At 43.5% G+C, this 46,530-nt stretch carries 33 protein-coding genes and 1 rRNA gene (1 of these 34 running past the window's edge); 20 read left to right on the plus strand and 14 right to left on the minus strand.

From position 1 onward, the window contains the following. The 3 genes in view from POW22_RS14025 to POW22_RS14035 are tightly spaced (at most 15 nt apart) and all read left to right on the plus strand, a layout consistent with a single transcriptional unit that may run on beyond the window. Positions 1 to 228, plus strand: the 3' end of a protein-coding gene (locus POW22_RS14025) for a DegT/DnrJ/EryC1/StrS family aminotransferase (RefSeq protein ID WP_272833389.1). It extends 912 nt beyond the left edge of the window; the window shows 228 of its 1,140 coding nt (coding positions 913-1,140); its start codon lies beyond the left edge, outside the window; the stop codon is at positions 226 to 228. A gap of 15 nt (positions 229 to 243) precedes the next feature. Then, a complete protein-coding gene (locus POW22_RS14030) occupies positions 244 to 2,280 on the plus strand; it encodes a polysaccharide biosynthesis protein (protein WP_272833390.1) in 2,037 nt (678 codons plus the stop codon). 10 nt (positions 2,281 to 2,290) lie between these two features. Next, entirely contained in the window at positions 2,291 to 3,649 is a 1,359-nt protein-coding gene (locus POW22_RS14035; protein WP_272833391.1) for a capsule assembly Wzi family protein, read from the plus strand. 99 nt (positions 3,650 to 3,748) lie between these two features. On the opposite strand, the gene POW22_RS14040 is transcribed toward POW22_RS14035, so the two are convergent. Both POW22_RS14040 and POW22_RS14045 read right to left on the minus strand, forming a co-directional pair. Next, positions 3,749 to 4,249: a hypothetical protein gene (locus POW22_RS14040; RefSeq protein WP_272833392.1), complete on the minus strand. Its 501-nt coding sequence runs from the start codon at positions 4,247 to 4,249 to the stop codon at positions 3,749 to 3,751. Between the two features lie 32 nt (positions 4,250 to 4,281). After that, a complete protein-coding gene (locus tag POW22_RS14045) occupies positions 4,282 to 5,733 on the minus strand; it encodes a hypothetical protein (RefSeq protein WP_272833393.1) in 1,452 nt (483 codons plus the stop codon). Positions 5,734 to 5,860: 127 nt separating this feature from the next. Between POW22_RS14045 and POW22_RS14050 the strand changes: the two genes are divergently transcribed. The 3 genes from POW22_RS14050 to POW22_RS14060 are packed head-to-tail and all read left to right on the plus strand — an operon-like array spanning position 5,861 to position 9,825. Continuing rightward, a complete protein-coding gene (locus POW22_RS14050) occupies positions 5,861 to 6,385 on the plus strand; it encodes an RNA polymerase sigma factor (protein ID WP_272833394.1) in 525 nt (174 codons plus the stop codon). 49 nt (positions 6,386 to 6,434) lie between these two features. After that, the gene (locus tag POW22_RS14055) at positions 6,435 to 7,325 is read left to right on the plus strand and encodes a FecR family protein (RefSeq protein ID WP_272833395.1); all 891 of its coding nucleotides are present in this window, start codon (positions 6,435 to 6,437) and stop codon (positions 7,323 to 7,325) included. A gap of 22 nt (positions 7,326 to 7,347) precedes the next feature. Beyond that, complete coding sequence (locus tag POW22_RS14060; protein WP_272833396.1) at positions 7,348 to 9,825, plus strand: TonB-dependent receptor; 2,478 nt, start codon at positions 7,348 to 7,350, stop codon at positions 9,823 to 9,825. On the opposite strand, the gene POW22_RS14065 is transcribed toward POW22_RS14060, so the two are convergent. Further along, positions 9,822 to 10,559 (minus strand): energy transducer TonB, encoded by a 738-nt coding sequence (locus tag POW22_RS14065; protein WP_272833397.1) that lies wholly within the window; start codon positions 10,557 to 10,559, stop codon positions 9,822 to 9,824. The genes POW22_RS14060 and POW22_RS14065 overlap by 4 nt on opposite strands. Positions 10,560 to 10,754: 195 nt before the next feature. On the opposite strand from POW22_RS14065, the gene POW22_RS14070 reads away from it, so the two are divergent. The 8 genes from POW22_RS14070 (at position 10,755) to POW22_RS14105 (ending at position 26,409) form a co-directional block, all read left to right on the plus strand. Beyond that, positions 10,755 to 11,996 (plus strand): cation:proton antiporter, encoded by a 1,242-nt coding sequence (locus POW22_RS14070; RefSeq protein WP_272833398.1) that lies wholly within the window; start codon positions 10,755 to 10,757, stop codon positions 11,994 to 11,996. A gap of 5 nt (positions 11,997 to 12,001) precedes the next feature. Beyond that, positions 12,002 to 14,359 carry a TolC family protein gene (locus tag POW22_RS14075; RefSeq protein WP_272833399.1) on the plus strand — a complete coding sequence of 786 codons (2,358 nt, stop codon included), beginning with the start codon at positions 12,002 to 12,004 and terminating at the stop codon, positions 14,357 to 14,359. Positions 14,360 to 14,384: 25 nt separating this feature from the next. Then, positions 14,385 to 15,479 (plus strand): efflux RND transporter periplasmic adaptor subunit, encoded by a 1,095-nt coding sequence (locus tag POW22_RS14080; RefSeq protein WP_272833400.1) that lies wholly within the window; start codon positions 14,385 to 14,387, stop codon positions 15,477 to 15,479. Between the two features lie 23 nt (positions 15,480 to 15,502). Continuing rightward, positions 15,503 to 18,619 carry an efflux RND transporter permease subunit gene (locus POW22_RS14085; protein ID WP_272833401.1) on the plus strand — a complete coding sequence of 1,039 codons (3,117 nt, stop codon included), beginning with the start codon at positions 15,503 to 15,505 and terminating at the stop codon, positions 18,617 to 18,619. Next, positions 18,619 to 19,302, plus strand: a complete 684-nt coding sequence (locus tag POW22_RS14090) for an ion channel (protein ID WP_272833402.1) — start codon at positions 18,619 to 18,621, stop codon at positions 19,300 to 19,302. Before POW22_RS14085 ends, POW22_RS14090 begins: the two co-directional genes overlap by 1 nt. A gap of 79 nt (positions 19,303 to 19,381) precedes the next feature. Then, positions 19,382 to 20,632 carry a tetratricopeptide repeat protein gene (locus tag POW22_RS14095; RefSeq protein ID WP_272833403.1) on the plus strand — a complete coding sequence of 417 codons (1,251 nt, stop codon included), beginning with the start codon at positions 19,382 to 19,384 and terminating at the stop codon, positions 20,630 to 20,632. Between the two features lie 141 nt (positions 20,633 to 20,773). Next, positions 20,774 to 22,639 (plus strand): tetratricopeptide repeat protein, encoded by a 1,866-nt coding sequence (locus POW22_RS14100; protein ID WP_272833404.1) that lies wholly within the window; start codon positions 20,774 to 20,776, stop codon positions 22,637 to 22,639. Between the two features lie 329 nt (positions 22,640 to 22,968). Beyond that, on the plus strand, positions 22,969 to 26,409 hold the full coding sequence (locus POW22_RS14105) for a T9SS type A sorting domain-containing protein (RefSeq protein ID WP_272833405.1): 3,441 nt from the start codon (positions 22,969 to 22,971) through the stop codon (positions 26,407 to 26,409). Positions 26,410 to 26,497: 88 nt separating this feature from the next. On the opposite strand, the gene mnmE is transcribed toward POW22_RS14105, so the two are convergent. After that, the gene (gene mnmE, locus POW22_RS14110; protein WP_419181004.1) at positions 26,498 to 27,967 is read right to left on the minus strand and encodes a tRNA uridine-5-carboxymethylaminomethyl(34) synthesis GTPase MnmE; all 1,470 of its coding nucleotides are present in this window, start codon (positions 27,965 to 27,967) and stop codon (positions 26,498 to 26,500) included. A 148-nt stretch (positions 27,968 to 28,115) separates the two neighbouring features. Between mnmE and POW22_RS14115 the strand changes: the two genes are divergently transcribed. Further along, a complete protein-coding gene (locus tag POW22_RS14115) occupies positions 28,116 to 28,478 on the plus strand; it encodes a DUF4870 domain-containing protein (RefSeq protein WP_272833406.1) in 363 nt (120 codons plus the stop codon). Between the two features lie 71 nt (positions 28,479 to 28,549). On the opposite strand, the gene dnaN is transcribed toward POW22_RS14115, so the two are convergent. The 3 genes from dnaN to POW22_RS14130 all read right to left on the minus strand — a co-directional run bounded on the left by dnaN (position 28,550) and on the right by POW22_RS14130 (position 33,006). Next, positions 28,550 to 29,668, minus strand: a complete 1,119-nt coding sequence (gene dnaN / locus POW22_RS14120; RefSeq protein ID WP_272833407.1) for a DNA polymerase III subunit beta — start codon at positions 29,666 to 29,668, stop codon at positions 28,550 to 28,552. A 98-nt stretch (positions 29,669 to 29,766) separates the two neighbouring features. Further along, positions 29,767 to 32,172 carry a gliding motility-associated ABC transporter substrate-binding protein GldG gene (gldG, locus tag POW22_RS14125; RefSeq protein ID WP_272833408.1) on the minus strand — a complete coding sequence of 802 codons (2,406 nt, stop codon included), beginning with the start codon at positions 32,170 to 32,172 and terminating at the stop codon, positions 29,767 to 29,769. 3 nt (positions 32,173 to 32,175) lie between these two features. Then, the gene (locus tag POW22_RS14130; RefSeq protein WP_272833409.1) at positions 32,176 to 33,006 is read right to left on the minus strand and encodes an SAM hydrolase/SAM-dependent halogenase family protein; all 831 of its coding nucleotides are present in this window, start codon (positions 33,004 to 33,006) and stop codon (positions 32,176 to 32,178) included. A gap of 160 nt (positions 33,007 to 33,166) precedes the next feature. On the opposite strand from POW22_RS14130, the gene POW22_RS14135 reads away from it, so the two are divergent. Next, entirely contained in the window at positions 33,167 to 34,120 is a 954-nt protein-coding gene (locus tag POW22_RS14135; protein WP_272833410.1) for a PhoH family protein, read from the plus strand. Between the two features lies 1 nt (position 34,121). Beyond that, positions 34,122 to 35,072 (plus strand): phosphoribosylaminoimidazolesuccinocarboxamide synthase, encoded by a 951-nt coding sequence (locus POW22_RS14140; RefSeq protein ID WP_272833411.1) that lies wholly within the window; start codon positions 34,122 to 34,124, stop codon positions 35,070 to 35,072. On the opposite strand, the gene POW22_RS14145 is transcribed toward POW22_RS14140, so the two are convergent. Both POW22_RS14145 and POW22_RS14150 read right to left on the minus strand, forming a co-directional pair. Continuing rightward, positions 35,069 to 35,440, minus strand: a complete 372-nt coding sequence (locus POW22_RS14145; protein WP_272833412.1) for a DUF1304 domain-containing protein — start codon at positions 35,438 to 35,440, stop codon at positions 35,069 to 35,071. The two genes, POW22_RS14140 and POW22_RS14145, sit on opposite strands and share 4 nt — an antisense overlap. Position 35,441: 1 nt before the next feature. Next, complete coding sequence (locus tag POW22_RS14150) at positions 35,442 to 36,707, minus strand: acyloxyacyl hydrolase (RefSeq protein ID WP_272833413.1); 1,266 nt, start codon at positions 36,705 to 36,707, stop codon at positions 35,442 to 35,444. 110 nt (positions 36,708 to 36,817) lie between these two features. On the opposite strand from POW22_RS14150, the gene POW22_RS14155 reads away from it, so the two are divergent. Next, complete coding sequence (locus tag POW22_RS14155) at positions 36,818 to 38,191, plus strand: alanine/glycine:cation symporter family protein (protein WP_272833414.1); 1,374 nt, start codon at positions 36,818 to 36,820, stop codon at positions 38,189 to 38,191. Here POW22_RS14155 and POW22_RS14160 read toward each other — a convergent pair. The 5 genes from POW22_RS14160 to POW22_RS14180 form a co-directional block, all read right to left on the minus strand. Then, complete coding sequence (locus POW22_RS14160; RefSeq protein ID WP_272833415.1) at positions 38,188 to 39,159, minus strand: hypothetical protein; 972 nt, start codon at positions 39,157 to 39,159, stop codon at positions 38,188 to 38,190. The two genes, POW22_RS14155 and POW22_RS14160, sit on opposite strands and share 4 nt — an antisense overlap. After that, on the minus strand, positions 39,119 to 40,549 hold the full coding sequence (locus tag POW22_RS14165; RefSeq protein WP_272833416.1) for an MBOAT family O-acyltransferase: 1,431 nt from the start codon (positions 40,547 to 40,549) through the stop codon (positions 39,119 to 39,121). Before POW22_RS14165 ends, POW22_RS14160 begins: the two co-directional genes overlap by 41 nt. Positions 40,550 to 40,696: 147 nt before the next feature. Further along, positions 40,697 to 42,148 (minus strand): membrane lipoprotein lipid attachment site-containing protein, encoded by a 1,452-nt coding sequence (locus tag POW22_RS14170; RefSeq protein ID WP_272833417.1) that lies wholly within the window; start codon positions 42,146 to 42,148, stop codon positions 40,697 to 40,699. 119 nt (positions 42,149 to 42,267) lie between these two features. Beyond that, a complete protein-coding gene (locus POW22_RS14175) occupies positions 42,268 to 43,671 on the minus strand; it encodes a hypothetical protein (protein ID WP_272833418.1) in 1,404 nt (467 codons plus the stop codon). 143 nt (positions 43,672 to 43,814) lie between these two features. Beyond that, a complete protein-coding gene (locus POW22_RS14180) occupies positions 43,815 to 44,900 on the minus strand; it encodes a M42 family metallopeptidase (protein ID WP_272833419.1) in 1,086 nt (361 codons plus the stop codon). A 99-nt stretch (positions 44,901 to 44,999) separates the two neighbouring features. Between POW22_RS14180 and POW22_RS14185 the strand changes: the two genes are divergently transcribed. After that, entirely contained in the window at positions 45,000 to 45,692 is a 693-nt protein-coding gene (locus POW22_RS14185) for a DUF4294 domain-containing protein (RefSeq protein WP_272833420.1), read from the plus strand. A gap of 554 nt (positions 45,693 to 46,246) precedes the next feature. Continuing rightward, positions 46,247 to 46,530 (plus strand): 16S ribosomal RNA (locus POW22_RS14190); the annotation flags it as partial.

Consider the following 46,530-nt stretch of genomic DNA (forward strand, 5'->3'; position numbering starts at 1 on the left):
CAGCGGAATAATGAAAAATTACGTATATTTTTGCAAGCAAATAACATAGAAAGCAGACCTTTGTGGAAGCCTATGCACCTACAGCCGGTTTTTGACGGAGCCTTATTTTATGGCGACGGCACTGCGGAAGAGTTATTTAAAAAAGGATTGTGCATGCCTTCTGGTTCCAATTTGACTGATGCTGACAGGGACCGGATAAAAAAGGCGATACTTCAATTTATGGAGTAGCAACAGCATGCGAGTATGGCAGGAAAATTACGTAACGCGCTTCAAATCATTCTTTCCTCTAAGGATAATGCATTAGACGTTAGAAGTCTAAAGTATTTACCGAGATGGTGCGTACTACTTATTGACACATTTTTATTGGTTTGTTCTATTGTCCTTACGGCAATAGTCTTGAAAGATCTTCAAATCCAGTATTTACCTTTATTGAGTGCTACCCAGCAGATTTTAATGGTCGTCGGAGTGCATTTTGGCTTTATGCTGCTCTTTAAGACCTATGCGGGCTTGGTACGACACAGCTCTTACATGGATGCCTTAAAACTGTTGTTAGCCTCTGTAAGCACTTTTGGGGCGCTTATGGTGATCAACTATTCCATGGTAGCCATGAAAGGGGAGAAGATCTTCTTGAATTCTTCTTTGGTACTTTATCTATTTTTCTCCTTTACCTTTTTATTCTTATTCCGATTGGCGGTGAAGCAACTCTACGAGTATTTCAAAATTGCTCAAAAAGGGGAAGAAATGGAGAAAGCGGTGATCATCGGTATTGATGAGAATGCCATCTCAATCGCAGCCGCTTTGGATATTGAACATCCGCAGCGTTTTCAAATTCAAGGTTTTGTAGCAACGCGCAGTATCAACAAGCGCCTTCAGATACTTGGAAAACCTGTTGAGAAGCTACAGTCTAAGGTTAGTGATCACATACAAAGGCTCAATGCTACGGCGGTAATTATGTCGGGTAGTGATCTTTCCGCAAATCAGAAATTTGCTATCGTTGAAGATTGTTTAGAACACGATATCAAGGTTTACAATTCTCCATTGGTTTTAGACTGGAGTGAGAATAAATCGGTAGCCAATCAGGTAAAAAATCTGCAGATTGAAGATCTTCTGGAGCGCGAACCTATCGTGCTGCACAATGACGACAAGATCAAGCAGCTCAGCAATAAAACCATTCTGGTAACTGGAGGTGCGGGGTCTATAGGAAGCGAGATCGTGCGCCAATTGGCCAAATTCAACCCTAAATTGGTTTTGGTGTTAGATCAAGCAGAAACACCACTGCATAACCTTCAATTGGAGCTACAGGCCAATCACCCAGATTTAAACATTAAGTGTTTGATCTGTGATGTGGCTAATAGAAATCGTTTAGGCGTTTTCTTTAAGAAATACAGTATTGACGTGATCTATCACGCGGCGGCCTACAAGCACGTACCGCTTATGGAAGATAATTCACCAGAGGCTGTGATCACCAATGTATACGGAACCAAAAATTTGGCCGATCTAGCTGTGTTGAATAAGGTGAAGCGTTTTGTAATGGTTTCTACAGACAAGGCTGTGAATCCAAGTAATGTCATGGGAGCTTCCAAACGCGCAGCAGAGATGTACGTGCAGTCGCGCAATTATTATGTAAATAGTGAAGGCAATTCTCCTGAAACAAAATTTATTACTACCCGTTTCGGAAACGTCCTAGGATCCAACGGAAGTGTAGTGCCGCTGTTTAAAAAGCAGATTGAAAAAGGAGGCCCCGTAACGATTACTCACCCCGATATCATTCGTTATTTCATGACCATTCCTGAGGCGTGCCAATTGGTATTAGAGGCTGGCGCTATGGGACAGGGAGGAGAGATCTACATCTTTGATATGGGCGAACCCGTTAAGATCATGGATCTTGCTAAAAAGATGATCAAATTGGCAGGCTATGAGCCTGATAAAGAGATTGCCATAAAGATCACAGGCCTGCGTCCGGGAGAAAAGCTTTACGAAGAACTGATCAGTGATTCGTCTCGAGCGCTTCCTACGCATCATGAGAAAATACTTATCGCGAAGGATGTCATCAAGGACTTTGACATTGTAAGCACTAAGGTGAATAAGATCATTGAAGCGGCGTTAAGGCACGATGATAACAGTGTGGTGACTAAAATGAAGGCCTTAGTTCCTGAGTTTATTAGCAAGAACTCCGACTTTGAATGTTTAGATCTCAGTGATCAGGACATGACAGATCTCAAGGAAACTAAAGTTGATCAACCAGAGATTGTCGCACCAGAGGTGCTACAGAAAAAATAATCCAGAACTCATGCGTTTAAATCTGCCTAAAACCTCAATGCTCGGGGTATTTTTGCTTTGTTTCTCAACCTTGATTGCGCAAGAGTACAACTATGAAGCAACTGCTGGAGCCAGTATATTCAGAAGCAGCCAACAAAACTTACCTTTTTGGATGCAAGCCAATACTAACGGTGCAGTTGATAGGGAAACCAATTTCCTAATAGACGGTGGATTGTCCGGAAACCTAAGACTCAATAACGGTTGGGTGCTATCTGCCAAAGCCAGTTTGTTTTATCGTGATGAAGTCCCTGATGAACTGCAACGCGATGAATTATATGCACAACTGGATACACCTTGGCTGTCTGTAGTTGTGGGTTCACGTAGAAATGAAGATCGATTTGAAGGTTTAGGCCTCGTTCAAGATAACTTTTTACTCAGCGGTAATGCCAGAGCACTTCCGGGAATCTTGGTGGAAGCCCCAACACCACAACGAATTTTTAAAGGAGTCGCTTTGGATTGGGGGATCGGACACTATGAGCTCAATGATGACCGCTTCGTGGATGACGCCATGTTGCATTTTAAACGATTGGCTGCTGTGATCAATTTAAGCCCAAGAACCACGTTAAAAGCGGGAATTCAGCATTACGCGCAATGGGGTGGTAACTCTCCAGAACGCGGCGAACAACCATCTGGCTTCTCAGATTTTATTGACATTTTTTTTGCCAGTCAAGGAAGCGATGCTGCTTCAGATACCGATAGAGCCAATGCGCTAGGGAACCATTTAGGATTATACGAACTTGAAGTCAATCACCGCACCACCTACGGGAATTTGCGCTTTTATCACTCACACCCTTTTGAGGACGGTTCGGGTACTCGTTTAAAGAATTTTCCAGATGGTATTTGGGGTTTTTATTATGACCCCAATACAGAAGACTACACCAGTCTCTTTAAAGGTTTGGTGGTGGAGTATTTCCAAACTACAGATCAAAGCGGAGCCACTGGTGACGCGGGTAGGGATAATTATTTTAGAAGTGGCGTTTACCGCTCCGGATGGACCTATGACGGAAACATTTTAGGATTGCCTTTTATTACAATGGATGAAACTGGTTTGGAGATTGCCAACAACCGCGTTAGAGGAATCCATTTGGGTTTAAGCGCGGGTAGAGGTTCTTGGTTGGTCTATACCAAGGCTACTGCCTGGGAGAACTTTGGATCTTTTAGATTGGACAATAGAATTGATCCTCCACAGCAGATCCTCAATACTTTTGTCGGTTTTCAGTACGACTTTAAAAAGTACGGCAAACTAAACCTTCAGGCGGCTGCAGACTGGGGAGACGGCTTTAGAGACACCTATGGAGTTAGTCTAGGGTATCGCATTTCCGTTCAATAAAAAAAGCCACCTCCTTTTTAAGAGGTGACTTTTCAAGACCGAATTCCGGTAATTGAGGCTATGAAGAGCTTCGGTCTTTTTCAACCAAACATAATTGCATCAGTTTTTCTCAAAGGTGAGGTATTCAATACTTCCATCACCACCGCTAATATCAATCAGTTCAATGCGGGTATCTGTTCTTGATACAATATCCCAATCATCAGAAAGTTCTTCAAAATCAGCTGGTGAAGCAAAGAAGATATTAAAGTCTACATCATCAGAGTCATCAGAGCCGTCATCATCAGAAGAATCACTGGAAGAACTGTCTACAGTCACAGACCAAGTTCCGGTTACGGTATTGGAGCTATTTGTGGCTGTAAGCATCCCATCACTTCCAAAAGTGAATGAGTAGCCGTTGTAATCACTGGTTTCGTTTTGTCCATTGTCTTCGTATCGACTTACGCGCCAGGTTCCAGAGGAGGCAGTGTTTCTGAGTTCTTCTGCCAAAAGATTCGCGGCAGCATTGTTGTTATTATTGTTGTTGTCGTCTTCGCTGCAGCTAACTGTAGTAAGTGCTACTACAGCTAGAAGGGCGAATAGTGAGGATTTAATTGTTTTCATGATATAAATTGTTAGTTTGTTTTTGTTCTGAATTAGTCGCAAGTTGTCGCTTCACGGCCAAAAGTTAAAAGGTCTTCAGTCCCGTCACCGCCACTGATATCGCGCAGTCTAATCACGTTCTCGTCAAATTCAATGACCTCCCAATCGTCAAGGATCTCATCAAAAGGGAAGGCTTCTCCAAAGTCGAGAAAAAGGTCCAGTCCGGTGTCGTCATTAATGATATCCCATTCCCCTTCTACAGTCTCGTCTCCTGCTACAGCTACGGCAGTGCCATCGGCACCAAATTCAAAGGTGTACTCGCAGAATAAGTTGGTCTCGTCCACATCATCAAAGTAGTTGGTTACGAACCAAGCTCCGTCCGTTAAAACAGCCGCTAATGCTTCTGCCTCTGGGTCTGGATCGCCACCACCGGAACCTTCACAGTCGCTCTCAAAGCGCAAGCGATCGTCTCCAAGTCTAAGGTCTATCTCGAATTCCCCCGGAGCATCATCGATCTCGTGTAAGATCCAATTGGCATTAAAATCTGGTAGCTCTGGAATATCTATCTCTACCGTGATCGCTTCACCAGAACCTGTGCTGCCCCAAGACCCTATAAATTCGTCTGTATCATTTTCTACAAGGATCTCACCACTTTCTGTGAAAGTGAAGAGGTATCCGTCATAGCTATCTTCAAGGTCAGCATCGTCAATCTCTAGTTTGTCAACAAACCAAGGAGAACAGCCCGTAATTAGATCAACTAGATCATCGGTAGTGCAGTCTTCACAATCGTCGTCATCATAATCGTAGTCGTCGTCTTCATCGCAGGCATCCTCAGCCTCTTCAATAACATCTTCTAATTGCTCCAGATCTTCAATGACTACCGTGGTGCCATCAGCAAGTACAATACTGATTGGGAATTCGATATTAACCACATCGCCTTCTTCAATAAGTTCTAAGAATTCGTAAAGTTGCTCATCGTTCTCAATGACAACGGTCTCTAATTCCTCAGTTACCGGGTTGAAGATCGTGGCGGTGATTGGATAAACAAAATCCAAGCATTCAATGTCAGGATCGGTCTCTCCCTCATCGGGACAGGTAAGGGCTAAGGCCAAGAATTCTTCAATAGAATTCAAGGTTACCTCCGTATAGTCTGAAAGCGTTACCGTAATCGGGAAAACAATTTCCACGGTGTCCGTGTCGTCATCAGACTCGTCTAAAATATCTTCTATAAGCTCATAATCAGCTTCGGTGTTTACAGTTACCTCGATACCGTTCACGATAACGGTCACAGGCAGATTCACCGTGAAGCAGTTGGCGCTGTCTATAATATTGTCTAGAGAACCGTCACTCAAACTAACGCGTTGCATCAATCCAGCAACAACACTATTGGCTTCTAGGGTTTCTTCATTATTAGGGTTGATCACTTCTGATTCCTCCGTGCGACATGATGTGAGGAGCAGGGCGCTCATCAAAATCATCAATACGGGCAGTTTAAGTAGTTTCATTTTCTGTTTCTTTAATGGCCGATTTGGCGTGGTTTGTAAAGTAAACAACCCAATTGAAAAAAATCCTGACATTTGTCCTGATTCTTTTGAAATTAATTTTTCTACCTTTAGCTAAACACCACAGGACTTGGCAAAAAACCTTCATAAAGATGTATGTGAATCTGCAGTATTTGAGCGGCTTTATCGCACCTTGAGTAAGGATGTACACAATTTTCTTTACTATAAATTCGGAGCCGTTGCAGAACCTGCAGACAAAACTCAGGAGGCCTTTATTAAGCTTTGGGAGAACTGTAAAAAGGTGACTCCAGACAAGGCGAAAGCTTTTTTGTTTACCACAGCTTCTAACTTGATGCTAAATAGCTTGAAACACAAGAAGGTGGTTTTAAAGCATCAGCAGCAAAGCGTCCCAAAACACACTAATGAAGACCCGGAATTTATTATGCGTTCTGCGGAATATTACGAGCGCTACAAGCAGGTTTTGGCTTCTTTAACAGAAGAGCAGCGCGTTGCATTTACTTTGAGTAAGATAGAAGGTAAGAAGCAAGCAGAGATCGCAGAGCTTTTAGGGGTGACTAAAAAAGTAGTGGAGTATAGAATTTATTCGGCTTTTGCCGTTTTAAAGGAACAGTTGGAAAATTTTAGAACAAAATAATCAGGATTTTTTGCCTGTGGGTTGTTACTCCTATAGATGAGCAAGAACTATGGATGAAAAACTACTACATAAATGGTTGAATGACGACCTCACCGAGCAGGAGCTAAAGCAGGTCGAGCAAGATCCGGAGTATGGCTATTACAAGGCCTTACTTGCGGATGCAAAGGCTTTTAAAGCTGATCAATTTTCTCAGCCAAAGGATTTTGAAGAAGTACTTGCAGCCTTGCCCAAAAAGGAGGGCGGTAGGCTTCAATACCTAAGGCCTCTAATGCGAATTGCCGCGATCTTGGTCATTGCATTAGGGGTGTATTTCACCCTTTTCAATGATGACAGTACCAAAGTAGCAACCGCCTTGGCAGAGCAAAAAACGGTTGTGCTCCCAGATAATTCTGAGGTAGCGTTAAACGCTGGTTCTAACCTGAGTTTTAGTGAAGACTCCTGGGCGGAGGCTCGTGAGGTACAATTGAATGGTGAGGCCTATTTTAAAGTGGCCAAGGGCCAAGTCTTTGATGTGATCTCTAAGCAAGGGAAGGTTACTGTTTTAGGAACCGAGTTCAATGTAATGGATCGTGGAGAGTTCTTTCAAGTGGTCTGTTATGAGGGCCGTGTGGCAGTGACTTATGGCGATGCTAAACAAGAATTGCTTCCCGGAGATGCCATCCGATTCTTTCAAGGAGAGGCGCGAATATTCAAAGTGAACGATTCAAGTCCTTCTTGGATCGCGAACAAATCGAGTTTTGATGCCGTCTCTGTAGCCTTGGTTTTGGATGAATTAGAACGCTATTATGAGGTAGATATCAATGCCAGCCCGTCTATCTTGAAAAGACAATTTACCGGTGCTTTTACCCATGAGAATTTGGAGCAAGCCTTGAAACAACTAACAACCCCTTTACAGCTAACCTACACCATTAACGGAACAGCAGTAACACTGAGTGAGTAGACACTTTAAACACGGCATTTTATTGATACTTCTGCTTTGGGTCCCTAGTTTGGCTCAAGCGCAGCAAGAGTTCCCATTGCGTGAAGTTCTCGACGCTTTGGAAGAGCGCTACGAAGTAGATTTTAACTACGACCCTCAGATCCTTGAAGGCATGACGGCCTCCCTACCAGAGTCCAATTTGACTTTAGAAGAGGCTCTCGTACAACTCCGAAGTCAAACCCTACTGGAATACCACTTTTTGGACTCAACGACCGTTAGTGTCATCAAACGATCTGTGGCTACTGGAGTTACCCTTTGCGGATATCTGCAGGATAAGGATGACCAAACGCCCTTGGCCTTTGCTAACGTGCAAGTTGGGCGTAAGGCTACGATCACTAATGAAGAAGGATATTTTGAACTTGTGGAAGTAGATCCGCAAGCTCAAGTTCAGATCAGTTATTTAGGGTACAAAACGCTTAACAGGCAGGCTAAATTTTTCAAGCGCAGTTGTGAACCGATCTATATGGTTGCCAATCAGCAGCAATTGGGTACGGTCTATTTGCAGCAGTATTTGGTCAAAGGGGTAGATCGACTTACCTCTGGTGAATACCGAATAGATTTTGATAAATTTAGCGCATTACCCGGTCTCATAGAGGCCGATGTGCTTCAGGCAGTGCAAGCCTTACCAGGAATTCAAAGTGTGGATGAAACGGTTTCAGACATCAATATCCGTGGAGGTACGCACGACCAAAATCTCATTTTATGGGACGGCATAAAAATGTACCAATCCGGGCATTTCTTTGGACTTATCTCCGTATTTAATCCGCAGATGAATCAAGAAGTGCGATTGACTCAGAACGGGACAGATCCGCAGCTTACTGATGGTGTCTCAGGAACTATAGCGATGAAGACGGCCCAGCGAATTAACCCGAAGTTCAAGGCCAATGTAGGGATCAATCTGGTGAACGCGGATGTCTTTTTTGACATCCCTGTCACGGCGAATAGCAGTTTGCAATTGGCTGGGCGGAAGTCCTTAAGTGACTTGTTCGCAACCCCGACCTTCGATGCCTATTTTGACCGAATCTCTCAAAATACAGAGGTCACTCAACAGCAAGAGAACACTGTCAACACCAATCAGAACTTTGAGTTTTACGATACCTCTTTGCGTTATTTGCACCGAATTTCTGATAAGGATCATCTACGCGCCAATTTCTTGTTGATCAACAATAAACTGGTTTTTGATGAAAATACAGTCTTAGATTCCGGAATCATCTCCAGACAGAGTCAGGTTTCTCAAAACAGTGTTGCGGCTGGTTTGCAATATAATCGCGATTGGTCTGAACGCTTCAGTACGGCTTTAGAAGTGTACAATACCGATTATATCTTGGAGGCTATCAATGCAAACATTGAGCTCTCTCAGCGGTTCTTGCAAGAGAATTCTGTTTCTGAGACCGGCATTAAAGCTTTGGCGCATTGGCAATTCAATTCCAAATTTAAATGGAGCAGTGGTTACCAGTTCATCGAGACTAAGGTGCGAAACCTTGACGATGTTGATAATCCTGTAGTGCGAAATCTCAGTGGGGAAGTGGTGCGTATTCACGCCGCTTTTACCAATTTAAGTTTGGCAGATCAGAACACCAATTGGAGTGGAAATATCGGCGGACGTTACAGTTATATTCCCAAGTTTGATGCTCATATAGTAGAGCCTCGTTTGCGACTCGCTTACGCCATAACCCCTGAATTCTCTGCTGAAGCAATGGGAGAATTCAAACATCAGGTCACTACACAGATCATCAACTTTCAGAATGATTTCTTAGGTGTAGAACGCCGACGCTGGCGTTTGGCTAATGACAGTACCATTCCCATAGTGCAAAGCAAGCAAGGCTCCTTCGGCTTGAATTATAAGAAGGAAGATTTTTTAATAGGTGCAACCGGCTTTTATAAAGAGGTGGATGGCGTTACCGCTAGAAGTCAAGGGTTCCTCAACCAATTTGAATTTGAAGAAGGCATCGGCAGCTATACCGCCTATGGCCTTGACTTTTTGGTAAGGAAGAATATCTGGAGACTGCAGCTTTGGTCCAGTTATTCTTACCTTCAGAATACCTATGATTTTCCCACACTTCTGGAAGAGAGCTTTCCGTCAAATTTTGACATTTCGCATACCGTTACGGCGGGTTTAGCCTATGATTACAAAGGCTTCAAGGCTTCCGTTGGTATCAATTGGCGAACAGGAAGACCTTTCACCTTACCAGATCCTACGACTCCTTTGATCGAAGATGAGGTCAACTACGGCTTTCCCAATCAGAATAACTTGGATGAATTTATTCGCTTGGACGCATCGGCATCCTATCGTTTTACAAAAGGACGCCTGCGCTTTCAAGTTGCTGCCTCCGTTTGGAACCTGACGAACCGCAAGAATGTACTCAACAGATTCTTTGAGCCGGTCTCTACACAAGTCGTGCAAGTCGATCAGAATTCCTTAGGGCTAGTACCCAATTTTTCCTTACGCATGTTCTATTAATGCGGAGTTTCTACTTGAAACAAGATCGGTAGCATGTATAAAACGCCGACAGGCTTACCGCGTTGCATGCCCGGGGTCATTAGCGGTAGTTTACTCACAATACTAATGGCCTCTTGTTCTAGACGTGGGTGAGGAGCCCGCGCTTTAACTTCTACCACCTTTCCGCGCTCGTCTATTCTAAATTGCACACTGATGCGTTGACGACCTTCTAAACCGAGTTCTACAGCCAAATCGGTGTCAAAGTTCTTCTGTACAAAAGCCATGACCTTATCTGACAAGCACTTCTTTTTCGCGGTTTTATCAGCTAGGGATTCACAGCCCGGATATATGGGCACTTCCTCAATGACGTGAAAGGGTACGGTTATGATCTCTTCCTCTTCCTCAACTTCTTCAACCTCTTCTATCTCAATGACTACACCTTCTTCTTGATTGGTCTCGGTAGATTCAATCACGGTCTCTTCTATGTCCAGATCGTCTGCCACAATTTCAATGCTGGTTTGAACGATAGTTGGTGGCGGAGGTGGCGGAGGTACGTTATCTATGATCTCAGTAATAGGGATATCATCCTGAAATTCGGCCTCGAGATCTATCTCTGTGAAGCTGAGGGTGGATTGCTCCTGAGTTTCCCATTCTAAGGCGCGCCAGGATAAGAATAACATGAGCGCTAATCCAAAGAGAAAAAAGGTATGACTCCAACCGCTGATCTTCACTTTAGGATTTTTTTTGATTTCCATAATTGCTGATTTAGTGATCAAAAGGTAGCGGCTTGCCTAGAGAAAAAACATGACATTGCTCAGTTAAGGGTTCAACACCAGTATTTTAAGTATACTCACCTATTTTTTGACATATTCGTAAAAATGATTTAGGACTGAGGATTTTTTGATCAGATGCTTTATCTTCACTGCACTAACGACCAACGCTAACCAAACATGGATTACTTTGTGCTGACCAGTATTTTGGTCACCATCTCTGCCCTTTTCGGGTACATTAACGTTCGTTTTGTCCGCTTGCCGAACACCATCGGTCTTACCTTGGTAACCATCTTATTTACCTTGGGGATTTTTGCACTGAGTTATTTTGATGACACCCTGCTACGCGCCGAGCGCTTCTTGATCTCTCAGATTGACTTTAAAACCGTATTACTGGATGTCATGCTGAGTTTTTTGCTCTTTGCGGGCGCACTGCATACTGACCTCGAAAAACTGAAAGAACTGCGCTGGCCTATTTTGCTTTTTGCCACCTTTGGTGTATTGGTCTCCACCTTTTTGGTAGGCACAGCGATGTACTTTGTTTTGGACCTGTTAGGCCTTGCAGTGGATTATATCTATTGTTTGCTGTTCGGTGCTTTGATCTCTCCAACAGATCCCATTGCCGTATTAGGAATCCTCAAAAAAGCAGGAGCTCCTAAAAAACTGGAGGCTAAGATTGTCGGGGAATCCCTTTTCAACGACGGAATTGGAGTGGTGGTGTTCTTGACCATATTTGGTCTGGCAGACAACAGTGAGGCAGGATTCTCCTTCTCCAGCGTTTTAGAACTCTTCGCAGTTGAGGTATTGGGCGGGGTTGCCTTGGGCTTGGGTCTTGGGTGGATCACTTATCAACTTATGAAGCGCATAGACGATTACAATATTGAGGTCATACTAACTCTAGCCACAGTAATGGCTGGGACGGTTATGGCTACACACTTACACGTCTCTGGACCTTTAGCCATGGTAGTTGCTGGACTGGTTGTGGGCGGACAAAAGATCCGTCACAAAGCCATGTCTAAACAAACAGAAGATTACGTAGACAAATTTTGGGAATTAATTGATATCTTACTCAATGCGATCCTATTTGTACTTATAGGTATGGAGATCTTGGTTTTGGATCTCGAAAGACCTTTTCTAATTGCCGGGTTGATCGCCATCCCCATTGGCTTAATTTGCCGCTATATTTCATTGATCATCCCTATTGGCTTGTTCCAAAAGCGTTTAGACTTTGTTCCGCATACCAACGCTATAATGACTTGGGGCGGACTTAGAGGGGCTATTTCCATTGCGCTTGCTCTTGGTTTAACAGAGGCCATGCACAGAGATTTATTTTTGGTGATTACCTACTGCGTGGTGATTTTCTCCATTTTGGTTCAAGGGCTCACCATAGAACGTTTGTTAATTCGATTTAAACTGCGATGAAGTTTATGAATAGAAAAATTACGCGTTTCAGTATGCTCAAAAAGAGATTGTTCGTTTTAGCCTTATTTGCTTGGAGTGCCGCGAGTTTTGCACAGCAAAAAGAAGTGGTTAAAGTGGCCATTTTAGTGGATATTGAAACCGAAGAGACCGTAGGTTATTTGGATCAGCTACGCGCGGAGATCAAAGCAGTAGTTGGAGAGGATGCCATCATAGAGTTCCCTCCAGAATATCAAAAAGCACATAATTTTAGGGTAGATCAGGCACTGACCAATTACAAGGCGCTTTTAAGTAGTGATGCCGATATCATTTTGGCTTTTGGAACCAGCAGTAGCTTGGTCATGCAACAGCAGCAAAGCTTTCCGAAGCCGACCATTTTATTAGGATCTATTTCTGAGGATTTTTCTGCTGTAGATGCTAATTTGCGAACTTCGGGTATTACCAACTTTACCTATTTGACGGGGGTGCAGTCCTTTGAGGCCGACCTGCAGACCCTTCACGAACTGTCCAAGTTTGATCGGGTGGGGATTGCCATAGAGCAGGGTATAGCTGATAATATCGATCTCAAATCCACCTTTGATCCCATTTTAGAAGAGCTTGGAGCTCAATACACATTATTGCCTTTTAATTCATTGGATGATTTGGCCAACAGCATAGTAGATGTCGATGCCTTTTATTTAGCCGGAGGATTCTTTTTAACTGATGACGAGGTAGCTCAGCTCGCCCAAATATTGATCGCCAACGGCATTCCTTCATTTACCAATTCTGGGCTTAAGGATGTGGAGTTGGGACTCATGGGAACCAACAACGGCAATGATGACGTAACTCAAATATTTAGACGTTTGGCCTTGTCTATTGAGGCCTTTGTCAATGACGAACCTTTAGAAAATCTCAATGTCTTTGTAGACGCAGAGCGCAGACTCACGGTGAATTTCAACACAATCGATCAATTGAAGATTCCGGTGAAATACAGCTTGATCGCTCAGACTGATTTTGTGGGCCAGTATCAAAAAGCATCTGCTCCGACCAGTTATAGTTTGTTGGGATTGATCAATAAAACCTTAGAGCAGAACCTAACTTTGGTCGCTAATGAATTGGGTGTACAACTCACTGAGCAAGACATTAAATCTGCATGGAGTAATTATTACCCGGTGCTCACAGCCAGTGGTACTTTTACCAATATAGACCGTCGTGTGGCAGTTGCTCCCTTTCAACCGGAATTCTCTGTAGACGGGAATCTAAATTTAACCCAGACCATCTATTCAGAAGCCGCTAGCGCCAACATCAGCGTTCAAAAGAACTTGAATCAAGCCCAAGAGGCCAGCTTTAGAGCTTCTCAACTAGACGCTATTCTAGAATCTTCTAACCTGTATTTTAATGCGCTGATCAGTAAGGTTAACTTGCGTATTCAAAATCAAAACCTTCAATTGACCAAAGAGAACTTGCGTATTGCTACGCAAAACTTTGAGGCTGGACAAGCTGGGAAATCAGACATGCTCCGTTTTGAGAGTCAATTGGCGCAGAATACCCAAGTCTTTATTGAGGCCGTTAACCAATTGGAACAGGCCTTCATAAGGATCAATCAGTCATTGAATGTTCCGGTGATGGATGTGATCGATGTGGACGAGGCTGTTATTGGCCAAGGCGTGTTTGAGTCCTACAATTACGAGCAACTGGCAGAGATTCTGGACAATCCAGAACTCAAGCGTCCTTTTGTGGAGTTTTTGATAGAAGAAGCCAAACGCAATTCACCCGAGCTAGAATCACTTGCTTATAACATCAAGGCCGTAGATCGAACCATTGATCTGAACGCTTACGGACGTTTCATTCCAACGGTGGCCTTACAAGCCAATTTCAATCAGAATTTCAATCAATGGGGAGTGGGGAGTATTGATCCTGACCCATCAGACAACTACAATGTAGGCGTGAACGTCTCTGTTCCCATCCTAGACGGATTTAGAAACAACATTGACAAACAGACCGCCCTGATTCAGAAAGAACAACTGGAAGTCAATACGGCCAATACCGAGTTGGCCATTGAAACCAATGTGAGCGTTGGGGTATTGAATCTAATCAACCAAATTGCAAATATTCGTCTGGCTGAGGTCTCTGTGGCTGCTGCGGAAGAATCTTTAGATCTGGTGCAAACCTCTTATTCCGAAGGTGCTGTGAGTATCATTCAACTCATAGATGCCCAGAACAATTATTTGCAAACCCAGTTAGCGCAGGCCAGTGCCACCTATAATTTTCTTTTGACCGCAATCCAATTGGAGCGCTTTATCTCCTATAACTTTTTGTTGCACACCGAGGAAGAGAACAATGCTTTTCAGCAGCGATTCCTAGAATTTATGAATGCCAATGACTAATCGAGCCCAATCCAAAAAAACAGCAATGATGAAACTACCGAATTTGAGACACAGTATACTAGCTCTTGTTTGCACAAGCCTTTTATTTTCCTGCGGCTCTGAAGAAGAAGTCAAAGAGGCAGACCCTAGACCGGTGAAATATACAGAGGTAGCCACTGCAGGTTCTGCAACAGAGCGTGTCTTTAGTGGAACGGCCAAAAGTGAGAAGGTGATCAACCTGAGTTTTAGAAGCTCGGGAGTGTTGGTCCAGTTAGATGTCAAACTCGGGCAATTGGTAAAAAAGAATCAACTCTTGGCCAAGCTAGATAACGTGCAAGCGCGTTTGAGCCTCGAGCGAGCTATAACTTCTGTAAACAGTGCAGAATCACAAATGAACACGGCAAAATTAGGCTTAGACCGTATCCGCGTGCTCTATGAGAAAGGCAGTGCTTCCTTAACAGATTTTGAATCCGCCAAAAACTCGTATAAGACCGCTCAGCAGAGTTATGAGTCTGCAAAGCGCGAGGTGTCAATTCAGCGGGAACAGGTCCGTTACGGGTTCTTATATGCGCCAGAGGATGGGGTGATCACGGCAGTCTCCGCAGAAGTAGATGAGAATATTCAGGCAGGGCAAGCCATTGCTGTGCTCAATGCTGGGGTGGAGATGGAGATCTCCTTGGGCTTACCAGAAAGCATTATCAATAATGTTTCCTTGAATATGCCCGTAGATGTCAACTTCTCTTCTTTAGAGGGGCAGAGCTTCAAAGGACGCGTGACCGAGCTCTCACCGGCAGTAGATCTAAATACTTCTACTTATCCGGCCATGGTAACTTTAGACCGTGTGAGTGATGATGTTAAATCAGGAATGGCAGCCAACGTAACCTTTGCTTTAGGAGAAGATTCTGCAAAGGATATGATGATCCGTGTCCCGGCTCAAGCGGTTGGAGAGGACAGTGAAGGACGATTTGTCTTTGTGATCACCCAAGAAGCAGACAAGACCGTGGTCAAGAAAAGCCGCGTGAAGGTAGGTGATCTCAGTTCAGCTGGTTTTCAGATCGTCGAGGGGCTAAAGCCAGGCCAGAAGATCGCTACAGCAGGACTGCAAACCTTACTGGACGGACAAGAAGTAACAATTCAATAGGTTCTTAACTCAATCGATTCAGCATGAACATTACTCAATTTTCGATAAACAAGAACCGAATCACCTTTACCATTCTGGCTACCATTATGCTTATGGGGATAGTGATGTACCAATCCCTTCCTAGAGACAGTATGCCTCCATACACCGTGCGTGTGGCTTCTGTGGTTTCTTTTTTCTCCGGAGCCTCACCAGAGCGTGTGGAACAATTGGTGACCGACAAAATTGAAAAGGTGGTGCAAGAACTGCCTGAACTTAAAGAGGTCTCTTCAACATCAAGAACCGAGCTTTCTGTGGTGCAAGTCACTTTAAAGGATGAGGTTCCACCAGAAGAGATGCAAGCGGTTTGGGATCGTCTGCGCAGAAAACTAAACTCCTTACAAGGCTTGCCCTCTGGGGTAAAACCAGACTTGAAAGACGACGGTATTGGTGAAGTATTCGGCCTTGTGGTCGGGATCACCTCAGACGGATTCTCTTATGCAGAGATGAAGGAGTATATCGATGATATAAAGGATGACCTCATTAAATTACCCGATGCCGCTAAAGTTGAAGTTGGCGGGGAACAAGAAGAGCGCGTTTTTGTTGAGTTTGACAATGCTAAACTCAAAGAATATGGACTGTCTTCCAGCAAATTGCAACAGATCATACAATCCACAAATATCCTCAGTAGTGGTGGGCAGATCAACTTGAATGAAGAACGGATCATTTTAGAACCCACGGGCAACTTCAATTCCATAGAAGATATTCGGGAGACTCTGATTCCTGTCGGGAGCTCAGGATCCCAATTAGTACCTCTTGGAGATATCACCAAGGTCACGCGCGGCTATATAGATCCGCCAAAACAGCGCGTACGCGTTAACGGACGCGACGCGATCTCCATGCACGTCAGCCTTAAAGAAGGATCCAATGTCATCCAATTGGGAACAGACGTGGATAAAGTAATGGCCAAATGGCGTCAGAAGTTACCAGTAGGTCTTGAAATACAACGCTTGGCCTCTTTAGATACTTACATCGATGTCAAGATCAGTGACTTTGTGGTAAACCTGTTACAGTCCGTGTCCATTGTACTTATTGTAATGCTGGTTTTCTTGGGCTTGCGCTCTGGAGCCATTATTGCCAGTTTGATCCCTATAGTAGTGGTCATGACCCTTATGCTTATGGGCGTTATTGGTATGGGACTCAATCAGGTGACTTTGGCCGCTTTGATCATGGCTTTAGGTATGATGGTAGACAATGCCATTGTAGTGGCAGAGACCATTATGGTTAAAATGGAACAGGGCGTAGAAAAGAAACAGGCAGCCATTGAGGCCTGTTCCGAGCTCTTTGTTCCTTTGTTGATCTCTACTTTAACTACTTCTGCGGCCTTCTTGTCTTTCTATTTGGCAGAATCGACCATGGGAGATATTGTTGGGCCTATATTCGTGGTCATCTCATTAGCGCTACTTTCTTCTTGGATCATGGCATTGACGGTGATCACCTTGTTCTGTTATTTGTTCTTGAAGATGAATAAAAGTGGAGAAAAGAAGGAAAGCATTATTGATCGGGTGATTCGCAAGCTCAAAGGGTATTATTTAGATCTGATCCTGATAGCGCTTTCTAAGAAATACATGGTGCTGTTAGGTATTTTTGTGGCCTTTTTCTTGTCGCTCTACGGATTTACTAAGGTGCTTTTTGTATTCTTCCCAGACAGTGATAGAAATATGATCACGGTGGATGTGAATCTGCCTTTGGGGACTCGTATTGAATCCACTTCTGATGTGGTTCAAGGCATAGAAGATTTTATGCAAGACTCCTTGCAAGTTAGCGAGCAGCGCGCCAATGGAATAGTAGATTGGTCGGCTTATATTGGTGAAGGACCTAAGTCTTATGATTTAGGATATTCTCCAGATGAAGCCAACTCCAGTTATGCCCACTTGCTGGTCAATACCTCAAGTTTTGAGGTCAATAATGAAATGATTGCGCGTTTAGACGCCTATTGTTTTGCCAATTTCCCGAATGCAGATATCAAAGTGGGTGCTTTGGGATCTGGGGGTGGAGGAACGCCTATTGAGGTTAAGGTGTCTGGACCAGACCCTGATGTTTTGGCCACAATTGCGGATCAGATCAAATCCAAACTCAGCGGAATCAATGGTACTAAGAACGTGAAGGATGATTGGGGACCCAAGAGTAAAAAGTTTGAGATCAAGATTGATCAAGCGCGGAGTCAGACCGCGGGAATAACCAATCAAGATATTGCGACCTCCTTGCAAACCGTGTTAGATGGATTTCAGGCAGGAGAATATCGTGAAGATGATAAGTCCATTCCTATTGTGATGCGCAGTTTAGGCAGCCAACAGCAAACCTTGGAAGCTCTGGAGACCTTAAATGTTTATTCGCAATCTACTGGAAAGAGCGTTCCGCTCTCTCAAGTGGCGCGTATTGTTCCTAAATGGCAATACAGCAAGATCAAGCGTTTGGATATTTACAGGACGGTGGTGATATCCAGTGAATTAAAAGAAGGTGCTAACGCATCTCAGATCAATGGGGAACTCACGCCATGGCTTGACGGACAACAAGAAGCGTGGGGAGCAGATTATTCCTATAAATACGGGGGTGATGCAGAAAATACGGCAGAGAACATGGGAGCAGTAGTGAAATACTTGCCGCTTTCTGGTTTTATAATCGTTTTATTATTAATCATTCAATTTAACTCCTTTAGAAAGATGGTTATGGTCTGTTTGACCATTCCACTAGCAATCATTGGAGTGGTGGTTGGTTTGTTACTGTTCCAAGAGCCCTTTGGCTTTATGCCTTTCTTGGGTGTGATTTCTTTGGCGGGAATTGTGATCAACAATGCAATTGTCCTCATAGATAGGATGGAAGTGGAGCAGAACGTCTTAAAACGCGAGGAACCTGAAGCCGTTATTGTGGCCTGCTTGCAGCGATTCCGCCCGATATTACTGGCAACATTTACCACAGTGCTCGGATTGATCCCGCTTTATTTGAGTGGAGGAGAGATGTGGGAAGGTATGGCTGTGAGTATTATGATCGGGTTGTTGTTTGGAACGGTCATTACCTTGATTTTCATTCCGACCTTTTACAGTGTGGTTTACCGTATCAATTACAAGAATTACAGCTTTAATAGAACCCTTGCTGAAGATTAATGCTAGACCGTTTTTACAACATACGTTTTGAGCTATTCTTGTTCTCTCAAGTAGCCATTTTATTCGGTTCCTTGATCATGCCGCAACAACCCTTTGATCGTTTTATAGCGCCACTGCTTTTAATGCTTAATTTGCTGACAGGTTTGGTCTTGGTCTCTAAAAAGGGGCGTTATTTTTGGTTCTTTGTGCTCTTATTACTGATAAGCAGCGGTCTCTTTGGTGTAGATTCTCTATTCGAAGTGGATAGCGCTAACCTTAAAATTGTACGCATAGGCTGTTATTTTGTATTCTACACTCTGGTGGCCTTGGAGATCATTAGACAGGTTTGGGTGGCCAAGCAAGTCAATAAGAATGTGATTTACGGACTTGTGAGTGGTTATATTTCTTTAGGATTGATAGGCTGCTTTATTTTTGTGTTGATCGAATGGCTCAACCCCGGATCCTTTCAAGGAGATATGATGGTAGAAGCCATTTCCAACGGCCGTGAGCTCATAGAACCCTTGATGTATTTTAGTTATATCACTTTGATGACTGTAGGTTATGGCGATATGCTGCCGGCGACTGCCTTGGCTCAGAAAGCTGTGATCTTAGTAGGACTCATGGGGCAGTTCTATTTGGTCATCATTACCGCGGTTGTAGTGGGCAAATACATCAGTACAGAAAAACGAATTGAATCAGAATAAACAATAAATCACTATACGACAAATGCCCTATGTACAGGATTAAAACCTTCTGTTATCTTTGGGCAAATAATTATTCCACATGAAAGCTTTAATTACTTTATTCTTAATGATTCCTCTAATGGGAGTCGCACAATGCCTTGAAGGAGATTGCCAAGATGGTTTTGGGGTTACGACAAATGACACCGGGACTTACTACGGAGGTTTTGAAGAAGGCGAATTCAACGGCCTTGGGGTATTGATTACTGCAGACGGCGAAACGGCCATTTATGGAGAGTTCGTAGCCGGTACCTTGACTGGATTAGCTGTTGTAATTGACGAGGTTAAATTGACCACAGCCCTATATTTTAACAACAGTCCTTTAAGTGACCGTTATTTTATTGCTCCAAATGAAGGCGGAGTTCATTTTCCGGTCAATGCTGATGATGAATTGGCTATGGAGGGTTACCTAGAAGCGGACGGCAGTAAAGACTGCTTTATTGGAGATTGTAGTAACGGATGGGGTGCTCAGCAGTTTGATAACGGCATCTTTATCTCAAAGAATGAAGGCGGAGAGCCGGCAACCGGTCCAATTTTAGCTTACAATAAAGAATCAGATAATCTTATTTATGCCTTAGGGCCAGATACAGACACTTGGGCTACTTTAACCTTTGAAGGCGGTTCTGATGCATTTTTGATCCAAGATACTAATGAAGATAAAGGCGTAGTCACTCAGTTTGCAGTGAATTCTGGGAAGATGGTTTACTTGGTAGAACAGAACGGAAAGACCATAGAGGAAGGTTCCTTCACTGATGATGGAATCGCTATGGCTTATGACCCGATGAAGGAGTATTTTGAAATGTTCAAGGGCATGATCTCTAAGCAGGGAATTTCTGGAATCCCTGTGGCTTCGGGTAGATCCACCACCATGCCTAAAAAATCTTCAGGAGGTGTTCAGCCGGCCACACCGGTATCTCCAATAGGTAACAGTAACAGCACCAAATCTTTAGATGACGAGATCGAGGAAGTTGTTGCTTTGATTGAGGAGACTCAATATGAGTCTGCCATGAGCAAGGTCAACAGTATTCTAAATAAATATGGAGATGTTGCAGAAGCTTATGCGTATCGCGGTTTGCTCAATATGGTCATCCAGGGTGATGTGAATGCCGGTATTGATGATGTGACCAAAGCCTTGGAGGTAGATCCTAATGACGGGTTCTCCAATTACGCTGCTGGCTTGATTTTCAATGCAGGTGACACTGCTGAGGCCAAAGAATGGGCGTGTGAGTATTTCCAAAAAGCTTATGATAACGGATATACAGATGCCGCTAGCGATTTAGAAAAATGTAATTAAGCGGAAAAATAGATTTTCCCATAAGATATTTTATTTGTGATCCTCAGGCGATTTAACCTGGGGATCATTTTTTATTGCACCCTATTTGCACCCCTAAGTTGAAGGCTAAAATTCCTTATTTTGGAGGTCAAATCGCGCGTCATGAAGAAGCCCTTCGTTTTCCTACTTATCGCTTTATTATTCATTCACTTAGGACAGGCTCAGTCTAAAGTTGATTCTTTAAAAACAGCGCTTAGCCAAACGGCAGATCCGCAAATTAGACTGACCGTCTTGGATGAGCTGACAACGGCATTAATTAGAAATAACGATTCTGCCCAGGAGCAATATCTAAAAGAGTATTTGGCTTTGGCTGGTGATTTGAAGGAATTTGATTCCATGGCGTCTAAATCGCGCTTTTTGATTCAATTCTATATCAATACACGTCGGATAGAAAAGGCGCAGCGTCTTGCAGATTCTCTATTGACCTTTAAGGATCGATTTAATAATGAAAGTTCTGAAGCGCATTTGAAGCTCAAGCGAGCAGCGCTCTTCTATGATCAAAATCGCTTTGAGGAGGCTTTGCAGGATTATGACAGATCGGCAACCCTTTTCTTAAGCAGTGGAGATTCCATCTTTGCTGCAGATGCGTATTTCTTTTCGGGACAAGCGCTATCCGATCAGAATAACTTCTTAGAGGCCATCAAAAAATTTGAGACGGCAGAACAACTCTACGAGCGCTTGGGTGATGTTCAATATTCTATTTTAGTTGGGGCAGAACTCACGCAGTTATACAAGAAGAACGGATTTGTTCAAAAAAGCATTAATGAGCGAGAACGCCTCTTGAAAAAAGCTCTAGCAAATGAGGATTATTTGTCCTATTTACAACTCCTGGGTCAAAATGTGGTTGCCTATCACAGTCTGAAAAATTATGAGCAAATGGATGCTACGCTTCAATTGATGGATGAAGCAGGGGCAAAGTTCGATGACCCATATAGCAAATCCTACTACGACCGCTTCAAGACCAATTATAAGCTATTGGGGGCATGTTATCGGGGAGACCTTGAGCAAGCCACCGTTTTTATGGATCAATTAGAAGCTATAGAAGCTGAAGGAACCACCCCTTATTTGCAAGGTGATGCCCTTACCGCCAAGGCCGCCTATTTTGAGCTTGTGGGTAATCAAGCCTCATTGATCAAGACCTTGCAAGAACTTGCAGACATTAACGGCACCAACCGTCTAGAAGCTCAGATTGAAGCTCGGGAGAAACTCGCTGCCATGTATTCCGCAAAGGGACAATACAACAAGGTGGTTGATCTACTCAGAAAGAATGCACGCATCAAAGACTCTATTTACGAGATTCAAAGAAGCAATACCTTTCTCTATTATCAAGCGGCCTTTGAAAATGAAAAGCGACTCAGTGAGCTCAGTCAGCAGGATGCCCAAATCAAACTCTTAGAATCTGATAAACAATTGGCCGCGAATAAAAGGAACTCCCTGATTGCGCTCTTAACGCTTATCTTTTTGGCTGTCGGTTTGATCATTTACTTTAGAAACCGACAGAAGATCAAGGAACAGGCTTATCAGAATATCTTACTCAACAATAAGATCGCCAATAAAACAGAGGAGATCAATACGCTACTCAATGAGACCATTCAACACATTAAATCCAAAGAGCGCATTGCTGAGAATTTGCAAAAACTCTCTAATGAGAATGAGGGAATCACTTTAAAGAGCATCATAGCAGATCTTAAAGCGAGTAAAGCAGACAATACCAAATTGATGCTCATTAAGCAGAATATAGAACAGGTCAATTTTGAGTTCATCAAAAAGCTAAAGACTACGCATCCGGAATTGACCAAGACCGATGTGGAGATCTGTTCGCTCATTAGAATTGGTTTAAACCGAAAAGAAGTAGCAAATCTTAGAAACACTTCATTAGAGGCGGTTAAATCTTCCCGTTTTCGCATCAAAAAGAAATTGGGATTGTCTCCAGATTCATCTTTAGACGATTACATTAATACCTTGTAAATCAATTATTTATTAAATTGCACCCTCTTTTGCACCCCATGTAAATTTGTCAAGGGGTGCACAGATTTCTATTTTCGACTCGAACTAATTACTAGAAGCAATTTCCATGCGTTCTTTTTTTAAAAACAATGAGTCTAAAACAGGGCAAACACCTCCAAGTGGGTTAGGTGTTAAAGCTTTGACTAGACAACAAAGGTTTTTAAAGGCGCATTTTAAAGAGCTTCAAGCAGTAGAAGAGAAGATCAGACAATTGAGAGAGTAGGCTTCGTTTTTAAGGGAGCTTTCACCAAACAAGTATAGAAACTAACATCAACCCAAATCCAATCCACATGAAATTTCGATTACTACTACTGATGCTTTTGGTTTTACCTTTTACGGTAAATGCACAAGAGTGTTCTGCATTAATGCGCCCTGTGTCGCTCGCTGATAGAGCCGTTGAGGCCACAAAGATCGTTGAAGGAACTGTACTTAATAGCCAAGGCTATTGGGACAGTGGCCGTTTGAACATTTACACCGTACACACCGTCAAAATATTTAAGTCGCTGGGAGGTAGTCTTGAAACTGAAATAAAAGTAGTGACCATGGGGGGACACGTTGATGATCAGATTCAGATTACTTCCTCAGAGGCTAGAATGGAGTCAGGTACCACTGGGATGCTTTTTGTAAAGCCCTTTACAGGAAACTTAGACGTATCTGGAACTCTTTATGAACTGGTAGGTGCTGCACAGGGATTAATCAAATACAGCAAATTCACGGATCAGGCCGCTGGTGTTTTTGAGACCTACAATAGTGTGGAGAGTTTGTACGACAACGTTGAGGGTGCAGCGCGATCTGTTTTTGTAGAAATGGAAGCGCGTCCTAGCAGACCAATTGTAGGCTCTGGTACACGAGCCACCCCTGTGATTTCCTCATTCTCTCCGTCTACGGTGAGCGCAGGAACGCAAACAGTACTGACCATAAATGGTTCCAATTTTGGGGCCACCATAGGATCGGTGAGTTTTCCAGATGCGAACTCAGGAGGTATCACCACGGAGACGGCATTGGATTCTCAAATTGTGAGTTGGTCAGATACTCAGATTCAAATAGAAGTGCCTTACTTAGCAGGTACGGGTGCCTTTACAGTAACCAATGCTACAGCAGAATCAGCTTCAAGTAGTTCTGCGCTAACAGTTACTTATAACCACATCAACGCTTCAGACGGAACGACAGATTTTCCTGCCGTATTACAAGAAGACAACGGAAGCGGTGGATTTACCTTTAACTATCACATCGACTTTGACTCCAGTGCGGCTCAGCCTTTCTTTGAGGATGCTTTGAGTTTGTGGAGCTGTGAGTCTAACATTAACTTCATTATTGGAAGTACCACAACAACGGATGTAGCTGCGGCCGATGGTATCAATATTGTTCGTTTTGACAACGGTGCTGAGCTTCCTTCTGGGGTGCTTGGACGAGTAACAAGTCGTTATTTGGGAGTTTGTCCAACAACCAACCGTGCCATTGTTGAGGAACTGGATGTAGTTTGGAATGACGATACGAACTGGTATTACGGCTCAGGAACTCCTGGAACTTTTCAGTACGACTTTAAAACTGTAGCTCTTCATGAATTAGGTCATACCCATCAGTTGGGTCACGTAATCGATACGGATCAGGTGATGCATTATGCCTTGTCAAATGGAGTGAGCAACTATGAGCTTTCTGCCACGGATATTGACGGTGCCGTTTATACTATGGGATTGTTTACTGAGACTGTAGGCTGTGGAATCACACCTATGGAGGAACTTTTGAACTGTTGTGATCCGATTACCATCACTACAGAGCCTGATAATTCCAGCATTGAATTGGATACTTCGACCGATTTTACGGTGGTAGCCAGCAATTTTGCTACTATTCAATGGAGTGTAGACACCACTGGAGGAGGATCATTTACGGACATCACAGATGATTCAGTCTATTCCGGAGCAACTACTACAACACTTTCATTGCAGAATGTTCCAATCAGTTATGACGGTTATCAATACCGAGCCACATTAGAGAACGCTTGTGGTGATACTCTAAATACTGCTACAGTTACTTTGAGTGTAAACCCGGTATGTACTGGACTTGACGTGACTACCTATACCGGGGCAGGATGGGACAACGGAACTCCTGATATTACTAAGAATGCCGTGATCGCCGCGGACTACGATACAGGAGCTATTGCAAGCATTGATGCCTGTATCTGTACCGTAAATGCATCTACAACTTTGACCGTTGGGGCGAATACTTATTTGAGCGCGCGTGGAAACATTAACGTAAACGGAACTTTAGTCGTTGAAAATACGGGTAGTGTAGTTCAAATTGCGGAGACTGCAGAAACTGTAAATAACGGAACCATTCAGGTGGTGAAGGTTACTCCAACGCTTGACGTGCGCGATTTTAGCGCTTTGTCATCTCCTATGTCTGGAGAGTCTAGAACAGGAGTTTACAGCGGAGCTCACCGAGTTTTAGAGATCTTTCCGGCGCTCTTTACGCCCAATACAGATCCTGCGATCACTGGTTTGAACTTCTTGGATGATGATGGTGATTACCTCGGACCAGCTTCGGCCTTAAACGTTGGGCAAGGATATTTGGTATTGCCACAACCGAGTACCGCGGCAGGAGCAGCGACCTATTCGCACACCTATACGCAAGGAACATTAAACAGCGGTAACATCACTGCCTCTGTGGTATATAATGGACCTGCAACGGAGAATAATTTCAATTTGATGGGTAATCCATATGCCTCTGCGATAGATACAGAAGCCTTTATTTTGGCCAATGATGCAATTGATCAGGTGTATTTCTGGGAGCATTTAACAGCTCCAGACGAGGCAAATCCAGGATTTAACCCATCCAATTATTCCATGGATGATATCTCCATCTACAACCTTACGGGTGGAGTAGCTGCAAACAATGGCGGTTCAGCGCCAACGCAGTATATGGCTTCTGGACAAGGATTTGGTATTCTCGCCTTGCAATCAGAGGCTGGGACAGATATTCAATTCACCAATGACCTGCGAGTGACTGGAAACAACACCACCTTGAAGTCCTTCAGTTCAGAAAATAGAATTTGGCTCCGTATGGACAGCCAAACCTACTCCAATTCAAGCATGATCCTTGTAGGGTTCCTCAACGAGACCACTACTGGATTTGATGCGGGTTATGACAGTCAGCGCGTAGATGCGAGTATTAGTTTGTTCTCTACGCTGTCAGACAAAAGTCAGTTGGCAATTCAAGCAAGAGAAACCTTTAATACTTCAATGACGGTGGAATTGGGAATGGAGAGTAAGATTCCAAGTCTAGAAACCTTTACCATCAGCATTGATCGTTTAGAAGGTGTTGATATAGAAAGTGTGGAAGTGTTTTTGACAGATCACCTCACCAATACCGTAATTAATTTGAGTAAATCAATATATAGTTTTCAAGCCGGTCCAGGATTGGACAGTTCAAGATTCAGTCTGAGTTTTGAGCAACCCGTTCTGAACGTTCAAGATCAATCCCTTGACAACATCAGCATGTATCCAAACCCCCTAAGTAATGGACTGCTAAACATTACCGCCACAGATCTGAGCAACCAAGAGGTACAGCTCAAGGTGACCAATTTAGTAGGACAAGTACTGTATGATCAAAATCAACAGTTTATAGGAAACACCCTTACAACAGATGCTTTAAGCCAATTATCACAGGGCATCTATTTTGTGGCGCTTAAATCAAACGGGCGCTGGGTGATTAGAAGGATAGTTAAAAAATGAGGTTTTTGAAAAGTTTTACTAATCCTTAACGCGTTAGTTGTTCTCTGTTTTCAGCTAACATCTAAAGCCCTGCAATAGCGGGGCTTTTTTATTTACCTATACAGAAGTTCGCGAAGATATTCCCCAAAAGTTCGTCATTGGTGATCTCGCCCGTGATCTCTCCCAAATGATAAAGCGCCTGTCTAATGTCTATGGCTAAAAGGTCACCGCTCAGTTGAGCCTCCATGCCTTCACGTACTTTGGTGATCTCTTCTAAGGCTTTGAGCAGGGCGTCGTAGTGGCGGCTGTTGGTCACTATAGATTGATCGTTCTTTAGCGCGCCGGTATTGACAAATTCCAACAGACCTTCTTGCAAGGCTTCTACGCCTTCTTTGGCTTTGGCAGACATCAAAACCTGCTGGGTTTGTGGTAGGTCGACTACAGCTTGTTCTAGTAATTCTTGCGCTTTGGATTGTTGTGAGCTATTGAGCAGGTCTAATTTATTGGCCACTACCAATACCGGTTTCTGCGGATGTTTCTCTTTTAAAGATCTGAGTTGTTGGATCAGTTCTTGAGGCTGAGCCAATACTTCATTAGCCTCTAAAAGATATATGATCACCTGTGCTTGGTTGATCTTTTCAAAGGTCTTTTCAATCCCGATACGCTCTACGGTATCTTCTGTGTTGCGGATTCCTGCGGTGTCAATGAATCTAAAATTCAAGCCGCCTACGCTGATCTCATCTTCAACAGTATCTCTAGTGGTTCCTGCTATGTCGGAGACTATGGCGCGTTCCTCATTGAGCAGCGCATTGAGTAGGGTAGACTTTCCAACATTGGGTGCTCCTACAATAGCTACGGGGATTCCGTGCTTGATCACATTCCCAATAGCAAAACTATCCACCAAGCGTTTAAGAACGGCTTGCAATCGTTCTAAAAGCGCCTCAAAGGCAGATCGATCCGCAAATTCCACATCCTCCTCACTAAAATCGAGTTCCAACTCAATGAGAGAGGCAAAGTTGAGCAGTTCTTGACGCAGGCTTTTGATCTCTTCAGAAAAGCCACCACGCATTTGCTGCATGGCCACTTGATGCGCCGCTTCACTGTCTGAAGCAATAAGATCTGCAACGGCTTCTGCTTGACTGAGGTCCATCTTACCATTGATAAAAGCGCGGAGAGTAAATTCTCCTGGTTTTGCTGCTCGGCAGCCTGAGGCTAAGGCCAAGTTGATGATGCGTTGCTGAATATAAGGCGATCCGTGGCAAGAAAACTCCACCACATCCTCTCCGGTATAAGAGGTAGGTCCTTTATATAGTATGGCCAATACTTCATCCACAGTCTGACCATCTGCCACAATATGTCCTAAATGGGCCGTGTGTGTTTTTTGTGCTTTGAGTTGTTTGTTGTGAATAGAGACGAAGAGTTTGTCAGCTATGTCAAAAGCTTCTTTACCAGATAATCGAATCACGGCAATGGCTCCAGTTCCTGGAGGCGTGGCTAGGGCTACTATGGTCTCTTGTTGAATCACAGGGCAAAAATAGCTAATTCGCACTACAGTTGGACTCAAAGGGGGTTGTAACATTTTATTTCCGCCGCGACTAATAAAGCAAAAACCACAAATGACCACAGAAAATAATCCTTCAAAAATCAAGCAACTTGCAGCCGTGGCTGTGCTTTTTGGCCTTGGATATTTATTCGGATACTTTGTATTAGCCTCTTTATTTTAAAACATGGAAGTAATCAACGACAGTAAAACAAAATCAAACAACCAATTAGTAGTAATCATGCACCTTTCACAGCTACTGAATTTAGTTTCAGGCCTTGGTGGGATCATTGTGCCACTAGTTATTTGGCTGTCTCAGCGTGAACGCGACACGACCATTGATGATCATGGCAAGCAGATTCTGAACTTTCAGATCACCATGTTCATTGCAGCTATTGTAGCCATTCCTTGCATCTTCTTGTTCGGATTGGGAATACTCATGCTGATCGGAATTGGCCTGCTTACCTTGGTGATCCCAATCATTGGGGGAATCAAAGCGAGCAACAACGAATTCTTTGAATATCCGTTTAGCCTGCAATTCATCAAATAACGCATACTGAACATCAATCAAATAAAAAAGCCGCTCATTGAGCGGCTTTTATTAATTAACACTGAAAATGGTTAGTTGTTTAACATAACCGGCATGACGAGCATAGTTACCTGCTCGCCCTCATCCAAGCCGTCCACAGGCGTTAGTATTCCTGCACGGTTTGGAAGCGACATTTCCAAGGAAACGTCTGTACTGTTTAGGTTGCCCAGCATTTCTGTTAAGAATCTGGAATTGAAGCCAATTTGCATATCGTCTCCCTGATAGTCACAGGTCAAGCGCTCTTCGGCTTTGTTGCTGTAATCGATATCCTCTGCAGAAATATTAAGCTCTGCTCCGGCGATCTTTAAGCGTATTTGGTGTGTTGTTTTATTGCTGAAGATAGACACACGTTTTACCGAGTTTAGGAACTGGTTGCGGTCTATGGTCAGTTTGTTTGGATTCTCCTTTGGGATTACCGCTTCGTAGTTCGGGTATTTCCCGTCGATCAAACGGCAGATCAAAGTTGTATTGTCAAAGCTGAACTTCGCGTTCGCTTCATTGTACTCAACCTTTACTTGCTCTTCACTACCTGCCAAAATGCTCTTTAGGAGATTCAAAGGCTTTTTAGGCATGATGAATTCTGCAGCAGCTGCGGCCGCTACGTCGGCACGCTCGTATTTTACCAATTTGTGCGCATCCGTCGCAACAAAGGTCAGTTTATCTTTTGCAAATTGGAAGAACACCCCGCTCATTACCGGGCGAAGGTCGTCGTTTCCACTGGCAAAGATGGTTTTAGATATTGCCGTTGATAAAACATCACCCATGATCTCTGTGGTGCTTGGATCGCTCAAAGCGATAGCAGATGGAAACTCAGCGCCATCCGCATAGGCCAAAGCGTACTTCCCGTGATTGGAGCTGATCTCCACCGTGTTGTTGTCCTCAACAGTAAAGGTCAAAGGTTGCTCTGGGAAGGTCTTTAAGGTGTCCAAAAGCAAGCGTGCAGGAATACAAACCTGACCGCTTTCGCTGCTTTCTACTTCCAGTTTGGCACTGATGGTGGTTTCTAGATCGGAGGCAGAGACCGTCAAGGAATTGCCGTCCAAATCGAACAAAAAGTTATCTAAGATGGGTAGGGTATTGTTGTTGTTGATAATACCACCCAACACTTGCAATTGTTTGAGTAAATAGGTACTTGATACTATGAATTTCATCCGCTGTGAATATCGTGTGTGACTGCGAAATACAGGTCTTCGCTACTATTACAAATATATCGCATCACCTCCGATTGCGGAAACTAATTTATTAACAACTAACGCGCGTATTTGCGGCGTCTGCTCCAGCGGTATCCGAATCCAATGAGCCCCAGCAAAGTCAATGGTAACAAGATGTTTAGCGCTTGCCATTGGGTGGCGTCTCGTGTAATTTTTTGTTGATCCAAAAAGGCGAGTGCAATTTCTTTGGATCGAATGTTTATAAGTCCACTATCGTCCAAGAGGTAATTGACCGTATTGAGCAAGAATTCCTTGTTGCCGTAGAAGTTTCCTGTAAGACGGTCATAGCCCAATTCCAGAGGTCTGTTTCCTTGCAGCTCATTCTTGATCAGATCGCCATCACTGATCACAACCATCTTAGAAGCAAGGCCTTCATCTTTATGCTCAGAATAGGTATAGGGTTTCTGTCTGTTTTTAAAGACCGAAGTAAAATTACCCTCTAACAGTACAGCCATTGGGATCTCCCCAGCATTGTATCTTGCTGGGTCAGGACCTTCGCCAACCGTTTTTAGAAAGCCTTCAATCTCTTCCAAACGGATCAAATTAGGGACTCCACGCAGCGCAGACAGCGGAGAACTGCTCAGCAGTATGGTCTTGTCAATTCCGTTATCTAAGGTGTCAATACCAGAGGCATATTGGAACTTAACGGCCTCAATGTTTGTGGTGATGGGATGCTCTAGTCCACTTGCTGTAAGTGGAGTGTAGAACCACGGGTAGCGTTCGTATTGAGATTCTTGGCCGTCTCCAGTAGCCAAGACCAAAGGTGCCGAATACACGTCTTGAACCACGTTTGGATTGATGCGGACACCATATTTGAAAAAGAAATCGGTAAGATTCAAGTCTTTTGGAGTAGCCAAATATTCTCCGGTGAGTTGGAGACTGTCGGTTTCGATGGTAATGGCATCGACCAGCCACATGGATTTCCCTCCTTGCATTTGGTATTGGTCCAAAATATACTTTTCCGCAGTATTAAAGCGCTGGGTAGGTTTGGCTGATACCAGCAGATCAAACTCGTTGAGCTTGCTCAATGTCCCGCTAGGATTAGTAGCGACGGAGTCCAGGGTAAATTCCGCGATGAAATAATAGTCTCTGAGGCTTCTGAAGAAATCCGCGATATAGGCGTCATCCAATTGTCCATTACCTTTTAGCACAGCTACTTTGCGTTTTTTGGGTTCGATCACCTTTGAAAAACCATCTGCAAAGGCGTATTCCAAATTTTGAATCGAATTCAAAACCCGCTCTTCCATAGCGGTTCCCAGTTGATTTTTTAGCAGTGGAACCGCAACGGTTTTTTCTTGGTAATTAGCCAAAGCCCAAGGATAGACCAAAACCTGATTGGTTTGACCGCCTTGGCGAACCGTAGCCCGCGCTGGAAGTATGCCCAAGTTGGCCAATTGCTGTTGTACCTGTTCTGGGTTTTCTTCATCTTCCAAAACGTTGACAAACTCAAAGCTCACCCTTCTGTTCACGCTTTTAAAGCCTTGTAAGAGCTGTTGGGTCTCTGCCTGTAACTTTCTAAATTCCGAAGGAAACTCGCCTTCTAAAAAGACGGTGACGTTTAGTGGTGCCTCGGCTTTTTCTAAAAGGCTTATGGTGGCTTCATTGAGACTGTATCTCTTGTCTGCCGTAAGGTCTAAACGTTTGCTCGGCAACACAAATGAAGCAGCAACTAAGGCGATAAATAGTGCAGCGGGTTTTATAAATCGTTTGGGTTGGATGCGCATTTGTCCGCGGAGCAGGGCCATTTCTGTAGTGGTCAAAAACAACAAGATAAAAGCAAGGAAGTACAGTAAATGCTTAAGGTCTATGACGCCGCGACCCAGATCTTCGTACCGCCATTGCATGCCCAGATCATTGAGCAGTCCGGAACCCGACCCAAGACTCTCTGCGAGTCCTTGAATTCCAAAGTATCCTCCAAAGCAACCAATAACACCAAATAAAAAGGCTACGATCTGATTGCTGGTCAAACTGCTGGCAAACACTCCAATACTGGCAAAGGCAGCCATGAGAAAAAACAGGCCTAAATACGACCCAAAGATACTTCCGTAATCGAGCAGATCTGTATCGATCTTTAAGCTTTCTAAACTCAGCAGGTACAGAAAGGTAGGCAATAGACTTATTATTAGTAATATGAGAATGCCCAGGTATTTAGCCAATACCAAGCCACTTGTGGTAATGGGTTTGGTCAATAAGAGTTCAAGCGTACCGCTGCGTTTTTCTTCACTAAAGCTTCTCATACTCACGGCAGGGATCAGGAAAACCAAAATCCACGGAGCCAATTGAAAAAAGCTTGCCAGATCTGCAAAACCGGCATAAAGTATATTGAACGGGCCGTCAAAAACCCAGAGGAACAATCCGTTGACCAACAAAAACACCCCGATCACCAAATACCCGACTGGGGAAGAGAAGAAAGCAGCAATTTCACGTTTGATAATGGCGATCATGGACTATAGAAATTTTACAGTTACGGTATCGCGGTAGCCCAAACCAAAAAGGGTAGAGGCGCTTCCCACGGTACTCGGGTTACTTTTATAAATGGCCAGCTCTAAATAGCCAGAAGAGTTCCAAACGGCCAACTTTTTACCGTCTTCCTCCCTGCGGTCTGGATGCACATCAAAGTTAATGGCATCGCTATAACGTTCAAAGACCTTATTGAAGCGCACCGTTCGGGCAGAAATATTAAAGCCACGACCTTTACGCGTATTCTCAAATAAGGTTCGATTGATATTGGTGATCACATTGCCGTAATTGTCAATATAAATAACATTCCCAATGATCTGGGAGGTATCTGCATTGATCACAGGAGTAATCCCTTTGAGTTGTTTTATTTGCTGAATATCCTTCCCAATAACATCCAAGGTCCCGCCACGAGCAATGTGGCAGGCTACTTCCACAAACACGTCCAAAACTGGGAAATTACTCTTTAAACGATCGTGAATGTTGATCTCTACCATCTTTTCTGGTCGGAATTCCTGAGTGATCATGGAAATGATACCATTGTCCGCGCAAACAAAATAATGTCCGTCCAAATAAACGGCAATATGCTTATTCTCCGGATTGAGTTCTGAGTCAATTCCGATGATATGAATAGTCCCTGCCGGAAAGCTTTTATAAGCGTTTTGAATAATGTAAGCCGCTTCACTGATGTGAAAGGGCGAGATGGAGTGGGAAATATCTACAATCCGCACCTCGTCTAGTGCGCTGTAAATGCCTCCTTTTACTGCTCCTGCAAAGTGATCTTTCTCTCCAAAATCAGTTGTTAAGGTGATAATTGGCATCCCTTGGATTGTTGATATTTTGTTAACTTTTTGAGGTAAAAATAACCTACATTTGAAACGAACCTCGGAAGCAGTTTGACCCTACGGAAAAACTACAACGGCGTTCGAAAACAAAACTAAGTATTTCTATCTTTATTGCAATCCTAAAACCACCTCGCTTTTGAACGAGCTTATTATTGAAATCACCGAGATCAATCCTCGGGAACTGTTTGGCCAACACAACGCCAATATAGAACTGCTAAAAAAGTACTTTCCCAAGCTAAAGATTGTAGCGCGCGGCAGTAAGATCAAAGTATATGGAGACGAAGAATTGTTGGAGGAATTTGACAAGCGCTTCAATATGATCCTGGAACAATTCGGTAAATACAACAAGCTGGATGAAAACGTGATTGAACGTGTACTGACCAGCGAGAGTCGTGCGGATTATGAAACCGATCAAAGCAGCGGTGAGGTTATCGTTCACGGCGTAAACGGACGTTTGATCAAACCACAAACAGTCAATCAACGCAAATTGGTAGAAACCATGCGCAAGAATGATATGGTATTCGCCATAGGACCTGCAGGAACAGGAAAGACCTACACTGGAGTTGCATTAGCTGTAAAAGCCCTGAAGAATAAAGAAGTGAGACGCATTATTCTAACGCGTCCTGCTGTGGAGGCTGGAGAAAATCTCGGATTCCTTCCCGGTGATCTGCAGGAGAAGTTAGATCCGTACATGCAGCCGCTTTATGATGCACTGCGGGATATGATCGCTCCAGAAAAACTAGCATCATATATAGAAAAGGGAGTCATTCAAATTGCGCCTATGGCCTTTATGCGTGGTCGTACCTTAGACAATGCCTTTGTAATTCTTGACGAGGCTCAGAATACTACCCATGCTCAAATGAAGATGTTCTTGACCCGTATGGGTAAGAATGCCAAATTCATGATCACAGGAGATCCGGGGCAGGTGGATCTGCCGCGCCGAGTGATCTCTGGACTTAAAGAAGCCCTTTTAGTGCTTAAGGATATCAACGGAGTTGGCATAGTCCATTTAGATGATAAGGATGTGATTCGTCACCGCTTGGTCAAGAAAGTAATTGCTGCGTATAACCAAATTGAAAATCGCAACTGAAATGAAGGGAACTCTGATGTCCACTGATTTTAATTTCCCAGGTCAAAAAAGTGTTTACCGTGGGAAAGTAAGAGAGGTTTATACTCTAGATAATGATATTTTGCTGATGGTCGCTACAGATCGTCTCAGCGCTTTTGACGTGGTTATGCCTCGCGGTATTCCGTATAAAGGGCAGATCTTGAATCAGATCGCTACGCAAATGATGCGAGATACAGAAGATCTAGTTCCAAACTGGCTCGTTGCTACTCCAGACCCTAACGTGGCTATTGGAAAAGCTTGTGATCCTTTTAAGGTGGAAATGGTGATTCGCGGTTATATGAGCGGCCACGCTGCCCGTGAATACAAGGCTGGCAAACGCATGCTTTGTGGCGTGCCTATGCCAGAAGGGATGAAAGAAAATGACCCCTTCCCAGAGTCGATCATTACTCCGGCGACCAAAGCCGAAAAAGGAGATCATGATGAAGATATCTCTCGTGAGGATATTTTAAAGCGAGGGATTGTTTCGGAGGCTGACTATACGGTCTTAGAAGATTATACCCGCAAACTTTTCCAACGCGGAACCGAGCTCGCTGCCAAACGCGGATTGATCCTCGTAGATACCAAATACGAGTTTGGTAAGACCAAGGATGGAGAGATTGTTTTGATCGATGAGATCCACACGCCTGATTCGTCACGTTACTTTTACGCAGAGGGCTATCAAGAGCGCCAAGATCGCGGGGAGAAGCAAAAGCAACTTTCCAAGGAGTTTGTGCGTCAATGGTTGATCGCTAAAGGATTCCAAGGTTTGGAAGGGCAAACAGTACCTGAAATGAGTGATGAATACATCGACAGCGTATCAGAACGCTATATTGAACTCTTTGAGCACATTACAGGAACTGAATTTCAGCGTGCCGATCTCTCGAATATCACCGAGCGAATTACTTCAAACGTAAATAATTACTTGAACGCTTAGGCGTAGTACTTTAGGATCAATAAGATCTGTCCTATTAAGGCGGGAATTCCTTGTACTAAAAAGATCTTTTTGCTCACGCTGATCGTACCGTAAATACCGGCCACTAATACACAGGACAGGAAGAAGTGCGCTACTTTATCAGCCCACACCTGGTCTGTGATAAAAAGCGACCATATTAATCCTGCTGCGAGAAAACCATTGTATAAACCTTGGTTAGCAGCCATACTTTTGGTGGGCTTAAAGAGTTCTTTTTTGAATCCTCGGAACACTTTAGGTCCGCGTGATTCCCAAGCAAACATTTCAAAATACATGAAATACAGGTGCAGCAATGCGACCAATGATACGATTACTCTAATTGCGATGTCCATACTATTTTGAGTTTTTGCGTTTCCATTGGTAGACGTAACCAATGCTGAATTCCGTGAAATCGGCCTGCCCTAGATTGGCCTGTAAATGGGCCCCAAGGAATACATTGTGTCTAGGCGATTTCTCGTTGCCGATGAAGTAGTATTTAAGCCCTAAACGAGAGGAGATGAGCTTTTTGATCTGATATTTAGAGTTGAATTCCCCCAACTGCCAGCTCTCAGGAACTTCCCGAGGGGTATTGTCCCAACCCTCATTCAAGCGCCAATCAATTTGATAACCCGGTTTGTGTAAATTCACCCCAAGCTGCAAATCCAACCCGATGTGATTCAGCAGGAACTCTCCATTAAAAGTAATGGCAAAATTACTGGCGTAACGCCACGGATCTTCTTTAAAGAAGTCAAATTCTCGTCCGTCTTGAACCAAGGATTCATTGTTCTTTATATAATCGTAATAGTGTTTATACAAGCGATAACCAAAACCAATACCCAGTTTAAAGGTGTTGTTGTACACCCGCCCAAATTCGCCAGCAAAGCTGTAAACGCTGCGTTGATCGTTTATGGCCAGTGCCAATACATTGAAACCTTGTCCATAGCGAATAGAGATATAGTTCTGAGTGCTTTTGTCATAGGTGGGTAAACTGCCTTCTGCTAATAGTTCAAACTCCGGTTCGTGAAAAGCTACAGAAACACTGGCCAAAACCGAATTATACCCTTGGTTTAGCAGGCGCGTATGTCCGTTGGAGTGGTGGGAATAGTTGATCCCAAAATGCCAATCGGTGTTCGTTGTTTGTAAAAACCGATAGTAAAAAGCCGTTCTAAAAGCCCAAGTAATGTCTGTGGTGACCGCTTGATTGTTGGGGTTTTTAGTGGCGTCAAATTTATCGGTATGATAGGATCCACCCATACCCACACGGGCGGTGAATTTATCATTTTTGAAAAGTCTAAAATGCACATAGGGAATAACAGACACTGCTAGGCCCAAACTGTCTCGGTTACCAAAGTTGGTCAAGCCTAATGACAAACCGGTTACCGGAGCTTTTAAGCGTTGTGCCCATTGCTGCGGATTGTTGGCGTTATTCATGCCAAAGTTCATCACAAACTGATATTGCAGACCAGTGTTTGGAAAGTTGCTGTTGGACTCAAAGGTCTGTCCGACTAAAAATTCTGGGTTTAGAATTCTGGCGTTGGTTCTCCAAGAACTTTCGTTTTCTTGTCCAAAGGCTGTAAAAAAAGCAAAAACAAAAAGGAAGACGCAGCTAAAGTGCCTCATAGTTGGTTGTTAGTTGGTGCAGTCAAATTAGGGTAAGTTTCCCAATTGACAAAATATGCCAGAGGACAAAAATAATAATGGTATTTTAGGCTTTTATTTAGCAGCGCAGCATGGAATTACTCGATAAGATCGTAGCCGAATTTGCCTCATTTGTATGGGGATTACCTTTATTGATCCTTCTTATTGGAGGTGGATTGTATTTGCTGATTCGATCCAGATTCTTACCCTTCCGCTATTTAGGACATGCTATCAATGTGCTGCGCGGAAAATACGACGATCCTGACGATCCCGGTCAGATCAATCACTTTGAAGCTTTGACCACAGCCTTATCTGCAACGGTAGGGATGGGGAACATTGCCGGAGTGGCAGTCGCCATTGCACTAGGAGGTCCAGGAGCGGTCTTTTGGATGTGGGTCTCTGCTGTAGTGGGGATGTCGACAAAATTCTTTACTGCCACCTTGGCAATCTTGTATCGAGGAAAAGACAGCGCGGGTGAAGTACAAGGCGGCCCCATGTATTTTATTGAAGAGGGGCTGGGTAAAAAATGGAAGTTTATGGCTGTATTCTTCAGTATGGCCGGAATGATCGGAGCCTTACCGGTTTTTAACGTAAACCAATTGACTCAGGCCATCAATGATATCCTTTTAATTCCGAATGACATTCAAGTCGGGTTTGAGTCTAATTTGATCATCGGATTGATCTTGGTGGGGATCACTACCGTAGTAATTGTTGGCCAATTATCTCGAATTAGTAAAACAGCAGCCAAGCTGGTACCGTCCATGGTCCTGCTTTATTTTGTTGCTGTGCTTTATATCCTCGGAGTCAATTTTGATCAAGTTCCTAAGTACTTAAGCCTTATTGTGACAGACGCTTTTAGTGCGGAATTGTATTCTGGAGAACCGCTCTTTGGTGGTGTAGTCGGTGGACTGATCCTTCTGGGGATACGCCGCGGAGCTTTTTCTAACGAAGCCGGTATAGGTACGGCGCCTATGGCTCACGGAGCGGCCAAGACCAGCGAGCCTACCCGTGAAGGTCTAGTGGCTATGTTGGGTCCTGCAATTGATACCTTGATCGTATGTACGCTTACTGCTCTGGCTATTTTGGTAACGGGAGTTTGGGAAACCAGTGGCGCTAACGGAGTCTCTTTGACGGCATCTGCCTTTGAGAACAGCCTGCCGGGAATTGGAAGCTATATCCTGCTGATCTGTATAGCTGTCTTTAGTATCTCTTCTTTGTTCTCCTATTCTTACTACGGAAGCAAATGTATGAGCTACCTCTTTGGAGCGCACAATAAAAAGTACTACAACATCTTCTATATTGGAAGCATCATCTTAGGGGCGACTACTTCTTTAAGTCTTATGATCAATTTGATCGATGGTGTTTTTGCACTGATGGCGATTCCAACCATGCTGGCCACCATAATTATGGCGCCGCGAGTTTTAAAGGAGTCACGCCGTTATTTCAAAGCCTTAAAGAAGGATTAATTTGTGTTGAGCAGGCTGTCTAGCTGCTTGGTGAATTTCTCTGCCCCATCTGGGTTGAGGTGATTGCCATTTCTAAAGTCGGTGACCATATAACGCGGATCGGTCTCTGAGATCAATAAGCGTACCTCTGGATAAGCAGCAAGCAAGGCTTGAAGCGTACTATCTCTTCGCTTTAAAATATTCTGATCTCTTTTTTCATTGTAATTCGCAAAAGTGGGCGGGCTAATAATTACCACCTCTAAACCGTGGTTATTGCAAAAGGCCAGCATGTCCTTAAAGTAAGCGGCATTGTATGCTAAGGTTTCTTTGGACTCTCTTCTGCTGATGTTTATCGGGTCGTTGAGGATCTTTTGTAGGTCGTAATTCAACTTTTTAAAGCGTCCTTTATAATTATTCAGTTCAAAGCCATGTCGATTGAATTGAGGCAAACTGTCCTTGACGTAATGTCCCAGGAGTTGTTTGGTAAAAAAACCAGGATGCGACATATACAAAAGGCTGTCTGCCGGAGTCGTTGCTCGGTCAAAGGTGTTGATCCCGTAATATTTTAGGAACACCGGGCGTTTCCAATAATATTTGGAGTTATGTGGAATTTCAAAGTGTCCGTAAGACACCTCAAAGACCACTGTTTTTAAATTAGGAAGCCGATCTACCAACCCCTTGAGCAGCTCAAAATCAGTATTGTGGTGTTGTGCGCTAGAACTGATATTGAGTGTGTTCTTGCTGATCAAAGACGCGTCGACGCTATTTTTAATTTGCGAGGAACCAAATACGGCAACTTCTATATCTGCGGCTTCCTTATTTAAGTAGTCACCGACAATACTGTAGGTACTCGGAATTTTACCGACCATCACCTCTAAAACAGTAGCAATGATCACTACCGGTATGAAGAAGATCACCACCGGCAGCCCAAAGCGCTTGAGGATCGCCTTAAAACTGGAAATAGATGAATTCTTCTTTGGGTCCGGCATATCGAAAGATAAAGAATATAAACAGATAGTACATAGCCCAACGCGCTACACGTCCGGTCTTGGAATCGATTTTTACAAAAGGATGGTCTTGATTTCTCGTAAAATATTCCATCAGAATTAAAAGAGGAATAAACAGCACGCGCCATCCGATCTCTAATGAGAAAGGTTCTGAGGGAACACCCTCCAAAATTCGACCAATGATATAAAAGGCCATATCTAAGTTCTCCGATCTAAAAAAGATACAGGAGGTCATGATCAAAGTAAAACTGTAGATCACTGTAAGGCCTAAGGGCATTTTAGTGAGGTAGTAGTTTATGTTGACCACTTTGCCCTTAATGGTTACAGGAATGCGTTCTATAGAAATGGTTAAGGCTTGGAAAAGCCCAAAGACAATAAAGGTCCAATTGGCACCGTGCCACAGACCGATCAGTCCCATAGAAATGAAAAGTGCTCCGGTGCGCACCAAATAGTTCTTACTGTTCTTAGCCAGCGGCCCGTAAACATAGTCTGTAAACCATTTGGTCAAGGTAATGTGCCAGCGTTGCCAGAATTCTGCAACAGACCTCGATAGATAAGGTATGTTGAAGTTCTTACTCAGTCTAAAACCAAACAAGCGAGCAGTTCCAATAGCAATGTCTGAATAGCCGGCAAAGTCACAATATATCTGAAAAAAGAACAGCACTGAAGCGTAGAGTAGGGAAAGGCTTCCGTGATCCTCTGGACTGGCATAAATGGTATTGACCACCACTGCAGCATTGTCTGCCACAACCACCTTTTTAAAGAGCCCCCAAAGGATCTGCCTCAAGCCGTCTTTGGCTAGATCTAGATCAAATTTGCGCTCTTTATCAAACTGAGGCAATAGATTGCGGGCACGTTCAATAGGACCGGCCACCAACTGCGGAAAAAAGCTAACAAAGCACAAGAAGTTCAAAATGTTTGTACTCGGTTTAATTCTTTCCCGATAAACATCTATGCTGTAGCTCAAGGTTTGAAAGGTGTAAAAACTCAATCCTACGGGCAGAATAATCCGCAAGGAACTGAATACGTAATCCTCTGCATTTAGCGCGAAAAGCTCGCTGAATCCGGCGATAAAGAAATTGTAGTATTTAAACAGGAAAAGCACACCCAGGTTCCACACCACGCTCAGCGCCAGTATACTGTTCTTGCGTTCTTTTGTTTGAGCTTTTGGGAGCAAGATCCCTACGTAATAATCAACTATGGAGCTGGCAAAGATCAGCGATAAGAAACGCCAATCCCAAAGGCCGTAAAAGATATAACTGGCTAATAAAAGAACCAGATTCTGTTGTCTTATATTTTGCCTGCCGATCGCCCAATACACCAAGAATGCAATGGGGAGGAATAATCCAAAACTAAGCGAGTTGAATAGCAAGGGCCTTAAGTTTGTCGCAAATATAAACAAAATGCTTCCGTGACCTATGCGTGTCTCTACTTAGTGGGGCCATAGATTCTGAATTATGACTGCATAAAAAAACCCGGACGATTCGCCCGGGCTTTCTATATATTTTAAAAACTGGAATTAGTCATTATTAATAGTAATTGCATCAATTCCGATTTCGTCTCGAGATCCGCTTCCAGAAATATCGTCGGTACTCCATCTGATATACAAGAAGTCACCATTTGCTAGAGTAATACCACCTAAGGGAGCAAGTAGTGAGACGCCAGAGCGATTCTCAGAGATGAAACCTTCTCCTGCCGCTGCAGCTTCAACCGTTGCAAAATCTGCCGCTGGTATGTCTGTGTAAGAAACACCATCTGCAGAAACTGAAAGTGTCAATGAGTTAGATCTTGCTTGGTCATTGTTAGACCAAATGGTATAGCTTACAAACAACTGATCTTCCTCTCCACCAGAGGTGTTCTGGTAACGATACTCGATATATCCAGGAGTAAAGTCACTACCTGTTGGTTGAATCCCAACTATTCTATTAGAAGTAGAGCTATTCTCAAAGGAATAGATTCCACCAGAACCTACACCTCCGTCAACATCAAGACCACGCGCACCATCTCCACTTGTTACAGTTCCTCCATAGGCTAAACCACCATCTGAAGCTCCTCCATAACTAAAGAAGTCAGAGTCTAGTTGTCCAGCTGTGGGGCTTGGTGCAAAGCCAGATCCGTCAAAACCTTGGAATCCTTCGGCAACACGGAAGAAACAATCGTTATCTGATTGAAAAGTTCCAGTCAGCATTCCAAAGGCAGAATCAAAACTCCAAGTTCCGGTTACACCTTCACAGCCAAAAGTACTTGCTTCACGATAAGCGCCTTCCCAGTTCAATCCAGGTACACTTCCGGCACCGTCTAACTTTGCAGAACTAACTACTGTTCCGCTGTTAGTAGCAAATGATTGGGCGTCTACAGCTTGGTTTCCTGTAGGCGAACCGTAGTTATTACTTCCAAGAATGATCTGCGTGGTGAGATTCGTCGCATTCCCATAACCGTCAGGGAAGACTACATTAAAGGTCTGAGTCACCCCAGTTCCCAATGTAGGGTGGGTTCCACAATCCAAACAAACATAAGTTCCTGTGAGGCTCAGTGGCACAGAACCACCTTTGTGAGCTACAACAAGGATATCAGATTCTTTACCAGCAAACAAAGCGTTGCTCACAACAGGGTTGTCACCAGCAGTGTCTACAGTAAAGTCAAAACTCATTTTGTCGTTGTAGAAGTGAAGGTTTTCAATAGCGCTACTCACGTCTACAGCTTCTTCTGCGGTTAGGGTATATTCTTTACCGTTAGCTAGTGTAAGGGTGGCCTTAGCCAAGGTGTTAATTGAATTTACTGAAGGAAACTCAATGCTCACTGTAGCTCTTGTTTCAGAATCCATAGTGGTAAAGACTCCAGAATAGTTGGTTACTAAAGCTTCAGAAATACTGGCTTTAGCATTGGCATCTTGATTTTCAACAGCAATTTGGTCTTCGCTACACGCGGTTAATACAAGCGCGGCAAATAGGGGTAATAGTATTTTTTTCATGAGGTTAATTTTTCAGTGTTTAAAAGTACGAGGATTCAATAGCTTAACCAAGCTAATGTTGGCGTTATAAAAAAACCCGGACGAATTGCCCGGTTTTTTTTGATTTGGTATTATACCTCTTAATTAACTTCCTCGAGAAGATAAAAGTTGTCAATTGCGATATCCTCATCTCCAGAATTCAATTGGAATTGGATTCTAATGCTTACTGTACCAGATCCTGAGGGGTTTGTTGTACTGTTGTTTTGGAAAGTTCCAACAAAATTGTCAAAGACATTGGTCACTTCTTTTCCGTCACCAAATCCGTCACCGTTGGTGTCCACACGTGGCGTATTGTTAAAAGTTGAACCTCCTAATTCTCCTTCAATCGCGATGATATCAGTCCATATCGTATTATCAAAGCTGTATTGCACGATCACGTTATCAGAATCGTCCCAGTCTTGGTTGGATCCATCGTCGTCTTCTGCTAATAAAAGGTCTACAAACAATTGTTCATTACCAGTAACCAAGGTAATGTCGGTGAATTCTAAATAGGCAGGAAGAGTAGCTCCTTCACCATCAATATCTTGAGCGGCAAAGAAGAAATTTTCTACAATATTATCAACTACATAGGCGCCCCCAATGTCTGAGCCGTCTGTACGTAAAAAGAAGTCTGTACCACCGTCGGTGAATTCAGCAGTGCTTGTGGTGTAGGCTCCTGGGGTGCTTTCAAAATCTTCAGCAGCTATAATTCCGGTACATCTTTGATCGGTTGCAAAGATACCAGACTTGTTATTAGCACTTCCTGTAAAGTACCATTGTCCGATTAATTGCCCACAATCAGCAAGGCCGTTTCCGTATATAACGGTTCCGCTCCAATTTACAGAACCAGCACCAACAGTAATGGATCCAGTGTCATTAATATCGCAGTAATCAAAGTTTCCAGCGGCCGCACAGCCACTCTGAGCACCATTCCCATTAAAGGTATTGCCATTAAAACTGGTTTGCGCGGTGTAGGTTTGGTCTCCTGTTCCGTCCCCAGAGATCATAACGTTAAAAGTTCTTGGATTCGGATTTCCGCAAGTATTACAGATGTAGGTTCCCGTTAATGAGGTTACCGGAGCGCGGCTGGTGGATTTGGCAGTAATGATATCTGCTGCCTCCTTTAAATAGATTACGTTACTTACCGTAGCGTTTGAGCCGTCAACATCGGCAGAGAAGTTGAAGCTAACTTCCTTACCTTCAAAAGAGACTAAGTCAATAGCTTCTCCTTTTAGGATTGGAGATGTGCTTCTGGCAACTGTAGTTGTGCCATCGCTAAAATAAAGTGTAGCCATAGCCACTTCTTCATCGAGGATTTTAATCGTTACAGTGGCGCGTTTATCACCTTTATCGGTAGTAAATACACCTTCGTAGATTCCAAAATTAGAATTGTCAAATGCTTTTAGGTCGAAGGCAGAATCTGCCGGAGCTGTCAGTTCTTGCTCGTCCTGAGAACAAGCCACCATAAATAGGGCGCTTAGTGAGAGTATTAGTAGTTTTTTCATGGGTAAAAATTTAGATGTTAAAAGTACATGTATTCAATAGCTTAACCAAGGGCTTTACAATTAGATAATCCAGAATTTATCAATTGATTATAAAAACAAAGATCCCGAAGCTGAGGCTCGGGATCTTATATGATTTTAAATGCTTAATCGAAGTAACTAAAGCTTTCTCCGTCTTTAATTCTCAAGACAGACTCGTAGATCAGCTTAATGACATTCTCCACATCTTCACGGTGCACCATTTCTACTGTGGTGTGCATATAGCGCAGCGGCAAAGAGATCAGGGCAGAGGCCACCCCGCTATTGCTGTAGGCAAAAGCGTCCGTATCTGTTCCTGTGGCTCTAGATAGGGCAGAGCGTTGGAATGGGATGTCATTGTCTTCCGCAGCTTCAATGATCAGATCTCGAAGCTTCTGTTGTACAGCAGGAGCGTAGGCAATCACTGGCCCTTCGCCGATCTTCTGATGTCCTTGCTTCTTTTTGTCGATCATTGGAGTTGTGGTGTCGTGGGTCACATCGGTCACAATAGCAGCGTTGGGTTGAATCCGCTCTGCGATCATCTGCGCTCCGCGCAAACCAATTTCTTCTTGTACGGAGTTGGTCACATACAGACCAAAAGGCAATTCCTTTTTGTTCTCTTTTAAAAGTCGAGCAACCTCGGCCACCATAAATCCACCCATACGGTTGTCTAAAGCGCGGCAAACAAACTTGTCTTTGTTCAAAACGTGGAACTCGTCGGGGTAGGTGATCACACAACCAACATGCACGCCCATTTCTTCTACTTCCTTCTTGTCTTTGGCTCCAATGTCAATAAAAATATTCTCTGGCTTAGGGGCTTCTTCCTTAGATCGATTGCGCGTGTGGATAGCTGGCCAACCAAAGACTCCTTTCACAATTCCTTTTTTGGTGTGAATGTTTACCACCTTAGACGGAGCTATTTGGTGATCACTCCCTCCATTGCGAATTACATATAATAATCCATTATCGGTAATATAATTGACATACCAAGAGATCTCGTCCGCATGCCCTTCAATGACCACCTTATATTTAGCGTCCGGGTTGATCACACCAACAGCAGTACCGTAGGTATCTGTAATAAAGGTGTCCACATAAGGTTTTAGGTACTCCATCCAGAGTTTTTGACCGTCCCATTCGTATCCGGTAGGGGCTGCATTATTGAGATAAGCCTCCAAAAAGGCCATTGATTTTTTGTTTAATATGGATTTTGCCATTGCGGGTAATTGTTTAAGAACTCAAATTTACAAATTTTAACTAGGCCTATTGGGACGGCTTTTATTAATTTTGGAATGGTTTTAGCAGCCACATCAGTCATGAAAAGAAACCTACTTATATATATAGGAGTATTTCTGTTGAGTCTCAACTTCTCGGTTCAGGCTCAGGATGAGCGTGAGAATGGTGTGGTTGAAATTGATAGCAGTGAGCGCTTCTTTTATTTTGTAGAAGGAGATACCATTCCCAGAGAGTTCATAGACCTAGAAGAGGTAGTACTGCTCAATAAGCTGGAATTCACCTCCAAAGAAGATCGCCGACGGTATTTGATCCTCCGCAGAAAAACTAGAAAGGTATATCCTTATGCCAAGTTGGCTGCAGAACGCTTGCTTTCCTTGCAACAGCGTTTGGACAGTATAGAAGATAAACGCCTGCGTAAAAAATACACCAAGCGTATTCAGAAATATATAGAAGGAGAGTTCTCAGAACGCCTCAAAAAGCTCACCCGTACAGAAGGGCAGATCTTAGTCAAACTCATATACCGGCAAACAGGCAGAACGGCCTTTGATCTGGTGAAAGAACTGCGGACCGGATGGCGAGCTTTCTGGTACAACACTACAGCGAGTATGTTTGATATTTCGCTTAAAAAAGAATACAAACCCTTTGAGGTTAAAGAAGACTATTTGATTGAGGATATTTTGGAGCGCTCGTTCCAAGCCAATCTTTTAGAGCGTCAAAAGCCAGCCTTTGACATTGATTTTCTGGATCTTACCGATCACTGGGACAAGCAATAGCTGTTAATAAGTCTACAAATTTTATTTTGCCAGTCTCTAGATTGGTTGTATCTTAGTATTTCGCCTCTAGCCGTACCTGGCATTGTGCGACAATCGTTCTTAAATGTATTATGGGGTTACCGCGCCACGCTACTACAGGGCTTATAGCCCGTAGCAGACGTTTTGCGGTCGGGCTTTACGCTGCAATTCCTCGGTTCACCTTTGGTGCACCTGTGGGATTTACGCTACACTCCCTAACCCAGAATTCTATAAAACGTAACAAATCAAGGCGTTAGAAAGTGTTGAAAAAAAACTTCTAATTTTTTTTCATTTTGGTTTGGTTTAAAGAAAAACGGTGTTGTATATTTGCACCCGCTAAACGGATGAGTGACTACAAAACACGAGTTGGGTTAAGCGAAAAAGAAAGAACAAAAGTTCATTGATATATTGAATTGACAGTGTACAATACTAAAGGAAACTTTGGTGTTGAAACGAATAAACCGAGTAAAAATACCCTGAGAGATTTTTTTGGTCAAACTTGGATATAGTAGTTGTTTAAAATTATTTAAGATTAAACGATGAAGAGTTTGATCCTGGCTCAGGATGAACGCTAGCGGCAGGCCTAACACATGCAAGTCGAGGGGTAACAGGAAGGAGCTTGCTTCTTTGCTGACGACCGGCGCACGGGTGCGTAACGCGTATACAATCTGCCTTGTACTGGGGGATAGCCTTTAGAAATGAAGATTAATACCCCATAGAATATGACTGTGGCATCACAGAGATATTAAAGGTTACGGTACAAGATGAGTATGCGTCCTATTAGCTAGATGGTGTGGTAACGGCACACCATGGCGACGAT

The sequence above is a fragment of the Gilvibacter sediminis genome, from assembly GCF_028561565.1.
Classification (GTDB): Bacteria; Bacteroidota; Bacteroidia; order Flavobacteriales; family Flavobacteriaceae; genus Gilvibacter; species Gilvibacter sediminis.

What these genes read in the sequence shown, in the direction of transcription:
- POW22_RS14030 (WP_272833390.1), top strand. Translation starts at nt 244, where the DNA reads ATGGCAGGAAAATTACGTAACGCGCTTCAAATCATTCTTTCCTCTAAG.
- POW22_RS14035 (WP_272833391.1), top strand. Translation starts at nt 2,291, where the DNA reads ATGCGTTTAAATCTGCCTAAAACCTCAATGCTCGGGGTATTTTTGCTT.
- POW22_RS14040 (WP_272833392.1), bottom strand. Translation starts at nt 4,249, where the DNA reads ATGAAAACAATTAAATCCTCACTATTCGCCCTTCTAGCTGTAGTAGCA.
- POW22_RS14045 (WP_272833393.1), bottom strand. Translation starts at nt 5,733, where the DNA reads ATGAAACTACTTAAACTGCCCGTATTGATGATTTTGATGAGCGCCCTG.
- POW22_RS14055 (WP_272833395.1), top strand. Translation starts at nt 6,435, where the DNA reads ATGGATGAAAAACTACTACATAAATGGTTGAATGACGACCTCACCGAG.
- POW22_RS14065 (WP_272833397.1), bottom strand. Translation starts at nt 10,559, where the DNA reads ATGGAAATCAAAAAAAATCCTAAAGTGAAGATCAGCGGTTGGAGTCAT.
- POW22_RS14070 (WP_272833398.1), top strand. Translation starts at nt 10,755, where the DNA reads ATGGATTACTTTGTGCTGACCAGTATTTTGGTCACCATCTCTGCCCTT.
- POW22_RS14075 (WP_272833399.1), top strand. Translation starts at nt 12,002, where the DNA reads ATGAATAGAAAAATTACGCGTTTCAGTATGCTCAAAAAGAGATTGTTC.
- POW22_RS14080 (WP_272833400.1), top strand. Translation starts at nt 14,385, where the DNA reads ATGATGAAACTACCGAATTTGAGACACAGTATACTAGCTCTTGTTTGC.
- POW22_RS14085 (WP_272833401.1), top strand. Translation starts at nt 15,503, where the DNA reads ATGAACATTACTCAATTTTCGATAAACAAGAACCGAATCACCTTTACC.
- POW22_RS14090 (WP_272833402.1), top strand. Translation starts at nt 18,619, where the DNA reads ATGCTAGACCGTTTTTACAACATACGTTTTGAGCTATTCTTGTTCTCT.
- POW22_RS14095 (WP_272833403.1), top strand. Translation starts at nt 19,382, where the DNA reads ATGAAAGCTTTAATTACTTTATTCTTAATGATTCCTCTAATGGGAGTC.
- POW22_RS14100 (WP_272833404.1), top strand. Translation starts at nt 20,774, where the DNA reads ATGAAGAAGCCCTTCGTTTTCCTACTTATCGCTTTATTATTCATTCAC.
- POW22_RS14105 (WP_272833405.1), top strand. Translation starts at nt 22,969, where the DNA reads ATGAAATTTCGATTACTACTACTGATGCTTTTGGTTTTACCTTTTACG.
- mnmE (WP_419181004.1), bottom strand. Translation starts at nt 27,967, where the DNA reads ATGTTACAACCCCCTTTGAGTCCAACTGTAGTGCGAATTAGCTATTTT.
- POW22_RS14115 (WP_272833406.1), top strand. Translation starts at nt 28,116, where the DNA reads ATGGAAGTAATCAACGACAGTAAAACAAAATCAAACAACCAATTAGTA.
- dnaN (WP_272833407.1), bottom strand. Translation starts at nt 29,668, where the DNA reads ATGAAATTCATAGTATCAAGTACCTATTTACTCAAACAATTGCAAGTG.
- gldG (WP_272833408.1), bottom strand. Translation starts at nt 32,172, where the DNA reads ATGATCGCCATTATCAAACGTGAAATTGCTGCTTTCTTCTCTTCCCCA.
- POW22_RS14130 (WP_272833409.1), bottom strand. Translation starts at nt 33,006, where the DNA reads ATGCCAATTATCACCTTAACAACTGATTTTGGAGAGAAAGATCACTTT.
- POW22_RS14140 (WP_272833411.1), top strand. Translation starts at nt 34,122, where the DNA reads ATGAAGGGAACTCTGATGTCCACTGATTTTAATTTCCCAGGTCAAAAA.
- POW22_RS14145 (WP_272833412.1), bottom strand. Translation starts at nt 35,440, where the DNA reads ATGGACATCGCAATTAGAGTAATCGTATCATTGGTCGCATTGCTGCAC.
- POW22_RS14150 (WP_272833413.1), bottom strand. Translation starts at nt 36,707, where the DNA reads ATGAGGCACTTTAGCTGCGTCTTCCTTTTTGTTTTTGCTTTTTTTACA.
- POW22_RS14155 (WP_272833414.1), top strand. Translation starts at nt 36,818, where the DNA reads ATGGAATTACTCGATAAGATCGTAGCCGAATTTGCCTCATTTGTATGG.
- POW22_RS14160 (WP_272833415.1), bottom strand. Translation starts at nt 39,159, where the DNA reads ATGCCGGACCCAAAGAAGAATTCATCTATTTCCAGTTTTAAGGCGATC.
- POW22_RS14170 (WP_272833417.1), bottom strand. Translation starts at nt 42,148, where the DNA reads ATGAAAAAAATACTATTACCCCTATTTGCCGCGCTTGTATTAACCGCG.
- POW22_RS14175 (WP_272833418.1), bottom strand. Translation starts at nt 43,671, where the DNA reads ATGAAAAAACTACTAATACTCTCACTAAGCGCCCTATTTATGGTGGCT.
- POW22_RS14180 (WP_272833419.1), bottom strand. Translation starts at nt 44,900, where the DNA reads ATGGCAAAATCCATATTAAACAAAAAATCAATGGCCTTTTTGGAGGCT.
- POW22_RS14185 (WP_272833420.1), top strand. Translation starts at nt 45,000, where the DNA reads ATGAAAAGAAACCTACTTATATATATAGGAGTATTTCTGTTGAGTCTC.